The sequence below is a fragment of the Paenimyroides viscosum genome (assembly GCF_003858535.1).
Lineage (GTDB): Bacteria > Bacteroidota > Bacteroidia > Flavobacteriales > Flavobacteriaceae > Flavobacterium > Flavobacterium viscosum.
In genome coordinates this window covers 1-57,671 of the sequence record NZ_RQTJ01000009.1, presented here as the reverse complement: position 1 = coordinate 57,671, position 57,671 = coordinate 1, and the positions used below count along the sequence as shown (strand labels likewise).

Sequence of the window (57,671 nt, the reverse complement as noted above, 5' to 3'; positions counted from 1 at the left end):
GCTACATGTGGTTGCAGTGATGCTTTGGTGTATAATTTATATTTAGGATTGGCAACTACCGATGCGCAATATCCGCTGAAAGAATACCGCGTTTCAAAAACGGGCTCTATGATTACCGTATATAATTAAAATAAACGAGCACCTGTAAAAGATGCTCGTTCTTAGTTGTTGATTATTAAGGTTGATTAGACTAAAATTTAAGCGTTACACCACCCAGAATGTTGAATTGTGCCTGCGGATAGTATCCTGTACCCTCTATGGTTTGCACTGTTCCGGGGTTTGACCAATTGTCATCGTAGGTGTAATAATATCCGTTTGAAATATATTTTACGTTAAAAATATTATTCGCCAATAAATTGAATGATATCGATTTAAACCATCTGTTTAAGGGCATTTCGTACACCACATTAATATCGTTTGTTAAATAAGAATCTAGCTTTGAAACTTTAGAATCGGTATTTCCCATGTATTGTTCGCCTACAAATTTGGTAAGCCATGTAAGGTTTAACTGTTTTGCCGGCGAAAAAGTTAAGGCATTACCAATAATTAAATTTGGCGAAAATGATATATTGGTGTTTCCTAAATTAACTAATGATCCATCTTTCTCTGCTTTGTAATCGGTGTTTTTGTTTGAACTCAACGTAACATTCGGATTAATTAACCATTTGGGAGCAAACTGCCACGATCCGTCAATTTCAATACCCAAACGGTAGCTGTTTCCACTGTTTTCACGCAAGGCAGCTCCTACATCGTTCAAAGCACCTGTCAACACTAACTGATCTTTGTACAACATATAATATCCGTTAACGTTTACCGCTAATTTTTGAGAAGCATATCTCCATCCTAATTCAAAATCGTTCAGCTTTTCCGGTCTGGGATTTCCGTTTTCATAGTCGTTACGATTGGGTTCACGATTTGCTCTTGCGTACGAAAAATAGGCACTGCTGGCATCGTCTATTTTATAAGTAATACCTGCTTTCGGATTAAAGAAATTGAATTTATCATCAACCAAACCTGTTTCGTTTCCGTTGGCTTTATAGGTTACATTACGATACTGTAAATCTCCGAACAAAATCCATTTATCTTGTAAGGCATAAGTTGCCTTTACAAACGTATTTTTATCATTTTTGGTAGAATTATCTCTGTAATATTCTTGTTTAAATTGATTTTGCGGCTGATTTCGAATCCATAAAACTTCGCCATAATGATCGTTCTCATAAGTATTTGCAGCTCCACCAAAAAGTACTTCTAGATTATCTTTGGCGTATTGAGCCGAAAAAGTAATTCCGTAGAATTGATTATCCAGATATTTTCTTCGAATTAAATCAGATGATTCTTTTGTTTCACCATTTACTTCCATAGGCTGCATGCCATAATCAGCAAGATCTTCATCAACCTTATAATTTTCAAAGTAACCAAAACCTTTGGTATAATGAACGGCTAAATTAGAATTCCAATTGCTGTTCCACTTTTCGTTCCAATGAAGTTGATAATGGTCTTGTTTGTAATTATCGGTTTCGTTATCGTAAAATCGTTGTACGCCGTTATCATCGATATATGCTCCGGATGGATTAAACGTTCGGTTGTTTTTCAACACCTCTTTATCTTCAACACCGTTCCACGCTTGATACGTTTTTTCGTTTCCGCCAAAAACCAACGCTTTCAATAATGTTTCTTCGTTAATGAAAGTTCCCTGTAAAAAGTAAGAATTAAGTTTAGATGAAGCACGATCAATATATCCGTCTGAATAAAGATTTGATAATCTACCCGTTAATTCAAAGGTGTTGTTTACTAATCCGGTGCTGAATTTTGCCGTATGTTTTCTAGTATTGAAGCTTCCGATGGAATTAGCGATTTCTCCATTAGCATCGTACGAAAACTTGTCGGTCAATAAGTTTAAACTCGCTCCAAAAGCACCCGATCCGTTGGTTGATGTACCAACACCGCGCTGTAATTGCAGATTTTCTACGCTTGAAACAAAATCGGGCATGTTTACCCAAAAACTTCCGTGCGATTCTGCATCGTTGTACGGAATACCGTTAATGGTAACGTTTATTCGCGTACCATCGCTACCACGAACGCGAATTCCGGTGTAACCCACGCCATTACCGGCATCGGTAGTTGTAACAACAGACGGCATAAAGTTCATTAAAACAGGGATATCCTGACCCAGATTGCGTTTTGCCAGTTCTTCTTTGCTTAAATTACTGAAAGCAATAGGCGTTTTGTTGGTTGCGCGAACGGCTTGTACTAAAACTTCATCTAAAGTTTCTATTGAAATAGTGTCTTTTTTAGTTTCGGTTTGCGTTTGTGCCTGCATGGAAATTGCCGAAAGACAAAAACCTGCAAACAAAAAATGAGTTTTCATTCGTAAAAATAATTTTACAAATAAAAGGGGCTTTTATTTTGTTTAGATTAATAAAAATGTTTTCGTTACGAACAGCAACTTATGCGTGCACTCATAGTGTATTTGTTCAATTCCCTACGTCGGCATTATCCGAATCAGGTTATACGGGTATGATCTCAGCCGATATTTGGCACCCCTTTGAGACGGGGCAAAGATAATGGTTTTTTTGAGATGAAAGAGAAAAGATAATAGAAAAAAGATGATAGGCGAAAGATTAGAAAGCAGAGCCTTGTAACCCTTTTTTCTTTTGATTAAAATTGATTAATTCTTCTTTTAAAGCCTTTTGCTGTTCTTCTTTGGTTAATTCTTCGTTTTTGTTAATGCCTGCAACAGCAATTTCGTGCTGTACATGTAAACGCATTAACGCTTGTTCTTTAGCTTTTGAATGGAATTGCATAGATTGTTTGATTTATAAAGAGCAACAGTGAAAATTATTGAATATATTAATGGGAATAAGATGAATTTAATATTGCCGTTTGAAAAAAAATTCATGTCTGCTAATATAAAAGATAAGAATATAAATACAGTTGTCGTTAAACTTATTGATATTTTGTTCCAATATACATGATTTTTACAAAAATGAGAAATAAGTATAAGAAACACTAAAGTGGGTACAGCGCAAAAAGTACCTATTATAACAAATAGAAAATAAAGAGTAAAGAAATCTTTGGCTTCGGTTCTGTTTAAACCATCCTCAAAAATAATTAGAAGTATAAAAAAAATAGGGCTTGTAAGTAACGTTATTATCCACGATTGTAATATGTGTTTGTCTATTTTTCCCATAATCTAAAACCTAAACTTTCTATTCTCTTTTTTATCGGCGATGCGTTGTTTGTCTTCTAAACGTTTTTTAATTACCGCTTTAGGAATTTTAGTAGCAATACGTTTTTTATCTTTCTTTAAAGCACTTTCCAATAACATAAATAAACGTTGGGTACATAGTTCTTTGTTTTTAAGCTGACTGCGGGTTTCGCCACATTCAACCATTATAAAACCTTCTTTGGTTATGCGGTTGGCTAATTTTTCTGTCAATGTTGATTTTTCATCGGCAGTTAAGCCGTTGCTTTGCTCCACAAAAAACTGAATCTGCACTTTTGTAGCAACTTTATTTACGTTTTGTCCACCCGCACCCGAACTGCGCACGGCTTTGTATTGTATTTCGGTTTGTATAATTTCTTTATTCATAGTTTTGTGTTTTTGCCACAGATACACGGATTATATCTGTAAATAAAATCAAATTGGTTAGTAAATTATCTTTGTATCTGTGGGAAAGAAAAATCATTCATTTTCTAATGCGTAAACTAAAGTGTAATTTTCAAAGGTTTCAAAATGAAAAGTAAATCGACAATCAAAATCTAATTCTTTACAACTAACTGTGGCTGTGCCTTGGTTGGTGTTTTTAGTAAAATCGTGAATATGCATATCCTGTTTAAAACTCAAACTGCGAGAATTGCACATTTTGTATAAAGCTTCTTTCGCACCCCAGATTACACTTAAATCTTCTTTATAATTCCTTTCAGTATTCAAAAAACTGTTTTCAGATCCAATAAATTTATCGGCAATTTTAATGATCTTTTCACGCTGTTTTTCCAAATCAATCCCAACGTTTTGAGTGCTGACAATAATCGCAGAAAAATCATAAGAATGGGTTATTGAAATATGCTTTCCATCTGCTAAACTCGGCTTTCCGTTGGTATCATAATTCAAATCAAAATCGGTATAACCGGCTTCCATCAATAATTTCCGAACACTCAAAAATCCCTTACGGTGTTGTTCAGATAGCATTCCGTTCAATCTGTGCAAATGTTTGTCCTGTAACGTAACGGCAGTATTCAATTCGGCTTCGCTTTCTAAAATCTTCCAAATAAATATCTGCGTATCAATGTCGTACGAAATAGTTTTAAATAAGGGCATATTGTAACGGTTTATGATTTCGTTTGCAATCTTTTAAAATGAAATGCGTAAATTTGCAAACAATTTGATATACAAATATACAGAATACATGAGTACAAAAACGATACCTTACGTGCCATTTAAAGTGAAAGATATTTCATTAGCGGCTTGGGGAAGAAAAGAAATTGAGTTAGCAGAAGCTGAAATGCCAGGGTTAATGGCGCTTCGTGAAGAGTATAAAAACGAACAACCTTTAAAGGGTGCGCGTATTGCAGGATGTTTGCACATGACCATACAAACGGCTGTGTTAATTGAAACGTTGAAAGCTTTGGGTGCAGAAGTTACTTGGAGTTCTTGTAACATTTTTTCTACACAAGATCAGGCTGCAGCTGCAATTGCCGAAACAGGAATTCAGGTTTATGCATGGAAAGGCTTGAACGAAGAAGATTTTGACTGGTGTATTGAACAAACATTGTTCTTTGGTGAAGACCGTCAGCCGTTAAACATGATTTTAGATGATGGTGGCGATTTAACCAACATGGTTATTGATCGTTACCCAGAATTGGTTGCAGGAATTAAAGGTTTGTCTGAAGAAACTACAACTGGTGTTCATCGTTTATATGAGCGTGTAAAAGCAGGAACTTTGCCAATGCCGGCAATCAATGTGAACGATTCGGTTACAAAATCGAAGTTCGATAACAAATACGGATGTAAAGAATCGGCTGTTGATGCTATTCGTCGTGCTACCGATTTAATGTTGGCTGGTAAACGTGTGGTTGTTTGTGGTTACGGTGATGTTGGTAAAGGAACAGCAGCGTCTTTCCGCGGAGCTGGATCTATTGTTACGGTTACCGAAATTGATCCAATTTGTGCGCTACAAGCAGCTATGGATGGTTTTGAAGTGAAAAAATTAGATACTGTTGTTGGTAATGCAGACATCATTATTACAACTACCGGAAATAAAGACATCGTTGTGGGGCGTCATTTCGAAAAAATGAAAGATAAAACGGTTGTTTGTAACATTGGTCACTTTGATAATGAAATTGATATGGCTTGGTTAAACGCAACTTACGGAGCTACTAAAAAAGAAGTGAAACCACAAGTTGATATTTACAACATAAACGGAAAAGATATTATTATTTTGGCTGAAGGACGTTTGGTTAACTTAGGTTGCGCAACTGGTCATCCGTCATTTGTAATGAGTAACTCGTTTACAAACCAAACATTGGCACAAATCGAATTATGGAACAATGCTGATAAATACGAGAACGATGTGTACATGCTACCAAAACATTTAGATGAAAAAGTAGCTGCATTGCACTTGGCTAAATTAGGTGTAGAATTAGAAACCTTATCAACAGAACAAGCAAATTATATTGGTGTGGAGGTTCAAGGACCATTTAAGCCGGAATATTATAGATACTAATATTGTTATCTCATGAAAACGAAAAGCAACTCATTGAAGTTGCTTTTTTTTATATCTTTATTTTTCTAATTGAATTGTTTATGAAGAATATTGTTTTAGTTGTCATGTTTTTTGGATTGAATTTAAATGCCCAAAGTTTAGAATCTTTTGGATTGAAGGGAAAAGTGAAATCAATTCAAGAAGAACTTAAAATGTGTTCCCACAACTACGGTAAAGCACAAACTAAAGATTGCTCATCTTTAACAAGTGAAAAACAGTTTACGAAAGAAGGCTATTTATTGGAATTTAAAAATTCGCCAAATCATGATAGTGTAACAAGAAAAAAAGAAAAAAATTCTACAGGTTGGCTAGAAACGGTTTATAATAATGAAGACAGCAAAATAATAAAACTTGCTGAATTCTATTACGATAAGAAAGATTTAATGTATAAAACGATCTCTTATGATGAATCTGGAGAAATTTTTAATACAACAGAATATTTCCACAATGATGCAATGATGTTAATTAGATTGGAAAGAAATACGTTGAATGATGACGGGGTTACAGAAAAAGCAGTAAATTTTTTTGATCAATACGGTACATTTTGTGGTTTAGAATTTTATCTTGATAACAAACTTAATGAAAAATATGAATTTGATATTCAGTATCAATTCGATGAAATAGGTAATTGGGTTCAATCAATTGTTACCACTGAGTTTTCCACGAATATTCATAACAGAACAATTACCTATTACTAAAAAAAGCAACTCATTCGAGTTGCTTTTTTGTTAATCTTCAAATTCGTCCATTAGTTCTTTCAGCTGTTTTAAATAGCTGCCGTAAAACTTCTTAATAATCCATTCCGAAAACAAAATCAATAGTACAATTGTTACAATTCCCAAAATAAACACCATGTAAATAAACGTAGGATCGGCTTGAAAAGTTTCTTTAAAATGATAGAATTTATCTACCAAATCGCACGTTTTATCTTTACCTGCCGTAATTACAAACAAAGCTATAGACGTTGGCAACAAAATGTAAATAGACGAGCGATAGGTTTCAATTGCAAAATAAAACTCATAATACAATCTAATAATACTTTCGCGGCTGCTAAACGTGTTGGGTTGTTTAATCATTTTGCTTATCGTGTAAAATCGGCGGTAATAATACAGCCCAAAAACGATAAATTGGCACACCAAAAAGTAATATATAAGACTTAAAACACCGTGTATTTGCGACGATTCCATTAAAGGAACTATTAAAATAAACACAATACTTACGATCCAAAAAATGGCTTCGCGCTTAAAACTTTTAATGATTTTTTCGGCAAGCGATTTACTTTTGGTTAAATATTCTGCTTTTATGTTAATATCTTTTTCGGGCTGATTGTCCCATTTTTTTTGTAACTCATCAAAATTCATATCCGTTCTTTTTTATGATGGTTTGTAATTTTTCCTTTGTTCTGTTTAACTTTACGCGCGCATTTACTTCGCTGATACCCAGGTTTTCGGCAATGTCTTTATGGTTTATTCCTTCTAAAAACAAGAAAATAAGGGCTTTTTCTACTTTGTTGAGTTCTTGCACGGCATCGTAAAAATATTTTAGCTGTTCTTCTTTAAAAGCGCTGTCGTCAGTATCTATGCGGTCATAATTTTCATGAAGTTCGTATTTGTCCTGTTTTTTGTCGTCTTTTTTAAAGAAGGTTAAAGCAGTATTCAAACAAACGCGGTACATCCAGGTAGAAAACTGACTGTCGCCTTTAAAGTTTTGGTACGATTTCCACAATTGAAAAGTCATTTCCTGAATCAAGTCTTGCTGATCTTCCGTATGGTCAAAGTACATCCTGGAAATTTTATATAAAATTCCCTTGTGCTTTTGCATTAAATCCAAGAATTCTTTTTCGGTGGCTTTCAAAGCAGAATAATTTTTACAAAATGTTAGTATCGTTTATTTCGATTTGTTACAAAGTGGGCATAAAAAAACTCGTTACCTAAATAACGAGTTTTAAAATTGATATTATCCTAAATAGGTTTTTAAGATTTTACTGCGAGATGTATGTTTTAATCTGCGGATTGCTTTCTCTTTGATCTGACGAACACGTTCGCGCGTTAAATCAAAAGTTTCCCCAATTTCTTCTAATGTCATTGGGTGTTGATCGCCCAAACCAAAATACAAACGAACAACATCTGCTTCACGCGGAGTTAATGTTTCCAACGCACGTTCGATTTCTGTTCTTAATGATTCATGAATCAGTTCACGATCCGGATTTGGTGATTCGCCGGAACGCAATACATCGTACAAGTTAGAATCTTCTCCTTCTACTAAAGGCGCATCCATTGATAAGTGACGACCAGAGTTTTTCATTGACTCTTTTACGTCGTTAACCGTCATGTCTAATTCTTTAGCGATTTCTTCTGCCGATGGCGGACGTTCATTCGATTGTTCTAACAACGCATACATTTTGTTGATTTTGTTGATAGATCCAATTTTATTTAATGGTAAACGTACGATACGTGATTGTTCTGCTAAAGCTGATAAGATTGATTGACGAATCCACCAAACGGCGTATGAAATAAATTTAAAACCACGTGTTTCATCAAAACGTTGTGCGGCTTTAATTAATCCCAGGTTTCCTTCGTTAATTAAATCGGGTAGTGTTAAACCTTGATTTTGGTATTGTTTTGCTACCGATACTACGAAACGTAAATTAGCTTTTGTTAATTTCTCTAAAGCGCGTTGATCGCCCGCTTTAATACGTTGTGCTAATTCTACTTCTTCGTCTGCAGTAATTAAATCTACTTTACCAATTTCTTGTAAATATTTGTCTAACGATGCCGTTTCACGATTGGTTACCTGTTTGGTAATTTTAAGTTGTCTCATGTTTTAAATAACCCCTTCCTTTGTTGTTAACTGTTAGTTATACGCAGCATGTTACAAAATGTTACAAAAGTTTGTAAAACTTTTTTTATTCGTACGAATCTACCGTGATATAAAGCGGGTAATTCAATTCGATTTTTTAAACATTTAGTATGCGAATAATAAATAATCAATGTTGTATGGATAGGTGTTGGAGGAATTATTATGTTGAGAAAATCAAATGAAATTCTTTTATGAATACAAAATAAAATATTTAAGTTTATATTAATTTTTATTATTAGCCATGGAATACATAAACGAATTGTTTTCTCTTATGATTAATCAGAATGTTGTTAGAATAATTGGGGGATTAGATATTACTAGACATTCTCAAACAGAAAATGAACTATATACGATAAAAAATATTGAGATATTAAAAGGACTTAAAATATTATCTATTAACCGTCATGGTGAAGTGACACTAATAGATTGTGTCGCAGATAGAATAATATATGATATTCCTGGAGAGCATATAAGAAGACAATATTGCTTAACTGATATAGAAGCAAAAGATTTTTTTTATAAATGGTTTGATCATAATAAGGAAGATTCTTTTTATTACGATCCATATTTTGAACATAATTTAGAATTAGAAAGATTTGAAATAAAATCTGGTTATTTTAAAGAAGATGATTGTTACATAGTTTTTGATTTTTCTTATCCATTGATTTTACAGAAATGTAAAACATTTGATGAAGCTAGGTATTTATTAAAAATTGATTTAGAGGCGAAATTTTTCGTTGCTAATATTTTTGATTTCAAAACTAATTCTACGATAGAAAATTTTTATTTCGCAGTTCATAACGATGAAATTATACAATTTCAAAAAAAGATATATGAACATCAGATGGAGTTTCCTTTTATTAAATATCCAATAGAACAATTATTTAACGAATTTTTAGACGAGTATATTAAGGGTGAATTCAATGTAAATTCTGATGAAATAACTGAAATCAGTAGAGAAGAGTTTGAATATTGGAAATTTGATTATCCAAAATTATTAGAATTAGAACAATTACAATTTACTGATTTTTTAAAGAACAATAGAGCGTAAAATACTGTGTTAAAATCTGTATATATTAAGAACTTTGGCAAAGGTTCTAAAACTTTTTATTCATATGAATCTACGGTGATATATAAAGGAATACTTGCAGGTATAGCCAGCCATTCGTCATCAGGAGAAGTTCTTGTGAAAAAAGTACTTCCGCTAGTTAAACCTATGTTTTGAAAGAAAGAACCTTCTTTTTTACCATCGTTAAACTCGACTTTTTGCTGTTTAATTATTACAGCAATTTTTTTGTAACTGCTTAAGTAAAAATCTCTATCTTCAATGTTGATAGTATTCCAACCTCTGGTTTTATGTGATAAAATAAAGTTAATGTTTTGATGAGGTATTCTTTTATATGGTTTGCCATTTTTTACTTCATAAAAGTAAACAGAAAAAAAACCACGTTTAAAAGTAAAGCCTTCTAAATGCCAATGAATTTTTTTTACTTTTAAGAATTTCTCTTTAATATTAATTATCATGCCAAATTCATAGCTCGTGTTATAACTAGAGGATGAATCTTCACCAGACATTATTCCTGATCCTTCACTTGTTCTGCCATAAGTTCGCTCTTTAATTTTAGCGTTTGCTGGCGGAATAATTATTTCTTGTAATAATTCTGACGATGGTTCAATAAATATAATTTTTAAAGAATTACTATTTGGTAGTATGATTTCTTTTTTATCGAAACCAAAATGATCAATTACTACTTTTAAAGGAAATTTGTATTTTTGAGCATCAAGAATAAAGAGGCCTTTTTCGTTAGATATCAAACTTTTTTTATAATCGGGCAATAGAATTGTAGCAAACTCAACCGCTTCTTTAGTCTGCTTATCATTTATTTGAAGCTTTACATTTTGTGCAAAAGTAATCTGTGTAGTAAATGTAAATAAAAATAATAAAAAAGAATTTTTCATAAGCTTTATTTGGTTTTATTCGTACGAATCTACTGTGATATATAAGGGGAAACTTGCAGGACCCGTTTCCCATTTCTCGTAAAGATTGCTTCGCATTGTTAACATGTTGGATGTTGTAAATGCAGCATTCATTATTAAAGTGGCTTCTTTCTCTCCCTTTTTAAAATCAACTTTTTGAGTTTTTATGATAGCTGCAATTTTTTTAGTTCCATCGAAAAATATATCTAAATCTTCGGTATTTATCACCAACCAGCCTTTTTGATTTTCGCTAACTGTAAAGTTTATTTCACTGTGAGGAATACGTTTTGATGGTTTGTTATTTTCTACCTCATAGAATTGTAAATTAAAAACAGCTTTTTTAAAGGTGACAACATTTATGTGCCAATTTACTTTCTTAAGCTTTTTTAAATATTTGTTTGTGTTAATAATTAATCCAAATTCAGTTCCTGAATCTTTATTGCTAAAATCGAAATTAGTCAGTTCAAAGTTTATGTTGTCCCATCCTTCTTTAGTTCTGCCGTAAGTTCGTTCTTTAATTTTGGCGTTTGCTGGCGGAATAATCAGTTCTTGCAATACTTCTGTAGCCGGATCTAAAAAAATATTATAAGCACTTGTGTTGTTTTGTAGTGTGATTTCTTTTTGATTAAACCCAAATTGTTCCACAATTACTTTTAGCGGTAGTTTGTATTTGTTTGTATCGATCATAAATATTCCTTTTTCGTTTGATACAAAACTTTTTTTATAATCGGGTAGAAGCACGGTTGCAAATTCAATTGATTCTTTTGTTTCCGAATCTGAAATTTGCAGGTTGATGTTTTGTGCAGTGATAATTTGTGTAACAAGTGTACACACAAAAAGTAAGAAGGTGTTTTTCATAATTGGTTTGTTTTGGTTGTAAAAATAAAAAAACCGATGAGGTTTGCTCATCGGTTTAGAATAGATTTAACAAAGACTAGTTGTTTTCTTCTTTCTTGTCGTTAGAAGGTTTGTTATCGTTATTTCTGTGCGCTGTTCTGTTTTCTCTATTGTCAGACTTGCCTTCTCCTTTGTTTTCAGGTTTTCCTTCTGGTCTTGGAGGGCGAGGTAATAATGCCTTGCGCGATACTTTTTCTTTTCTTGTTTTAGGATCTAAACCTAAGTATTTAACTTGGAATACATCGCCCATGTTTACAACATCGGTAACGTTTTCTGTACGTTCCCAAGCTAATTCAGATACGTGTAATAAAACTTCGTTACCTGGCGCAGCAGTATATTCTACTACAGCTCCAAATTCTAACATTTTAATTACTTTTACTTCGTAAGCTTCGCCAACTTGTGGTTTAAAAGTGATCGATTGAATTTTTGCCAATACTGCTTCAATTCCTGCAGGATCAGTTCCTAAAATCTCAACAATACCTTCTTCATCAACTTCGGTGATCACAATTGTTGTTCCTGTAGCTTTTTGTAATTCTTGAATTACTTTACCACCCGGACCAATCAGTGCACCAATGTAAGCTCCTGGAATTGTTCTTGTGATAATTTTTGGAGCGTGAGCTTTAACTTCTTCGTTTGGTTTCGCTAAAGTTTCAGTCAGTTTTCCTAAAATATGTAAGCGTCCTTCACGAGCCTGCTCTAAAGCCTGCTCCATGATTTCGTATTTCAATCCGTCAATTTTGATATCCATTTGGCAAGCTGTGATCCCTTCTGAAGTTCCTGTTACCTTGAAATCCATATCTCCTAAATGATCTTCATCACCTAAAATATCAGATAAAACGGCAAAACGATCTCCATCGGTAATCAATCCCATCGCGATTCCAGAAACAGGGCGAATCATTTGAATACCTGCATCCATCAACGATAAAGTTCCTGCACAAACAGTTGCCATTGAAGACGATCCGTTTGATTCTAATACTTCAGAAACCACACGTATTGTATAAGGGCAATCTGCAGGAATCATGTTTTTTAATGCGCGTTGCGCCAAGTTTCCGTGACCAACTTCTCTTCTTGATGTTCCTCTTAACGGACGAGCTTCTCCTGTTGAAAATGGTGGGAAATTATAGTGTAAGTAGAATTTTTCTTCTCCTTGTTCAGATGGTGAATCAATAACGTTTGCTTCTCTAGAAGTTCCTAAAGTTGCAGTTGCTAATGCTTGAGTTTCACCACGTGTAAACAATGCAGAACCGTGAACAGATGGTAAGTAATCAACTTCGCACCAAATTTGGCGGATTTCAGTTGTTTTTCTTCCGTCTAAACGTGTTCCTAAATCTAAAGTTACGTTACGAACAGCGTCTTTGTTTACTTTTTTGAAATATTTAGAAACTAAATCTCCGTTTTCTAATAATTCTTCTTCTGTAAACAATGCAATTACTTCTTCTTTTACAGCATCAAAAGCAGCAGAACGTTCGTGTTTTGCAGAACCTTTACTTGCAATAGCGTAAATTTTATCGTAAGCTGCTTCTTTAACTTTTGCTAAAATAGCTTCGTCTTCTTTTTCTCCTTCGTATTCACGAACTTCTTTCTTTCCAAATGCAGCTGCCAATCTTTCTTGCGCATCAATTTGTACTTTAATGTGTTCGTGCGCGAATTTAATGGCTTCAACCATTTCTTTTTCTGAAATTTCTTTCATTTCGCCTTCTACCATTGCGATAGAATCTCTTGAAGCACCAATCATCATATCGATATCAGACAATTCTAATTGTGCACGAGAAGGGTTAATGATGAATTTTCCATCAATACGTGCAACTCTTGCTTCAGAAATCAATGTTTCAAAAGGAATGTCAGACAAAGCAAGTGCTGCCGAAGCTGCCAAACCTGCCAATGCATCAGGCATTACGTCTTCGTCATGAGACATTAACTGAATCATAACTTGAACTTCTGCGTGATAATCACTTGGGAAAAGCGGACGCAAAACGCGGTCTACCAATCTCATTGTTAATACTTCACTGTCGCTTGGGCGTGCTTCTCTTTTAAAGAAACCACCTGGAAAACGACCAGCTGCTGCAAATTTCTCGCGGTAATCTACCGTTAATGGTAAAAAGTCGATACCCGGACTTGCTTTTCTTGCGGAAACAACGGTACCTAAAATAACCGTTTTTCCAATTCTTACTACTACAGAACCATCTGCTTGTTTTGCCAAGCGTCCTGTCTCGATTGTGATGTTTCTGCCATCACCTAAATCGATGCTTTCTACAAATAATTGTGGAATCATAAATTAATTCTCTAATTGATTAAACAATGGGTTGTGTTGTTGTGTTGTGTAGTTGTTGTGTGCCCCAATGAAAAACCAAGCTTTTATGCTTATAATATAATAAAAAAAAGAGGTGCGCATGCGCACACCTCGTTGTAAAATGGATTATTTTCTAATACCCAATTCTTTGATAATTTCACGATATCTGTTGATATCTTTTTTCTTTAAGTAATCTAAAAGACTTCTTCTTTTACCTACTAAAAGAACTAATGAACGCTCTGTATTATAATCGTGACGATTCTTTTTTAAGTGCTCTGTTAAATGCGAAATTCTGAATGTGAATAATGCAATTTGTCCTTCTGCTGAACCTGTGTTCGCTGCAGCACCTCCGTGTTTAGCGAAGATTTCTTCTTTAACTTCTTTAGTTAAATACATGCTAATATTATTTAAATGATTATTATGTAATGTTTTGAATTATAAAATTCGATGCAAATGTACATCTTTTTTTTAATCTAACAATTTTAATTAATCTATTTTGGTTAGGATAATTTCTTTAGTTGAACATTCTAAACCTTTCCATATTAAAGTTTTACCGTCTTCGCTAGAAGTTATATCATAATTGTCATTAAAAAAATAGTCGGCTAAAAACTGATATTCCTCTGGTAAATCATCAAAATTCATTGTAGGTTCAGGAAAATATTTCGGATCTACTTGAATTAAAGAATAAATTGACTTATCATGGAGATTTGGATGTACCAACGACGATCTAAATGGTATTATTTCTTGATTGACATAAAAGTTTCCATTAAAATAGAATCGAACTCTATCATCTTCCATCTCTTTTTCTTCTACAAAGACATCAATTCTTCCAAGATTATATAGAATAGTATCATTTTTAATGATATCTGACCCATTGTTTGGAACTACTACCATTTTTTGAATTTTCCAACTACCAGATATTTTAGGTGTATGTTCCTTTAAAAATTCGTTGTCTCTTTTCTTGAATTCATTTGAATAGTTTATGTCTGATTCATTCTCATAACTACAAGAAGTAAAAACTGTCGTTACGGTTAATAGTGATAAAATAAAAATTTTGCTAAAGTGTTTTTTCATGGTGTTTCTAATTTATTTTTTGCAAATATAAAATTACCCTTTATACATTTCGGCAATTTCATCGGTAAGCCATTCCAATAATTCTTTGTCTTCGCTACTAAATGCGCTTACGGTGTTTGAATCAATGTCAATCTGACCTATATTGATATCATTTACAATAATAGGTACAACAATTTCCGATTTTACATCAATATTACACGAAATGTAATTGTCTTGAGCAGTAACATCATCAACCAAAAAAGTTTCGTTACTTTCGGCAACCTGTCCGCAAATACCTTTTCCAAACGGAATAGTTATATGATCTGTAGGTAATCCTGCAAACGGTCCCAAGTGCAATTCTTTCTTGTTGGCATCGGCAAAATAAAAACCAACCCAATCGTGATTTGCTACATTTAAATGTAAAAGATTACAAATTTCTTGTAATCGTTCGTTAATGGTTTTGTTCGATTTTACAATTTCTGTTAAAGAAATCTTTAATTGTTCTCTTTCCATATTCTTTTTTTAGTAAATTTACAAAAAATTAAAACGTAGCAAAATTTAAATGTTTCAACGCTATCTATATAATGTTTTATTAGCAGCAGCCATACTTTTTTCAAATGTAGGGTTGGCTATTAATATTCATTATTGTGGTAACGAAATTGAAAAAGTTGAATTGGGTTACGCCGCTTCTATAGGCTGTGCAGAAGACACGCACGAAAAAGCATGTTGCAAAGAAAAAAACGAAACGATAAAGAAAGATTGTTGTAAAAACGAAACCATTAAACAAAAAACAGACGATGTTGTTATAAAGGTTTTTAACGTTCAGCAGTTTTCAGATTTTATAACGCCTGTTGTTTATAAATTTCAGCCGCTTGTTATTTCTAAAAGCAATCTGCCAAAGAAAATCAATGTTACTTTCCGTTGCGAAAGTAATGCTCCGCCATTATATAAACTCTACAATCAGTACTTGCTGTACGCATAATTACACATTTTTTACCAAAAGAATGTTTAATTAATTATGCAAATTCATGAAATATACCTTAATGCTATTGTGTGCGTTCGGCGTGCACAACATTTATGCCCAAGATACTTACAAGGGTAAAGTTTTAGATACTTACAATTCATCTATAGAAAAAGCAAATATTACGGTTAACGACAGCGTTGTTGCCACTACTGATAAATTCGGAATGTTCGAGGTTACTCTAAACGAACCGTCTGCAGTTTATATTTATGCCGAAGGATACGAGGTTTTAGAAGTCGAATTAACAGATAAAGACCGATTTTACACGTTTCAAATTCAACCCGAAGCCAGTTTAAACGAATTGGTTGTAAACGTAAACAAGAAAAATACCGAACGTAATAAAGGTATTACCAACTCGCAAACCATGAACAGTGGCGAGTTGCTAAAAGCAGCTTGTTGTAATTTGGCAGAATCTTTTGAAACAAATCCATCAATCGATGTGAATTTTTCTGATGCCATTTCGGGATCAAAACAAATTAAAATGTTGGGCTTAACAAGTCCGTATATTTTAATTGCCGAAGAAAATATTCCGAGTGTTCGTGGTGCTTCGCAAGCTTACGGATTGTCGTTCACGCCTGGAACTTGGGTAGAAAGTATTCAGGTAACTAAAGGCGCGGGAAGTGTTGTAAATGGTTTTGAAAGTATTTCGGGACAGATAAATACCGAATTGATCAAGCCCGGAAACGATATTCCTTTCTTTTTGAATTTATACGGATCTACCGATTCACGTTTTGAATTGAATGCACATTTTAACGAGAAAATTTCTGATAAATGGAGTACTTCGTTGTTTGTTCACGGAAATACCCGCGTTAAAAAGAACGATATGAATCACGACGGATTTTTAGATAATCCGTTGGGAAGTCAGGTAAATGTAATGAACCGTTGGCAATATCAAAACCTTGAAAAAGGTTGGATTGCTTTTATTACGGCACGTTATATGAAAGACGAAAAACAAACAGGCGAGATCGATTTTGATAAAGATCAACACAAATTAACAACCTTAAAATGGGGATCAGAACTAAACACCGATAAGTTTGATGCCAGCACAAAAGTTGGGTATGTTTTCCCTGATCAGCCTTACAAAAGTTTCGGTTGGCAAAACTCGTTCAGCTACCATAAACAAAATTCGTATTTTGGTTTAAACCAGTTCGATATAACACAACGCAGCATCTATTCAAACTTTTTGTATAGTTCTATCATCAGTAATACGCTGCATAAATTCTCTACCGGAGCAAGTTTTATGCACGATGATTATTCAGAATTCATAGCAAATTACGGTAATAAAAATTTCGACCGAACCGATACAAGCTACGGAGCATTTTTTGAATATACGTACGATAATACCGATAATTTAGCTTTGATTTTAGGTGGACGAATTGATAATTCTAATCGATTGGGAACTTTTGTAACTCCGCGTATGCATGTGCGATATAATCCGTGGGAAAAAACAACTTTAAGGGCGTCGGCGGGTAGAGGTAAGCGTTTGGCGAATATTTTTGCAGAAAATCAATATTTATTTGCAAGTAACCGACAGTTTAATATTTTGAACGAAGGTGGAAAAGCCTACGGAATGGATCCTGAAATCGCGTGGAATTACGGTTTAAGTGTTACTCAAGATTTTACTTTTTTAGGGAAAAATGCTAGTTTAACGCTTGATTTTTACAGAACCGATTTTCAAAATCAAATTGTAGTAGATTTAGATCAATCGGCTCGTTCGGTTAATTTCTATAATTTAGATGGAAAATCGTTCGCGAATTCATTTCAAGCCGAATTAAGTTACAACATCATTAAGCACTTAAATTTAAGAACCGCATATAAATATTACGATATTGAAACAACCTATAGCAACAAAACTTTAGAAAGACCTTTACAGGCAAAACACCGCGTTTTTGCTAATTTAGAATATACCACTCATGAAAATAACGGAAGTTATTGGAAATTTGATGCTACTTGGAATTGGTTAGGTGCACAACGTTTACCTTACACAGGCGATAATTCAATCGAAAATCAGTTAGCAAGTTACACCAACCCGTTTTCTACGATCAATGCACAGGTAACAAAAGTTTTTTCTGATAATTTTGAAGTGTACGTAGGTGGCGAAAACATTGGAAATTATCAACAACATCGAGTGATTTTAGGAGCAGACAATCCTTTTGGCAATGAATTTGATAGTACTATTATATACGGACCAATTTTTGGACAGATGTATTATGCCGGATTGCGATTTAAAATTAAATAGTAATTAAGTCAAAGGAGCAAATGCTGAAGAGCTTGTCACTTCGAGCGGAGTCGAGAAGTCAAACGTTTGATTTGTCATTCTGAACGAAACGTAGTGTAGTTGAAGAATCTTTAGTGTAAAAAAAAGATTCCTCCTTTAGCTTGTACTGAGCCTGTCGAAGTATCGGAATGACAATTTACTGTAATAATTAAAAGAATAACTAACAATTAAAAATAAAGAAAAATGAAAAAATATTTAGTATTGATGATGGCTGTTTTGGGTGTTGCATTTACATCTACAGCGCAAGAAAAGAAAAGTAAAAATGCAAAAGTTGATGTTGAGGTAAAAGGCAATTGTGATATGTGTAAAAAACGTATTGAAAAAGCCGCTTTTGGAGTTAAAGGCGTAAAATCGGCAGAATGGCATGCAGATGATCAAATGCTTCACTTAATCATCGATGAAAATAATACATCGTCTAAAAAAGTACAGGAATCGGTTGCTAAAGCAGGTCACGATACCAAAGAAGTGAAAGCAACAACAGATAATTACGATAATTTACACGGTTGCTGTAAATACGAAAGAGAATCGTAATTTATATCAATAAAAAAATCCGCTCTAATAAATTGTAGAGCGGATTTTCTTTTTACTTATTTCGATCTTTATACATTGTGGGTTCTGGTAATTGGGCTGCTTCTTCTGGAGTAAAAATAGTGTAATTTACTTTAAAAGTTTTGCCTTTAGGAATTTCGAGTGAAAAACCACCCGTTCCAAATCCGTCTAAAACATCGAGTTCAAAATGAGCATGTTTCCAATATTCAAACAAATTATGATCGATCCAAAAATCATATCCCAACAACTCACCAATTAAAACGTCGCGCATCCTTGGAAAATAACCTCCTTTTTTAAAACACATGGGTTGCGTGCCTTCGCAGCATCCACCTGCTTGGTAAAACATTAAATCTCCGTGTTCTTGCGCTAATTCTTTAATCAGTTCCAAAGCTTTTGGGGTAGCTGATAATCTGGATGTTTTTGTCATAATCTCATTTTTAAAAGAAACCTAATTTTTTCTTGTCGTAAGAAATCAACATATTTTTTGTTTGGCGGTAATGGCCTAACATCATTTTGTGATTTTCTCTACCGATACCCGAAAGTTTATATCCACCAAAAGGAGCTCCGGCAGGATAACTGTGGTATTGGTTTACCCAAACACGACCTGCCTGAATAGCACGCGGAATTTGATACAACTGATGCGCATCACGTGTCCAAACACCAGCACCTAAACCGTAAATGGTATCGTTGGCAATTTCAATAGCATCCGCTTCGTCTTTAAAAGTAGTTACAGCCAATACAGGTCCAAAAATTTCTTCTTGAAACACACGCATTTTGTTGTGACCTTTTAATAAAGTTGGCTTAATGTAATAACCGTTTTCAATATCACCACCTAAAATGTTGGCATCGCCACCCGTTAAAACTTCAGCACCTTCTTCTTTTCCTAATTTGATGTAATTTAGAATTTTATCGTACTGAATTTTCGATGCTTGTGCACCAATCATGGTTGCGGTATCTAAAGGATTTCCTGCTTTAATAGCATTTACACGAGCTACTACTTTTTCGATGAATTTATCGTAAATAGATTCCTGAATTAACAAACGAGAAGGACATGTACAAATTTCACCTTGATTTAAGGCAAACAATACAGCACCTTCAATTGCTTTGTCTAAATAATCGTCGTCTTCATCCATTACCGATTCAAAGAATACGTTTGGCGATTTACCTCCCAATTCTAAAGTTACCGGAATAATGTTTTCAGTAGCGTATTGCATAACCATACGTCCTGTAGCGGTTGATCCGGTAAATGCTGCTTTTGAGACTTTAGGATTTCCAACTAATTCTTGACCTAATTCGGCCCCGAAACCGTTAACAACGTTTAAAACACCTGGTGGTAACAAATCGCCGATTACTTCCATTAAAACTAAGATAGAAATCGGAGTTGATTCGGCAGGTTTTAAAACAATAGTATTTCCTGCAGCTAAAGCTGGTGCAATTTTCCAAACAGCCATTAAAATAGGGAAGTTCCAAGGAATAATTTGTGCAACGACACCAATTGGTTCGTGTACAATTAACGAAACCGTATTTTGATCTAATTCTGTTAACGAGCCTTCTTCGGCACGAATTACTCCTGCAAAATAACGGAAGTGGTCAATAGCCAACGGAATATCTGCATTTAATGTTTCGCGTACCGGTTTACCATTGTCGGTAGTTTCTACGGCTGCTATGTACTCTAAATTCTGCTCAATTCGATCGGCAATTTTGTTTAGAATAATACTACGTTCTGTTGCAGATGTTTTGCCCCATGTTTTAAATGCTTCGGCAGCTGCATCAACCGCTAAATCTAAATCTTGTGCGTTAGAATGTGCTGCTTTAGTCATTACAGTGCCATCTAAAGGCGTAATTACATCAAAATATTTTCCTGATGCAGGTGGTGCCCATTTTCCGTTGATGTAATTGTCGTACTGATCTTTAAATTTTGGCCTGTCGTAAACTTTGTTTGTACTCATTATTTTTATTTTTAGGTTTTTAATATTCCTTATCAATTTACGACTAATTACTTCAATATTGATTAAATAATTGTTAATTGTGAATAGTTTAAATGAAAAAGCAGCTCCAATGGAACTGCTTTTAAAAACTTTATTATTAATGATCTTACATCATTCCTGGCATACCGCCGCCCATTGGCATTTGACCTGCACCTTCTTCTTTAATATCAACTAAAGCACATTCTGTAGTTAAAATCATACCGGCAACCGAAGCTGCGTTTTCTAAAGCTACACGAGTTACTTTTTTAGGGTCGATGATTCCTGCTGCCAACATATCAACATATTCGTCGGTTTTAGCATTGTAACCATAGTTTCCTGAAGCTTCGCCAACTTTTGCTACAATAACAGATCCTTCTAAACCTGCATTTTCAACAATAGTTCTTAAAGGCGATTCAATAGCGCGAGCAACGATTTGAATACCTGTTTTTTCGTCTGCATTTAAAGCATCAACACTAGTTAAAGCAGCTTTTGCTCTTAATAAAGCTACACCACCACCTGCAACAATACCTTCTTCAACAGCTGCACGTGTTGCATGTAAAGCATCGTCTACACGGTCTTTTTTCTCTTTCATTTCCACTTCAGAAGCTGCACCAACGTAAAGTACTGCCACACCGCCAGCTAATTTAGCCAAACGTTCTTGTAACTTTTCACGATCGTAGTCAGAAGTAGTTGTTTCCATTTGTGCTTTAATCTGGTTTACTCTGTTTTTAATCATATCAGAATCACCCGCACCGTTTACAATGGTTGTGTTGTCTTTGTCAATAGAAACGCGTTCTGCAGTTCCTAACATTTCCAACGTAGCATTTTCTAAAGTGTAACCGCTTTCTTCTGCAATCACCGTTCCGCCAGTTAAAATAGCTATATCTTCTAACATTGCTTTTCTACGGTCACCAAAACCTGGCGCTTTTACTGCGGCGATTTTTAATGCACCACGTAATTTGTTTACAACCAAAGTTGATAACGCTTCACCATCTACATCTTCAGCGATGATCAATAACGCTTTTCCTGATTGAGCAACCGGTTCTAAAACGGGTAATAATTCTTTTAATGAAGATATTTTTTTATCGTATAATAAGATATAAGGATTTTCGAATTCCGTTTCCATTTTCTCTGGATTTGTAACGAAATAAGGCGAAAGATATCCTCTGTCAAACTGCATTCCTTCTACAACATCAACATACGTATCCGTTCCTTTAGCTTCTTCAACAGTAATAACACCTTCTTTACCAACTTTACCAAAAGCCTCAGCGATCAATTCACCAATAACTTCGTCGTTGTTAGCTGAAATTGATGCCACTTGTTTGATTTTTTCGGTAGTTGAACCTACTTCTTGCGTTTGTTTTGATAAATCGGCAACAATAGCTTCCACAGCTTTGTCAATTCCACGTTTTAAATCCATTGGATTTGCACCCGCAGCAACGTTTTTCAATCCTTCTTTAACAATAGCTTGTGCCAAAACAGTTGCAGTTGTAGTACCATCACCAGCTAAATCGTTGGTTTTACTTGCTACTTCTTTCACCATTTGCGCACCCATGTTTTCTAAAGCGTCTGCTAATTCTACTTCTTTTGCTACAGTAACACCATCTTTAGTTACGTGTGGTGCACCGAATGATTTAGAAATAATTACGTTTCTACCTTTTGGACCTAAGGTTACTTTTACTGCATTTGCCAATGCATCAACACCGCGTTTTAAGCCGTCGCGTGCTTCAATATCAAATTTTATATCTTTTGCCATATTTTTATGCTTTAGGCAGTAAGCGGTTTGCTTTAAGCTTACTGCGAGGTTAATCTATTTTTTAAACTGTAAATTTTGCTTTTAACTATGTTGATTTTAATTTCAAGATCTATAAAAGTACTTTCTTCTATATATCTTAAATCCTTTGAAAGAATCAACAGATATTCTGTTTCTAAAGCTGAACCTAATGCTATGTTTAGAAAATGGTTGAATTCTGCATCGCTATTTCTACCACATCCTTCAGATATATTCGTGGGTATTGAAGATGATGCTCTACGAAGTTGACTTGTTATACCATACAATTCTTCTTTAGGAAATAGATTTGTAATTCTATAAACTTCTAAAGTAAAAAGATGACTTAATTGCCAAATATCGTATTTTTTGAAATCTCTCATTTGCTTAAAACTTATGGCTTGCAGCTTATAGCTTTATTATATAATTGCCAAAATATCTTCTTCACGCATGATTAAGAAATCTTTGCCTTCTAATTTTAAATCGGTACCTGCATATTTTCCGTATAAAACAGTGTCGCCAACTTTAACAGTTAAAGGCTCGTCTTTTTTACCGTTACCAACAGCAACAACAGTTCCTTTTTGTGGTTTCTCTTTTGCTGTGTCTGGAATGATGATTCCTGATGCAGTTTGAGTTTCAGCAGCAGCTGGTTCAATAATAACGCGGTCTGCTAATGGTTTAACGTTTAATGCCATAGTATTTAAGTTTAATTTATTAATGATTTGTTTTTATTTTGACCAAAAGTATGCCAACCGGTAAAAGTGATATTTTGACAGAATAAAAAATGCCAGCTTATGACAAGCTGGCATTTTTTATGAGTATTTTTTATAATTAGTTAGCAGGTTGTGCCGGTGTGTTGGCAGGTGCTTGCTCACTTGGAGTATTTTGTGCTGGCTGCCCTTCTGCTGCACCTGCTGTAGGTAAAGCAACTGGTGGAGCTACTACGGTGTTTTTATCAAAAATTTTAGAATCGTTTGAGTAATCACCTTGGAAACTTAAGCTAGAAACTAAAACTAAAATTACTAACGCAGCTGCCAAAGTCCATGTACTTTTATCTAAAAATTTATTTGTGTTTTGTACACCACCAATAGATGTTGAGCCACCTAACGATGAATCTAAGCCGCCACCTTTAGGGTTTTGAATCATAATAACAATGATTAAAAGTAAGGCAACAATGGTGATTAACACTAAAAAAATTGTAAACATATTGGGTTGTTTTATATATTATTAAACTCTTGTAATTTCTTTATATCAAAAATTCGATTTGCAAATAAACTACTTTTTTCTGGATATTTCAAAATTAAAATTTCATAAGCTTGTATTGCTTTCTGATATTTTTTCTGTTCTAGATAAATTCGGGCCAAAGTTTCGGTCATGTAAAAGGGTTCTTCTTCGTTTAACCTGTCCATATTTATAACGGGAACAACAGCTGTTTTGCTTGGAGTAATTTTTGGATTTGTTTCGATAAAGCGATCTATTAAATCCATGTTTTTTTGCTTTACAGGAATTTTATCTTCAATAATATCTTCTTTTTTTGTTTCGATAGTATCGTTTGTAATTTCTGTATTTTCGCGCTGAATTGGCTGTGCCGATGTTAGTTTTAACCATTCTGTAAACGAAAACTTATCGTTTTCTGAAAAATCTAAAGGTTTGCCTACTTCTAAATTTTCTTCTAACTGATGAATTTCTTCTGAAGGAACTTCCTCTGATAAAATTTCTTCGTTTGAAACCTGTTGATCTTTAATTAAAGTCGTTTCTTTTTCAAGTTTATTCGCTTCGATTTTCGATTTAGAAATTTGTTCGATTTTTTGAATCAATTGTGTTTCCTTATCTTGATTTTCGATATAAACTAAGGTGTCTAAAACTCGTTTTTCGATGGTTTCATCTAATGTTGGTTCTGGTTTTTTAAATTCAATATAATTTTCTTCAACAACATCAACCTCTTCAATATGTAATGCTTTGTAGGTTATAAAATCTTCGGAAACGATATAATCAAACAATACATCTCGATCTGTAGTGTATGCGGCGGTTTTTTTAAGTTCACTGTTGTACAAAAAGCTACGTTGCTGGTTTAACGCCTTTAAATACAAGGCACGAGCCGATTGTAAATACGGATATTCACTAATCGTATTTTTTAACACTGCTGTATTTTCTTCGATTAAGTGATACGGATTATTTAGCCACTGTATGTATTGTTGTGCATTCATAAAACTACCATTTTGCTAACGATGCATTAAAAACATCTTGAGTTATACGTTCGTAAATTTCGTCTAAAGCGGTGCTTAATTTTCCACCAATTAACTGATCGTTTGCCGGATAATCGTAAAAATGCGAAAACGTTTTCTCAAAATCGTCTTCCGGTGTTTTTTTGTTTGTAAAACGTACGTTAATGGCAATGTACAAACGGTTTTGTGCAGCGGTTTGTTCTGCAGTTGCAGTCATTGGTGAAATGCGGTATTGGGTAATTTCGCCTTCGTAAACCAAATCGGCATTAGTATTTGTTAAGGTTAAACTTGTTTGACCAACTAATAAATCTTGCAGTTTTATTGTAAAGGTACGTTCAATACCCGGTTCTATTAATTCGGCATTATTCAAAAAATAGTTTACTTGAAAAGATTCTGCATCAATTTTTCCTGTTCCTGTAAAATTGTACGCACCACAACTTGATAAAATCAAGCATAAAAGTAATGCTGTAAATTTGTATAATGTATGTTGTATTTTCATTTGTTGTTTTGTTTGAACCGTTGAATAGTTGATTTGTTTAGATCACTTTATTCTTCTCAATTTATTCAGACTTTACGACTTTAGACAATTGACTTTTAGACTAAAACTTACAAATCATATTGTTTGATTTTTCTGTACAATGTTCTTTCCGAAATTCCCAATTCATCTGCCGCAGCCTTACGTTTTCCGCTGTTGCGTTCCAACGCTTTTTTTATCAGCTGAATTTCTTTTTCTTCTAATTTAAGTGTTTCTTCATCGTCAATCGTTTCGGCAATCAAATAATTGTCTTCTTCGTTTTCATCGTCGATTAATTCGGTTTGATGATTGCTTTTTGCAGTTGAAGTATGTTCGTTTAAAGGAAAAGAGCGATTGGTTTGCTTGTTCTGAGCATCTTCGTTTTGATTGTAAATACGCTGAATTAACGATTTGTTTGTTTCTTGAACCTGTGTTGAGTTTGAATTATTCATCAACTCAAGTGTCAGCTTTCGTAAATCGGTTAAATCGGCTTTCATATCGAACAAAACCTTGTATAAAATTTCGCGTTCGTTGCTAAAATCACTTTCCGATTTTTTAGTTTCGATAAGTGACGGCAACTGCGCATTTCGTTCGGGAAGATATCCCTGCATGGTTTTTAGATTGATGTCACGATTGGTTTCAATAACAGAAATCTGCTCGGCAATATTGCGAAGCTGACGAATGTTTCCGCCCCAACGATAATGCATTAAATATTCGGCAGCATCGGGCGTTAATTTAATAGGCGGCATTTTGTATTTGTGTGCAAAATCTGATGAAAATTTACGAAAAAGCAAATGAATGTCTTCTCCACGCTCACGCAAAGGCGGCAAAGCAATTTCAACCGTGCTTAAACGGTAATATAAGTCTTCACGAAATTTGCCTTTATCAATAGCTTCGAACATTTTAACGTTGGTTGCCGCAACAATACGCACATCGGTTTTTTGAACTTTTGATGATCCTACTTTTATAAATTCTCCGTTTTCTAACACACGAAGCAATCTAACCTGAGTAGTTAATGGCAATTCGCCTACTTCATCTAAAAAAATGGTTCCGCCGTTTGCAACTTCAAAATAACCTTCGCGACTGCCAACAGCACCTGTAAAAGCACCTTTCTCATGACCAAAAAGTTCAGAATCTATTGTTCCTTCAGGAATTGCACCACAGTTTACCGCAATGTATTTTCCGTGTTTCCGGTGCGATAATGAATGTATGATTTTTGGAATATTTTCTTTACCAACGCCGCTTTCACCGGTAACCAAAACAGAAATATCGGTCGGAGCCACCTGAATAGCTTTTTCCAATGCCCGATTTAGTTTAATGTCGTTACCGATAATTTCAAAACGTTGTTTGATGCTTTGAACGTTTTCCATAGTTTTGTTTTTAGAGTTTCAGGTTTCAAGTTTTTTTGGTTTGAGATTAAGCTCCAATTATAGTTTGTTATTTAAACTTGTTTCCCTTGAAATCTTTTTTTGTTTAGATAAGAAATGAAATTTTTAATTTTTCCACTCAACTTTTCATAGTCGTTTGTTAAATGCTCAAAATCCTTTTCATTGATATATTCACAGTCAAAAATTCTATATAATTGAGATCTTGTTTCTCCAGCTGAACCTTTTGCAATAGAAAGAAATTGTCTGAATTCGAGATTACCATCTCCTTCAAATCCTTCTGCTATATTATCCATGACAGATCCTGATGAAGATTTAATTTGCTCTTTAAATTTAAAGTCTGTTTTTAAATTTGTTTCTATAGAAATTCTATGAATAACTTTTGCTAATCTTCTGGCTTCTTGCCATATTTCTAAATCCTCAAATCTATTTATTGTTGCCATAACCTGAAACTTGAAACAAATTAAACTTGAAACAAATAACTATTGCATTTCACTGTACCCTACGGCATCACCAATTAAGGTTGCCGATGTACAATCGTTTACTTTTACCAACACAAAATCGCCTACTTTGTAATTTTCTTTAGGGAAAACAACGGTTGTATTTTGCGAATTTCTTCCAGACCAATGTTCATCTGAACGTTTAGATGTTTTTTCAATTAAAACCTCTACTGTTTGTCCCACAAAACGTTTGGTACGCTCCATTGCAATGCGCTGTTGTAAATCTACAATTTCTTGTAATCTGCGTTTTTTCACTGGTTCAGGCACATCGTCTTCCATCTTTCTGGCAGCCATTGTTCCCGGACGTTCAGAATAAGCAAACATGTATCCGAAATCGTATTTTATATGTTCCATCAATGATAAAGTATCTTGGTGGTCTTCTTCGGTTTCTGTCGGAAATCCTGTAATCATATCTTGCGATAACGAAATTTCCGGAATAATTTTATAGATTCTATCAACCAAATCCATGTATTCTTCACGCGTGTGCTGACGGTTCATTTCGTGCAGAATACGTGTTGATCCCGACTGAACCGGCAAATGAATGTATTTACAGATATTGTGATGCTTCGCCATTACGTGAATAACTTCATCGTGCATGTCCTGCGGATTCGATGTTGAAAAACGGAAACGCATTTTCGGGTAACTTGTCGCACACATATCTAAAAGCTGTGAAAAATCTACCGCTGTTGCCTTTTGCATTTCGGTTGCTTTTACAAAATCTTTCTTTAAACCGCCGCCGTACCATAAATATGAATCTACGTTTTGCCCCAACAATGTGATTTCTTTAAAACCACGTTCATGTAAGTCTTTAATTTCTTCCATGATACTTTGCGGCTCACGAGATCGCTCACGTCCGCGAGTAAAAGGAACCACGCAAAAAGTACACATATTGTCGCAACCACGCGTAATAGAAACAAAAGCTGTTACGCCGTTGCTGTTTAAACGCACCGGAGCAATATCGCCATACGTTTCTTCTTTTGATAGAATTACGTTAATGGCATCGCGCCCTTCGCCAACATCTTTTAAAAGGTTCGGAATATCTTTGTAAGCATCTGGTCCTACAACCATATCCACAATTTTTTCTTCTTCTAAAAACTTGCTTTTTAAACGTTCTGCCATACAGCCTAATACGCCTACTTTCATAGACGGATTAATCGATTTTACGGCATTGTATTTTTCTAAACGCTTGCGAATGGTTTGTTCGGCTTTATCGCGAATAGAACACGTGTTAACCAAAACCAGATCGGCTTCCTCTAAATTTTGTGTGGTGTTATAACCTTCGTTGGCTAAAATAGATGCTACAATTTCACTATCAGAAAAATTCATCTGACAGCCATAACTCTCTATAAATAACTTTTTGGTATTATTTTCTTGTTGATCTAAAACCAGGCTTGTACCCTGTTTTTGTTCTTCAATTACCTTTTCCATAAATCACGGTCGTGTACTAAATCAATTTGCAAAGATACAATTAAAATTATTTGTGTGACAAGATGGCAGATGAATTCTGAATATTTTTAACACGTCATTTCACGTCGTTTTTAATTTGTATATTTACCTTATGAAACTCATAAATCATCATACATGTTATTCGGGTGGGGCAGAAGGTGCCGATTCTTATTTTGAATTTTTTGCAGAAAAGTTCAATGTTTCGGTGGTGGCGTATTCGTACAAAACAAAGCATCATACATCTGAAAACAAACATGAATTAACCGATGATGAATTTAAAGAAGGTGTTGAAAATGTTATGAAAGCCAATGAAGTTTTAAAGCGATCTAAAATAAACCAGTACTTAAAGTTTTTGTCGCGTAATTGGTTTCAGGTAAAAAATGCCGATGAAATTTATGCCGTATCAAGCCTTAAAACAGTAAGCGAAAAGTTACAGGTAAAAGGCGGAACTGCATGGGCGGTACAAATGGCAATTAATAGCAACAAGAAGATTTTTGTGTACAATCAAGATGTGGCGCAATGGTTTTATTGGGATTTTCAGCATCAGAATTTTATCGAATTAAAATACCAGCCCAAAATTACCTCGCATCATTTTGCGGGGATCGGCACCCGAAATATCAATATCTTTGGCATAAATGCAATCGAAGAACTTTTTAAAAACACTTTTGAATAATTATGGCTAACAAACACAACTTAATAAGCAGACTAACACGAATTGTAGAAATTTTTCAGCTTCAGGGCGAAAATGGATTGACATTTTCTGAATTGAACGATAAACTGAAAAATTCTTTTATTGATGAAGATCACAGCGTATCGTTACGAACTTTTCAGCGCGATTTAAAGGATATTGAATCGTCTTTAAAAATTAAAATTGTGTACAATAAAGCAAAAATGAAATATATTTTGCTAGATGATGCATCACAAAAAACATCGAAAAACAGCCAGCTTTTTACCATTGAAAGCTTAAAGATGCTGAATATTGCCCAAGATGTATCTAACAATAATTTTATTTTGATCGATAACCGAAAAGTTACCGGATTAGAAAATTATTCTACTATTAAAGAAGCTATCTGTTTTAAAAAACATCTGGAATTTAATTATCAAAAGTTTGATCAGTACAAAGCACACAAACGCAAACTGATGCCGCTGGCTTTAAAAGAAAGTAAAAGTCGTTGGTATGTGGTAGGTTTTGAAATTAAAGACGGACAAAAAATAAATGTGTTGAAAACTTTTGCTTTGGATAGAATTTACAATTGCGAAGTAACTACCGAATTCATTTTGAAAGATCCCATTGATATTCAAAACCACTTTAAAGATTTTATGGGCGTAACCACAAAACCGTTAGATGGTTTTTCGGAAAAAACAACTGTTAAAATTGAAACTTCCATAGAATACGGTAAGTATTTTAGCACACTGCCTATTCATCAATCACAAAAAACCGAAATAGTAAACGGCAAAACAATAATTAGTTTACAAGTAATTCCAACAATGGAATTGGTATCCGAAATATTATCGCACAACCATCAAATTAAGGTAGTTGAGCCAAAAAAACTAGTTCAAATCGTAAAGAAAATCATCTCTCAAAATTTAAAACAATACAATTAAAAAAATCAAAAAAACGCTAATTTAAAAAAATCATATACTTTTGCTTTTCAAATAAAGAAACGAATGGCAAAGAATTTAGTGATTGTAGAGTCGCCTGCAAAGGCAAAAACGATAGAAAAATTTTTAGGGAAAGATTATCAGGTAGAATCAAGTTTTGGGCACATTGCCGATTTACCTTCAAAAGAAATTGGTGTTGATATTGATAATAATTTTAAACCGAAATACGAAGTTTCTGCCGATAAAAAAGCGGTTGTTAAAAAACTGAAAGACCTGTCTAAAAAAGCCGAAATGGTTTGGTTAGCATCCGATGAGGATCGCGAGGGTGAGGCAATTGCTTGGCATTTAGCAGAAGAATTAAAATTGAAAGAAGAAAATACAAAGCGTATCGTTTTTCACGAGATTACCAAAACAGCCATTCAAAAAGCAATAGAAAATCCGCGTACCATAGATTATAATTTGGTTAACGCACAACAGGCACGCCGTGTTTTAGACCGTTTGGTTGGTTACGAATTGTCGCCGGTTTTATGGAAAAAAGTACGTGCTGGTTTATCTGCTGGTCGTGTACAATCTGTTTCTGTTCGATTAATTGTAGAACGCGAACGTGAAATTGAAGGTTTTAACACCGAATCATCATTCAATATTTCGGCAGAATTTGTGGCGGCAAACGGTAAATCGTTCAAAGCTAAATTGCCTAAAAACTTTAAAACACAAGAAGAAGCTCAAGCTTTTTTAGAACAAAATATAGGTGCGCAATTTAAGGTTTCCGATTTAGAAACCAAGCCGGCAAAAAAATCTCCGGCAGCACCGTTTACCACATCAACTTTACAACAGGAAGCATCGCGTAAACTGTATTATTCTGTTTCGCAAACCATGATGTTAGCACAGCGTTTGTACGAAAGCGGATTGATTACATATATGAGAACCGATAGCGTAAACCTTTCACAAGATGCCATAAAAGCTGCCGAAACAGAAATTGTGAATTTTTACGGAAAAGAATTCAGTAAACCACGCAATTTTTCTACAAAAGCAAAAGGTGCACAAGAAGCGCACGAGGCAATTCGTCCGACAGATATGTCTAAACATACGGTAAGTATTGATCGTGATCAGGCGCGTTTGTACGAATTAATCTGGAAACGTACCTTAGCTTCACAAATGAGCGATGCGCAGTTAGAGCGTACCAACGTTACCATTGTTGCCAATAAACACAACCAGCATTTTGTTGCAACGGGTGAAGTTTTACTTTTTGAAGGATTTTTAAAAGTTTATTTAGAAGGAAACGACGATGAAGACGAAGAACAAGAAGGTTTGTTGCCTGCAATGAAAGTGAACGAACTTTTGGTAAGCAACGGCATTACAGCTACACAGCGTTTTTCACGTCCGCTGGCTCGTTATACCGAAGCCGCTTTGGTTAAAAAGTTAGAAGAATTGGGAATTGGTCGTCCGTCAACGTATGCACCGACAATTTCAACCATCATCGCCCGTAATTATGTAGAAAAAGGAACAACCGAAGGAACAGAGCGTAATTATCAGTTGTTGCGTTTACAGAATGATAAAATTTCTACAGCAACTCAATTAGAAAAAGTGGGTGCCGATAAAGGAAAATTAATCCCAACAGATATAGGAAATATTGTTACCGATTTCTTGGTGAAAAATTTCGAAACCATTTTAGATTATAATTTCACGGCTCGCGTTGAAGGAAGTTTCGATGAAATAGCGGAAGGAAATTTAGATTGGACAAAAATGATGAACGAATTTTACAGTCATTTTCATCCAACGGTAATCGATGTTGAGAAAAATGCAGAACGCGAATCGGGTGAACGTATTTTAGGAAACGATCCAAAATCAGGAAAAGTTGTTTTGGTGCGTTTAGGAAAATTTGGACCTGTAGCGCAAATTGGCGATGCCGAAGACGAAGAAAAACAGTTTGCGAGTTTAAATCCATCTCAAAACATAGGAACCATAGGTTTAGAAGAAGCGCTTCAGTTATTTTTGTTGCCAAAACAATTAGGAGAATATGAAGGCGAAAAAATCGAAGTTAACAATGGTCGTTTTGGTCCGTATGTGCGTTATGCCGAAATGTTTGTATCGCTTGCAAAAGGCGAAGATCCGTTAGATGTAACGTTAAATCGCGCTGTAGAATTGATCAAAGAAAAACAAAAAGCCGATGCGCCAATTGCCATTTATCAAGGTTTGCCGGTTCAAAAAGGTGTTGGTCGTTTTGGTCCGTTTATCAAATGGAACAACATGTTCATCAACGTAAACAAAAAATATAATTTCGATAATCTTTCAACAAATGATGTAGAAGAATTGATCGAAGATAAAATTCAGAAAGAAAAAGACAAGGTTATTCACGATTTTAGAGAAGAAGGCATTCGTGTTGAAAAAGCACGTTGGGGCAGATCGGTTATTTTAAAAGGAAAAGTGAAAATCGAATTAAGTAAAGATATTGATGCAGCCGCTTTAACTTTAGAAGAAATCCAAAAAATGATCGAAGCTAAAACTCCCGCTAAAAAGACAACTGTAAAGAAAACCGCAGCTAAAAAACCGGCAGCTAAAACAACTAAGACAGCAGCTACTAAACGTACAACAAAAAAATAATGCGTTATGATGTACGAAATTTTAAAGCCGATTTCTACCGAATTAGAGCAGTTTATTAATACATTGCCTAAACATTCGTTGGGTAAAACAATGGGAATTCATACCCAAAAATCGTTGCCCGAAACAGAGAATGTGCAGTTGGCAATTATCACCATAAACGAAAATCGCGGAGTTTCAAATACTATTGACGATGTTGGTTTCGATGAATTCAGAAAGAATCTTTATCAGCTTTTTCCGGGAAACTGGACAAAAAAAATAATCGATTTAGGAACCATTGAAGCAGGCGAAAGTATAGAAGATACCTATATTGCCGTGAAAATGCTCGTTGCCGATCTGTTAAAGCAGAATATCGTGCCGATTGTTTTAGGCGGATCACAAGATTTAACTTTAGGTATGTACCGCGGATACGATGCATTGGAACAAAACGTGAATCTGGTTTGTATCGATAATAAAATTGATGTAGCTGCAGATGTTGAAAATCCGTCAGAAAATTTCATGACCCGCATTATCATGGATGCACCCAATAATCTGTATAATTTCAGCGTGTTGGGATATCAAACCTATTTTAATTCGCAGGAAGAAATCGATCTGATTGATAAAATGTATTTTGAAGCGTATCGTTTGGGAGAAATCATTACAGATGTTAAAATTGCTGAACCGGTATTGCGCGATGCTGATATTGTAAGCTTGGATATTAATGCGGTAAAATCAGCCGATTTAGGATTTTTTTCGCAGTTTAATCCAAATGGTTTCGATGGGCGAGAAATCTGTGCGTTAGCACGTTACGCCGGCTTAAGTGACCGTGTAAGTAGCTTTGGTATTTTTAATATCGATAATATTTCGCAAAAAAGTTTGTTAATTACGCAGATTTTATGGTATTTTGTTGAAGGATTTAATTTCAGAATGAATGAATATCCCTATATTAGCAAATCAACCTATTTAAAATATATAGTGCCGCTAGAAGAACAGGAATTGGTTTTTTTTAAAAGCGATATTTCTGAACGCTGGTGGATCGAAATTAACAGTTTAGAAAACGACAGTCGTAAAGTGTTATTCCCTTGTAGCTATGATGATTACAAGCAGTCTTTACAAAGTGTTGTGCCCGACAGATGGTGGCGTGCAAACAAAAAATTGTTAGGTTAACTATGTTTTAAAATAAATTGTTAAATATAAATTAAATTTTTTTTTAAGATTTCGTTGTATATTTAAAAATAATTAGATAGGTTTACGCTTTGAATAATTTTTAAAATAAAACCCCAATTAATATATGAAGAAGTTCATTACACTTACTGCGGTTGCCTCGTTAATGTTCAGTTGTGGTTCTGGTGACAGAGGAGAGCTACTAGAAGGAACGCAAGGGAAACGCTGGATTACCGAAAAGCCACAGGGAATGGCTTTTATTCCGGGTGGATCTTTCACAATGGGTAAAACTCATGAAGATTTACTTGGAGCTGAAGACGCACCAGCTCGTTCAGTGACTATTGGTTCTATGTATATGGATGAAACAGAAGTTACAAACAACCAATACCGAAAATTTGTCGAGTTTGTTAAAGATTCTATTGTAAGAACCCGCTTGGCTATTATGGCAGATGAAATGGGAATGGATGCTACGGCAGGTGGAATTGGAGCGTTTGCATTTCAAGAAGTTCAAGATCCTTCGTTAAATCAAAATCAAACAGCATACGATCGTTATATGTATGATAACTATTACAGTATGGCAATGGATGATGATGAGTACGCAGGGCGTCGTTTAAACAAAAAAGCGCGATTAGTAACTGATCCGCGTCGTTACCCAGACGAATATTATGTGGAAGTAATGGATTCATTGTACATTCCTGCAACACAGAATTTAAATGGAATGGTAACGTTTGATGTTCAAAAGTTAAACTTTAAATATTCTTGGTGGGACGAAAATGCTTACATAAATGATAGTTCTAATGAAGTTAGAAACCGTCAGGCAAAGTTCTTAAAAACAGAAATTATTAATGTTTACCCGGATACAACAACATGGGTTAAAAACTTTAACTACTCATATAACGAGCCAATGTTCAGAGAATATTTCTGGCACGAAGCGTACGGTGAGTATCCTGTTGTAGGGGTAACGCAACATCAAGCAAAAGCTTTTGCAGCTTGGAGAACACTTTACAAGAAAGCATATACTTCAGATCGTAAAATGAATCATAATTTATACGAATACCGTATACCTAATGAGTCGGAGTGGGAATATGCTGCTCGTGGTGGTCTTAAAAACGCAATGTACCCATGGGGAGGTCCTTATACAACAGACGAGAAAGCTTGTTTCTTAGCTAACTTTAAACCAGACCGTGGTGATTATGCGATAGACGGAGCTTTATATACAGCAGAAGCACGTTCTTATAAACCAAATGGTTACAACTTGTATAATATGGCAGGTAATGTTGCAGAGTGGACAGAGTCGGCTTATGATGAAGGTTCGTATATCATGCAATCAGGTTTAAAGCCAAAAGCTAGAGCAACAACAAATCCTTTAAAAGTTGTTCGTGGAGGTTCTTGGAGAGATCCGCATTATTTCTTACAAGTGGCAACACGTGATAAAGAAAATGCAGATTCTGCTCGTTGTTACATAGGTTTCAGAACCGTAGTTTCAGCACCAGGACCAGGTTTGTTAAACGAAGCAAACGCACCACAAAGTGGTAGAAATGCAAGATAAAATTAAGACAACATATTAAAACTAACTAACTAAAAATCAAAATTATAAGATGGCTATACCAAAAAAAGTAATGAATTTCTGCTACGGTATGGGAGCAGCAGTTGTAATCGTAGGTGCTTTATTTAAAATTACACACATGGAATTTGGACCTTTAAACGGTAACAATATGTTAACTGTAGGTCTTTTAGTAGAAGCGTTAATTTTCGCTATTTCAGCTTTTGAGCCTGTAGACGAGGATTTAGATTGGACAAGAGTTTATCCTGAATTAGGTGGAGGTGAACCAAGAGCTATGCAAGTAGCAGGTAATGTTGGTGTTACAGGTACTGTTGCTACAACTTCAATAGGTGGTGCGCAACAACAAGCACCAGCAGTTCAAACAAGAAGTGCAGCACCAGCTTACGCAGCAGCATCTCAACAAGTAGTTGCAGCACAACCAACAATGGAAAGAAGCTTATTATCTGAAAAATTAGATACTATTTTAAGAGAAGCTAAAATAGACGGTAACTTAATGGAAAGTTTGCGTGACAGCATTAAAAATTTCGAAGCAGCAGCAAAAGGAATTGCTCCTACAGTTGAAACAGTTGCATCTTCTAACAGATATGCAGAAGAAATGGCACAAGCTGCTCAACAATTAGAATCTTTAAACTCTATGTACAAAGTACAGTTAGAAAGCGCTACTAAAAACGCTGACATTAACAAAGAAGTTGCTGAAAATAATTTACGATTAAAAGAACAAATGATGTCTTTAACATCAAATTTATCAACTTTAAATGCAGTTTACGGCGGAATGTTATCTGCTATGGGTAAAACAGCTAATTAGTATTAACTTTAAAATCAGATCTAATTAGACATGGCAGGAGGAAAACTAACCCCAAGACAAAAGATGATTAACCTGATGTATTTAGTGTTCATTGCGATGATGGCACTTAATATGTCGAAAGAGGTTTTAACAGCTTTTGGATTAATGAACGAAAAGTTCGAAGAGGCTAATCAAGTTATGACCGATGGAACAAATAAGGTATTGTTCGATGGTTTAGCAATGAAAGCAAGCGATGAACCTGAGAAATATGGTCAACCATTTGAAATGGCTAAAAAAGTTCAAGCTCTTTCGAATGAATTTTATAGCTATATAGGATCATTAAAAGGTGACGCAACAAAAGGTTTTGTGAACGATCCAGTTACCAATAAATTGCCTTATGAACAAATGGACAAAGGGCAAGAAATTGATTACGGATGGTTTGAAAAAGACGGTTTGTCTGCAAAAGGGCAAGAAATTGTAGGTCGATTTGAAAAATTCAGAAAAGACTTTAAAGACATTGTATCTGATGATACAAAATATGGTTTTTTACAAAAAAACATTGATAAGAAATTTGCAACAAACCCTGTAAAAAATAAAGACGGAAAAGATATTCCTTATTTAGATTACCATTTTAAAGGATACCCAGCAGTTTCTTCTTTGGCATATTTGTCTTCATTGCAAAATGACGTTCGCCAATTAGAAAACGAAGCGTATAACTTATTCTTAGGAAACTCGTTAAAGCAAGCGGCTTCTATGAAAAATTACCAGGCAATGGTAATTCCAGATAAAGCTGTTTATTATCAAGGTGAGCCTATTAAGTATAAAGTGGTTTTAGGTCGTTATGATACTTCAACTGTTCCAAGTTCTGTTGTAGTAAATGGTGCAACCATTCCACAATCAAGAATTAAAGCAGGGCAAGTGGAAGGCACTTCTGTTGCTTCAGGCTTAGGAGAGCATAAATTTACAGGGAAATTCACTTTCTTGGAAGATGGTAAACCAGTTGTTGTTGATATTTTAAATTCAAACTACATGGTAGTAAGCCGTCCAAGTTCTGCAACTATTTCTGCAGATAAAATGAACGTAGTTTATATTGGTTTAGATAACCCTATTTCTATAACAGTTGAAGGTATTACTTCTGATAAAGTATCTGCATCAGCTACAAATGGTTCTTTAAAAAGAGTTGGTAACGGGAAGTTCATGTTTACACCAACTGCTGGTAAAGAAGCAGTTATTACAGCTACTGGAACCATGCCCGATGGTAAAGCTATTAGCTCTAAGCAAGTATTTAGAATTAAGGCACTTCCTCGTCCTCGTGGATATGTACGTGGGGAACCAAATGCAAAAGGTCCGGCAAGTAACTTAGCACAAGTTTCTGTTAGTTCTAAATTTGAAGATTTTGATTTTGATGTAAATTTACGCGTAACTCAATTTACGATTGTTTTCCCAGGTGTTGGGTCAGAAGTTATAAATGGTACAACATTATCAGAATCTGCTAAAACAAAAGCAAATCGTTTACGTCCTGGTGATGTAGTTCGTATTACTAATATCAAAACGAAGTTAGAGGGAGCAGCAAGTAATGTGATTGTTAAAGATCCAACTGATGCAACTTTTACAATTCAATAATAAAATTTGGATTTATGAAAAATATTAAAAATTTATTTTTTGCCGTTAGTGCGTTTATTGTGACTGGTGTAAGTTTTGCTCAGAACAATATATTAAATGCTAGAACGGCAGCAGAAATTGGCGATGAATCAATTGAACAGATTTATGCCAAAGCCGATGGTCCAATGGCTTATGAATATGTAAATGATCGTGATGCTATTTTTCAGAAAAAAGTATGGGAAGTATTGCCTTTAGATCAAAGACAAAACTTGGTTTATTACTTTCCTTTAGAAGAAACTATTGACCGTAAACCTTTATGGAATGTTTTGAAAGATGCAGTTATGACCAAAAAAATAACTGAGGTTTATGACGACGATACTTTTAAAAGAAAATTAGATCTTAAAGAACTTGAATCTAAGTTTGTACGTACTGATACTGCAGAAGCTGGGAAAGAGCAATACATGTTAGAAGGTACAATTGACAGACAATATATTTATGATGTTGTAATTCGTCCAACCGATGTGAAAGAGTACCGTATAATGGGTATGTGGTTTTTAGATCGTAATGCAGGTGAATTAAAATACCGTTTATTAGGTTTAGCTCCTGTTGTTACTGATTTAGCTACAAAAGGAACAGAGTTTGAACAAGCAGTTCCTTTATTCTGGATATTCTTTCCAGATGCGCGTGAAATTTTATACAATACGTATGCATTTAACGAGAAGAATTCTGCTTTACAAACAAACTATGACTTTTTGTTTAATGCACGAAAATTTGCAGGAACAATCTATAAAACAGACAATGTTTACGGTGATAGAAATATAAGCGAATATGTTCGTGAAAATGCTATGATGCAATTGTTAGAAGCAGAACGCATCAAAGAATCTATCCGTGATTTTGAAGATGATTTGTGGAATTACTAATTTTATAAATTAACATATAAAACTCTTATCTTTTTGATAAGAGTTTTTTTTTACTATGAAAGTAGATTATATTATTGTTGGTGCCGGGCTTGCAGGATTGGCTATGGCGCAATTTTGCTTAAATCATCAAAAAACATTTGTAGTTATTGATAATGGTTTTAAAACTTCTTCTAAAGTTGCTGGGGGTATGTTCAATCCGGTTGTGTTAAAACGTTTTACTTCTATTTGGGAAGCGCAAGCACAATTAGAATTGGCAGATTCTTTCTATCTGGAGATTGAAGAAATGTTAAATACATTATTTTATCATAAACTTCCTATTTATAGAAAATTTGCAACTGTAGAAGAGCAAAACAACTGGTTTGTTGCATGTGATAATCCAATTACATCTCCTTACTTAAATGAAAATCTTTTAAAAGATAAGTTTCAACATATTCATAGCGAATATTATTTTGGTGAAGTCTACAATACAGGTTTTTTAAATGTGAATGCTTTCGTTCAAACGTATCAAACGTATCTAGAACAAAAGAATTTGTTACTAAAAGAAACTTTTATTTATAACGAATTAACTAGTGGCGATGAAATTGTAAACTACAAACATATTCAAGCAAAACATATTGTCTTTGCCGAAGGATTTTCTATGTTAAATAATAAATTCTTTAATTATCTGCCGCTAGACGGAACCAAAGGAGAACTCTTGTACGTTAAAATTCCAGATTTAAAATTACAAGCTATTGTAAAATCAAATGTATTCATTATTCCGGTTGGAAATGATATTTACAAAGTGGGAGCTACCTATAATTGGCAAGATAAAACAGATGCTCTAACTATCGAAGCTAAAAAAGAGCTGATCGAAGGTCTAGAAAAATTGATTGATTGTGAATATGAAATTATCGAGCATGTTGCGGGAGTTAGACCAACAGTTAAAGACCGTAGACCGTTAGTTGGCGCACATTATCAGCATAAAAATGTATATGTTTTGAATGGATTAGGCACGCGTGGTGTGCTTTTAGCTCCATATCTTGCAGATAAACTCATTCAAAACATTGAAAATAACGTACCTTTGGATCCAAATATCAATGTTGCAAGATATTATAAAAAACTACAATTAATTAAATAGCAGTATGCTTAATATACACGATTTATCCGTATCGTTTAGCGGAGATTATTTGTTTGAAAACGTAACTTTTCGTTTAGGTGCAGGAGATAGAATTGGTTTAATCGGTAAAAACGGCGCAGGTAAATCAACCTTGCTTAAAATTTTGTCGGGTGAAGTAGAGCCAGATTCGGGAGTTATTGCTTTTGACAAAGAAATTAAAATTGGTTTTCTAAAGCAAGATATCGATTTTGTAAAAGGAAGAACAATTTTAGAGGAAGCTTATCAAGCGTTTGATGAAATTTTACATGTAGAACAACAACTTAGTAAGTTTAATGAGGAATTGGTTACCCGTACCGATTATGAATCAGAATATTATCATGAATTAATTGATAAAGTAAGCGATTTAACGCACAGATTCGATATTTTAGGCGGTTATCAATATCAGGGAAATACAGAAAAAGTACTTTTAGGCTTAGGTTTTAAACGCGATGATTTTAATAAATTAACCGATACATTTTCGGGTGGTTGGCGTATGCGTATTGAATTGGCTAAACTGTTGCTTCAGAACAACGATATTTTGTTGTTAGATGAGCCCACGAACCACTTGGATATAGAATCGATTATCTGGTTGGAAAATTTCCTGAAATCATTTTCGGGAGCAGTTGTTTTGGTTTCGCACGATAAAATGTTTTTGGACAATGTAACCAACAGAACGGTTGAAATATCGTTAGGAAAAATTTACGATTTCAATAAGCCCTACACACAATATTTGGTTTTAAGAGAAGAAATGCGTGAAATGCAATTGGCAGCTCAGAAAAATCAAGCTAAAAAAATTGAAGAAACCGAAAAGCTAATTGAAAAATTCCGATACAAAGCAACCAAAGCTTCAATGGCGCAATCGCTTATTAAAAAGTTAGATAAAGTAGAACGTATTGAAGTGGACGAAGATGATAATTCGGTTATGAATATTTCGTTTCCTGTTTCGCAAACTCCTGGTAAAGTTGTTTTAGAGATCGAAAAAGTAACGAAAGTTTATGGTGAAAAAATCATTTTTAAAGACATCAACCTGTTTATTGAACGCGGAAGCAAAATTGCATTTGTTGGGCAGAACGGTCAAGGAAAATCGACACTAATCAAAGCAATTCAAAACGAATTTGATTACGATGGAACCATAAAAATAGGACATAATGTTCAATTAGGATATTTCGCTCAAAATCAAGCAGATTATTTAGACGGCGAAAAAACGCTTTTAGATACCATGATTGATGCGGCTACAGACGGAAACAGATCAAAAGTTCGCGATATGTTAGGATCGTTTTTATTTCGCGGCGATGATGTGGAGAAAAAAGTAAAAGTACTCTCGGGTGGCGAACGAAATCGTTTGGCATTGGCAATGTTGTTACTTAAACCTATTAACGTATTGCTGATGGATGAGCCTACGAACCATTTAGATATTAAATCGAAAAATGTTTTAAAGGTAGCTTTGAAAAATTATGAAGGAACGTTATTGTTAGTATCGCACGATCGTGATTTTTTACAAGGAATGACCGATAAAGTGTACGAGTTTAAAGATCAAAAGATAAAAGAATATTTAGGGGATATTAATTATTTTCTGGAAGAACGAAATGCAAGCGATATGCGCGATTTTGAACAGAAAAAAGACCCGAATACCCAAGCGAAACAAGAAGTTGAAGTAAAACAACAAAAATCGCTGTCTTATGAAGATCAAAAGAGATTAAAAGCTTTAAATAATCGTTTAAGTAAAGCAGAAAGTACCATAAGCGATTTAGAAAAGAAAATTGCTAAAGCAGATGCTGAATTAGCGATTAATTACGAAAAGTTAATGCAAGATTCAAAATGGTTTGCTGGCTATGAAAAATTAAAGAAAGATTTGGATGCTACTATGCTAGAATGGGAGCAAGTTCAAGAAGAAATAGATTTAGGATAAACAAAAAAGGCATTTATTAAAATGCCTTTTTTTTATGTTTAATTTGAAACTATTTTTAAACCAACTATAGAACCAATTAAGGTAAAAATAAAAAATATACGCATAAAAGTAGCTGGCTCTTTAAAAACAAAAATGCCAATCAACACCGTTCCAACAGCGCCAATTCCTGTCCATACGGCATAAGCTGTACCTAAGGGTAAGGTTTGTGTGGCTTTCATTAACAATCCCATACTAAGAATTAAACAAACAACGAAACCTGCATACCATAAATACATTTCGCTACCAGTTGTTTCCTTAGCTTTTCCCAAACAAGAAGTAAAACCTATCTCAAATAATCCTCCAAGAATTAATAATATCCAATTCATAATATATCATTTTAATGGAACAAATTTCGGGTTTTAATTTCTCATGTTTTTTAACAAATGTTAAAAAAGAAACGGAATTATTTTCTAATTCTACTTAAACTAACTTGCGTAATGCCTAAATACGAAGCAATGTAGCCTAATTGCACTCTGTTTAATAATGCAGGGTAACTTTTTATTAAACCTTCATAACGCTTTTTTGAATTTCCTGTAAGCCTGGCTATAAAACGTTGCTCTGTTTTAATCAATTCATTTTCGGCTAATTTTCTTCCCCAATTACATATATTAATATTAGTTTCATACAATTCATTGAGTTGTTGATTCGAAGTTTCATAAAGAACAGCATCTTCTAGCAATTCAATTGTTTCATAACTTGCCTGATTAAAAATGTAGCTATTGATAGAAAGTATAGGATCTCCTTCTTGTCCAAACCAAAAAGTGATTTCATCTCCGTCAGCAGTGGTAAAAGCTCTGGCTATACCTTTTTTAATAAAATAGAATTTTCGCTCGGTTTTGTCTTGATTGAATAATATGGATCCTTTAGTTAGTTTAACTTCTTGAAAAATATTTTCCAAACAATTGCAATCTTCAAAAGAAAGAGGGTGGGTTCTATTTAAAATATCAGATAAATTCATCATTCATTAAAGATAAAATAATCCCGAAGAAAACTTCGGGATTTATTTATTTTGTAGGAAACGTTTCTAAAACTTTTGATACAAACTCTTTAATACGTTCGTCTTTTTTACTTTGTTTGCTGGTTAAATAACCACTGCCTTTACCTTGCCAGATTAATTCTTTATTCGCAGCCTTTAAAACATCAATATAAAGAATTCCTTGGGTTGATGTGGATACAGATTGGTACCCTGGACCCATCATCCACGGGTTCCAACCCCAAGGACGATAATATCCATAACCCCAACCACCGTAATATGAATTTACGTTTACGATTTGTTTAGCATCGGTAAATAAATTAATCACTAAATCAGGATTGTCACTTTTTGTGTATCCTTTTGCAGTTAGTTCTTCATCAATTGCTTTTAAAATACGCTTCTTATCCAAGTCTGAAATATTGATTTTATCAACTCCGTCTTTCATAAAAGCGTAGGTTTTAAACTCATTGAAATTTACAGTATTATCGTAATCGGTACTAACTTGTACAGAACTACATGAAGCCAATACAAATAAAAAAAGTAGCGGTATAAGTTTAAATAGTTTCATAATATTTTAGTTTAAAAGGTTGTCGTTAACTATATTTGGCAGTGTCACTTTTAATAAAGGTTCTGTTTCCATAGCACGTTTTATGGCGAACATGGCGCCTTCGTTTCTAGCCCAACTTCTACGGGAAATTCCATTGTTTACGTCCCAGAAAAGCATCGATTTTAAACGTTGTTCTGCCTCGTTAGTTCCATCAAGAAGCATACCAAAACCACCGTTAATTACTTCACCCCAACCAACACCACCGCCGTTGTGAATTGAAACCCAAGTTGCTCCACGGAAACTGTCGCCAATGACGTTGTGAATCGCCATATCTGCTGTAAATCGAGATCCATCATAAATATTTGAAGTTTCACGATAAGGCGAATCGGTTCCTGATACATCATGATGGTCACGACCTAAAACAACTGGGCCAATTTTTCCTTCGTTGATGCCATCGTTAAACGCTTTGGCAATTTTCATTCGACCTTCGGCATCTGCATATAAAATTCGGGCTTGCGAACCTACCACCAATTTATTTTCTTGTGCACCACGAATCCACTGAATATTGTCTTTCATTTGTTGTTGGATTTCTTCGGGCGATGTTTTAATCATTTCTTCTAAAACTTCACAAGCAATGGTATCTGTTTTTTGTAAATCTTCCGGATTATTGCTCGCACAAACCCAACGGAATGGTCCAAAACCGTAATCAAAACACATAGGTCCCATAATATCCTGAACATACGACGGATATTTAAACTCACGACCTAAAGTCGGGTTCGGATTCATAACATCGGCTCCGGCGCGAGAAGCTTCTAACAAAAAGGCATTTCCGTAATCAAAGAAATACGTTCCTTTTGCCGTGTGTTTGTTGATGGCATCTGCGTGACGACGTAAAGTTTCCTGCACTTTTTCTTTAAACAATTCCGGCTCTTCTGCCATCATTCGGTTCGATTCTTCAAACGATTGACCTGCAGGATAATATCCGCCCGCCCAAGGATTGTGTAACGACGTTTGATCTGATCCTAAATCAATAGGTACATTCTCTTGATCGAATTTTTCCCAAACATCTACGATATTTCCAAGATAAGCAATAGAAACCACTTCTTTGTTTGCTTGTGCTTTGCGAACGCGATTTACCAAAAGATCCAAATCTTCAATTACTTCGTGAATCCATCCTTGGTTATGACGAATTTTAGTGATTTTTGGATTTACCTCGGCACAAACGGTCACACAACCAGCAATGGTTCCAGCTTTTGGCTGTGCACCACTCATTCCGCCTAAACCAGAAGTTACAAACAAGTTTCCTTTTGGTTCTTTACCGATTTTTCTGAAACCGTTTAAAACGGTAATCGTTGTTCCGTGTACAATTCCTTGTGGACCAATGTACATATACGATCCGGCAGTCATTTGTCCGTATTGAGTAACACCTAACGCATTAAATTTTTCCCAATCGTCGGGTTTGGAATAATTTGGAATCATCATTCCGTTAGTAACCACAACTCTCGGAGCATTTTTGTGCGATGGAAACAAGCCCATTGGATGCCCCGAATACATAACCAACGTTTGCTCATCGGTCATTTCGCCCAAATATTTCATGGTTAACAGATATTGCGCCCAATTGCTGAACACGCCTCCGTTACCACCATAAGTAATTAATTCGTGCGGATGTTGTGCCACAGCATAATCCAGATTGTTCTGAATCATCATTTGTATGGCTTTTGCCTGTAACGATTTTCCTGGATATTCGTTAATATCACGAGCGTACATGCGGTATTTCGGACGGAAACGGTACATGTAAATTCTACCGTATTTTTCTAATTCTTCCTTAAATTCAGGAATAAGCGTTTCGTGATGTTGCGGTTCAAAATAACGCAAAGCATTACGTAATGCCAATGTTTTTTCTTCTGCTGATAATATTTCTTTACGCTTTGGTGCGTGATTAATTGTAGCGTCGTATAAAGCTTTTGATGGCAAATTTGCCGGAATTCCCTGAAGAATTTCTTCTTGAAACGTCATAGTTTTCGGTTTTGTTTTTTTCTTAATTTGATCGATTAATTTACTAAATCCGTAAGGGCAGTGTTTGCATCCACTCATACAGCAGTGCCCGCGATTTAAAAGATATTTTTCGGTAAAAATTCTAAAACCTTTGTCCGAAAGGTAATAATCTTCTCCTTCAATTAAATCTTTTCTCATAACTACAAATTTAGTAATTCGCCCGATGTTTTTAATCTTAATTTTCTATTATATTGTAAATTTGCACTATGCGATTGATAATTTCTAAATTTTGGGTGCCAAAAGGGTTTTCGGGTATAACTGTTTATCCGTTTGTTTTTGTGCGTGATTTATTTTGGGCTGAAAAAAAGTCGTTTGTAAACCATGAAAAAATCCATCTGCGTCAGCAATTAGAGTTGTTAATTGTTCTGTTTTTTATTTGGTATGGTTTAGAGTTTTTTGTTCGATTGATTCAATTTAGAAATAGACAAAAAGCCTATCGCAATATTTCATTTGAGCGGGAGGCTTATGCAAACGAATCCAATCCAGATTATCTTACCAACCGAAAATTCTTTTCTTTTTTCAATTATTTATGATACAGCCTCAAGAAGAATCGTTCAATCAAAAAATAGCTATTCCGAATAATTTTGGAATCGAAATTTATGTAAAAAGGGAAGACGTTTTGCATAGTGAAATATCTGGAAACAAATTTAGAAAACTGAAATACAATCTAACAGAAGCACGAACATTAGGATTTACAAAATTGCTGACATTTGGCGGTGCGTATTCTAACCACATTGCAGCAGTTGCAGCAGCAGGTAAAGAATTTGGTTTTGAAACAATAGGAGTGATTCGTGGCGAAGAATTGGCTGATAAATTTCTTGATAATTCTACATTAAAAAAAGCATCAGAAAACGGAATGCAGTTTGAATTTGTAACAAGAACGCAATATAGAGATAAAAATAATGCAGCTTTTTTAGATCAATTAAAAAATAAATTTGGCGATTTTTATCTGATTCCCGAAGGTGGAACCAATGAATTGGCGGTAAAAGGCTGCAAAGAAATTTTAACTACAGATGATGAACTATTCGATTTTATCTGTTGTGCCGTTGGTACAGGCGGAACCATTTCGGGGATTATCAACAGTTTAAAACCCCATCAAAAAGCTTTGGGCTTTCCAGCTTTAAAAGGCGATTTCTTAACAGAAGATATCCAAAAATATGCAGAAAATAGTCAGTGGAATTTGGTAACTGATTATCATTTTGGAGGTTACGCAAAGATAAATGAGGAACTGAAACAGTTTATGAAACAATTTTTTAAAAAATATTTAATATCTTTGGATCCTGTTTATACATCTAAAACATTTTTTGGTGTAATTGATTTGATATCAAAAGGTTATTTTAAACCTAATTCAAAAGTATTAATAATTCATACCGGAGGTTTACAAGGGCTTCAATCTAACATTGCTGAAATATGAAGAAAGTATTGTCCGTACTATTTACAGGATTGATTTTAATGAGTTGCAACGCCGCTCATAATACAAAAGTAAAAGAAAAGATTGCCAAAGAATACGGAAATGGTGATAATAAGAAAAAGGTAGTTGTTAAAACTACATCTGCAATTAAAAAAGAGAATACTCCAATAGCAGAAACGAAACCTGCAAAAACTGTTAAACCTTTACTTGAAAAAGACGACAGTGAAACATTAATAGCTACTTCAAAAGTGAATGTTTCAAAGAACACCGTAGAAGATTACATTAATTTATATTCGGGTGCAGCAATGCAAAGTATGAGAACGTATGGAATTCCGGCAAGTATTAAACTTGCACAGGGAATTTTAGAATCGGGATCAGGAAACGGAACGTTGTGCAGAACTGCCAATAACCATTTCGGTATTAAATGTAAAGAAGAATGGACAGGCGAAACGGTTTCGCATACCGATGATGCACCTAATGAATGCTTTAGGAAATATACTACAGCCATAGAATCTTACAACGATCATTCAGAATTTTTAGCGAACAGAGTGTATTATAAAAATTTATTTACCTTAGATAAAAAAGATTATACCGCGTGGGCTAAAGGTTTAAAAAAAGCAGGTTACGCAACAGATCCACGTTATCCACAAAAATTAATCAGCATAATAGAACGATACAAGTTGTATGAATACGATCAAAAAGTTTTAGGCTCAGACTATCAATTTGTTGCAAATAAAACAGAAGAAGTTGTAGCAACAAATTATGGTGCACAAGCACAAACTTATACTGTTCAGGCAGGTGATACGTTATATGGTATCTGCCAAAAATTTAATTCGTCGGTAGATTATATCAAACAATTAAATCAATTAAATACAAATACTTTAAGTGTAGGTCAAATTATAAAAATTCAATAAAAAATGTTATACAAACGAAGCAGCGAATTATTCGTTGAAGCTTTAAAATATATACCGGGAGGAGTTAATTCTCCCGTTCGTGCGTTTAAATCGGTCGGTGGAACGCCTATTTTCATTAAAGAAGCCAAAGGCGCTTATATGTTCGATGAAGATGACAAACGATACATTGATTACATTAATTCATGGGGACCTATGATTTTGGGTCATGCTTACCAACCTGTTGTTGATGCGGTTATAGAAAAAACAAAAAAAGGAACATCTTTTGGTGCGCCAACCGAAATTGAAACCGAAATTGCAAAATTGGCTGTTTCAATGGTTCCAAATATCGATAAAATTCGATTTGTAAATTCAGGAACCGAAGCGTGTATGAGTGCAGTTCGTTTGGCAAGAGGATATACAAAACGAGAAAAAATAATTAAATTTCGGGGTTGTTACCACGGACACTCCGATTCGTTTTTAATTGCGGCAGGTAGCGGCTTGTCTACTTTCGGTATGCCATCAAGCCCAGGAGTAACCAAAGGAACTGCGCAAGATACGTTGTTAGCGAATTACAACGATATGAATTCTGTAAAGGAATTGTTTCAAGCAAATAAAAATGAAATTGCAGCCATTATAATTGAACCAGTTGCAGGAAACATGGGTTGCGTGCCACCGGTAAATAATTTTCTTCAAGAATTAAGATCTATTTGTGATGAAAACAACACATTGTTGATTTTTGATGAAGTAATGACAGGTTTCCGTTTAGCAAAAGGTGGTGCCCAAGAATTGTTTAATGTTACCGCAGATATTGTTTGCTTTGGGAAAGTAATTGGTGGCGGCTTACCTGTTGGCGCATTTGCTGCACGTAACGAAATTATGGATTATTTAGCACCAATTGGTCCGGTTTACCAGGCAGGAACATTGTCTGGAAATCCGTTAGCAATGGCGGCTGGCTTGGCAATGTTGCAAGCAATAAATAGCGACGTTGAATTGTTTAATCGTTTAGAAGAAAAAACAGCCTATTTAGAAGTGGGTATTCGCAAGGTTTTAACTGCAAACAACAAAACGTTTACAGTAAATAGGGTAGGTTCTATGATTTCGATTTTCTTTTACGAAAACGCAGTTGAAAATTACGAAGATGCTTCAAAAGCAGATACACCCGAGTTTAAAAAGTTCTTTCACGATTTGCTTGAACGCGGTATTTACATTGCACCGTCAAGCTACGAAACATGGTTTATTACCGATGCATTGTCGTATGAAGATTTAGACGAAACAATAAAAGTTATAGATGAAGTAACGAAATAATCTACAAAGGTTGTTTTATTAACCATACAATAGATTCTAAAGCAAAACAGCAACCCGTTTAAGGTTGCTGTTTTTTTATTCTTCTTCGTCAAAACTGTAACGGCTTTTCTTTTTACCTGCAAATTTTTCTAATTTATAAGTTAAAGAAAACATTACATATTGTTTAAGAATGGTGTTTTGCATGTCTGAAATGCTTGTTGGAGATACAGTTCTTCTAACACTTTGGTTTTGATTTAAGATATCGTACATTTTAACCTTAGCCAATAAACGATCATTTAAGAAATTGTATCCCAAACTAGCGTTCCACAAAAGAAAATCTTTTCTAAAATCGCTAGAAAGGTTAGAATTGTATTCGTACATAATATCACTTCCAAAAACTACATTTTTAGGCAGGTACGATGTTACCATTAAACCAGCCTTGTGCTTAAAAAAGTTAGATTTATCAATAATGAAATTATCAAAACTATTGTTTACAATTTCATAACTATAATTGGGTTTAATAATAAACTTTTTATTAAGATCTAAAGTAACGCTTAATTCTGGATTGATTGAAGTGCGATGAGAATTGTACAACACGCCGTTTTGTATGCCCTTATCTAATCCGCCATCAAAACTAAAACCAGCTGCAACAGTTAATTTATTTACATCTGTTAACTGAAAACTTTTGGTGTAGTTTACACCTGCCCAATAATTATAAGTATCTTCAATATTAATGAAAGTAGAATAACCTACATAATTTTCATCGAAAACGGTTGATGATGCTATGTCGCGGGCGTTAAAAGATCCACCACCATAAAAATAATAACCAGATCGAGTTTGCCAATCATAGTTATTAAAGTTTAAATAAAAACTGTGACGCTGTGTAGTTTTTAAGTCTTTGTTTCCTGTTGATCTAAATAAAGGGTTAGATAAATCTTCGTATTCTAACAACTGAAACATCATAGGGCTATCTTCTCTGTAAGAATAATTTGCGCCAATGCTTGTTGATTTACCGATGCGATAATTAGCATAAACTCTTGCATTTGGTAAGATATCTAAACGTTGGTTTACATAATTTTCACTGTTGTAGAAAGACATTACGTCGTAATTATTAATTGCCGTACCCCCGCCAAAGGTAAAATAATATTTTTCACCACTTATTTGGTAACTAAAACTAGGGTCGATCTTATAACCTTTTAATGAATTGCTAAAAGAAAGCAAGGTGTTATAGTCTGTATATGCATTTGCTGCGCTATTAAAGTCGAACGTACCTTTTCCTTGAAATTCATTTTTCCACGTATTTGTAACGTTAAAAGTTAAGGTTTGTTTACTGGCAATTGGCTCGCGGTACACAAAGTTTAACGAATACTCATCGTTATGGTTTGTAGATTCAATATTTTGATTTCTTATATCGTCTGGTAAACCTGTTTGATAAAAATAAGCTTGTGAATTTCGTGTTTGAAATGTTTTAGAGTTGTTGTTTTTATTGCCAAAAGTGGTACTTAAACTTCTTCCTTTCCGTTTAAATCTGCGTGATATAATTATTTGATTTTCAAAATTATAAGTATCTGCGTTTGTAAAGCTGCTGTTTTTAGATTCGTTTAAAAGGGTATTGTTTTCATTTCTGGTTTCACTGTATGAATTTGATCTGGAAGTATTTATGCCTCTTTCAAACTTTGGAACGATGCTAATGGTAGTAAGCGAATCTATTTCCATTTCAATATCATAATTAAACGTATGCTTGCCTTGTTTTGATTTAAGATCAGATTCCGCTTCGGTTACATATCGGTTATCAGGTAATAAATTTTCAACACGCGATTTACTTTTGTTGGTGTTTTCTACTTCTCGAAATAAATAATTTCCGGTTACTTTATTTTTCTTGCCCCAATTATCACTATAATTAACGCCGATTAAATCGGTTTGATAAATTCCTTGGCTACTACTAAAATCTAACCCATTAATATTAAATCCACCGTCCGATGACCATGAGGAATAACTATTTCTACCACCAGACATATTGTCCATGATTTCGTTGGTAGAAAAACCTGTAGAATTAATGTTGTTTGATGAACCCAGTACGCTTATTTTAAAATCGTTTTTAAAATAATTGAACAAAAGCGATGATTCGTAGCGATCATCGGTACCATATCCGGCAATAAACTTACCAAATAAACCTTTGTTCTTATCATCGTCTATCGTTAAGTTTATGGTTTTAGATTCGCCGTTAGCAGTAGCGCCTGATAGTTTTTCTTCTTTTGATTTAGTGTTTGTTATCTGTACTTTATTAATAATTTCGGCAGGTAAGTTTTCCATGATAACTTTTCCGTCTTCGCCAAAAAATGGTTTTCCGTTAACTATAATGTTGTTAACTTCAATGCCATTGTGTTTAACTTTACCGTCATCGCCCACTTCTACACCAGGTAATTGTTCTAAAAGCTCTTTTACAGTAGCATCAGGGCGAACCTTAAAGGCAGAAGCGTTAAATTCTAACGTGTCTTTCTTAACTCTTACCGGTGGTCCGTCTGTATTAATGACCAATTCATCTAAAAGATCACCTGATGTGTTTAGTGAAATTGTACCAAGATCAACAGATGCTATAATACTTTCAAATTCTTTAGAAAAATCTTCAAACCCTAAAGTAGAAATAGTCATAAAAGTAGGTTCTTCAATTTTTCTAACGGGTAAGGTAAAAATCCCTTTTACATCGGTAATAGTGTAATCAATTAGGGTAGAATCTTTTTTTGAAGATAGATACACAGTTGCCGATTCTATTGGTTTTTTGTCAGGATCTACAACTTTTCCTTTTAACTCAATTTTTTGCGCATGAAGAAGTGTGCCGCATAAAAGCATGCACATAAATAATAGGTTTTTCATAAATGTTTTGTAATATTTTATTTAGTAAACGTAATTTTGTTAAAAATAGTATATATAAAAAGCGTGCAATAAGTTTTTACACGCTTTTAACATTTTTTTATCGATGATTATTCTACAATTCTCTCCCCCTGCCTGGCATCATCATTCTGCTACCACCACGGTTTCTGTTGTTTGAAGAATTTCCAAACTGATTGAATTTCCACGTTACCGAAAACATTATGTATCGTTCTAAAACGGTGTTTTCCTGGTCGATAATCGCTGTTGGACTAATTGTTCTTGATGTTCCTATATTTTGATTAAGTAAATCGTACACTTTTACTTTCGCAGTTAACGCTTTGTTTAAAAATGCGTACGAAATTGCGGTGTTCCACAAAAAGAAATCTCTTTGAAAACCTGGTGCAATATTAGAGTTGTATGTGTAGCCGAAATCATTACCCCACGTGAAATTCTCTGGCCAGTAAGTAGTTGTTTGCAACATAATGTTGTGCTTTACAAAACTTGTTTCTGCCAGTTGAAAATTACTGTATTTGGTATTGTTAAACGATACGTTGTATGACGGTGCTATGGTAAAAAGTTCGCCATAATCCCAAGATCCGTAAATGTTTGGAGAAAAACTTAATTCATTGGCATCATACAAAACGCCATTTGCAAAACCTTTTTGTTTGTTGAATGTAATATTTGTTCCTGCTCCGTATCGAATAGTATGCGCATCAAATTTATACGATTTGCTCCAATGAAAAAACAAACCAGTATTAAAAGCACCCGATACATTTTCATAAGTTGTGGTTCGCTTACGGTTTTCGTCGAATAAGGTAGAAGAAACAATTTGCGAATCATAAAAAGTTGCGTTGGCAAAAATACTCCAGCCAGATCGCATTTGGAAGTTGTAATTTCTAAAACCTAAACGTAACGAGTGGTATTTTGCCTGATCTAAATCGCGGTTTCCAATGTATGTTTGCAACGGATCGTTTAAACGTTCGTATGGCAGAATCTGCGTAGCATTTGGGTTGTTTACGTTGTAGTTGTAACCAATGTTGAAATTTTTGTTTTTATCAAGCTTATATCTGAAATTACTGCGAATGTATGGCGAAATAAATTTTCTGTCGACCGAATAATCGTTACTCATGTAAAAAGCCGATGCATTAAAATTGGCAATATTTACTCCCGAATTTACAAACCATTCCACTTTATCGGTATTGTAATTTAAACCTACGTAAGGCGTGTTGGTTATGATATTGGTGTGCGTTTGGTTTGATAAACGATCGTTAAAATCAATAAAACTGTTGCTGTCTTCGTTAAAATTAAAGGTGTTTAGGTTGTCGGTTTTGTTGTTGTAATCAAACGTGTAACCTAAATCAATAAACGCTTTTTCGCTTATAGGTTGCGAATATTCTGCAGTTATTGTATAAATATCATCTGTGCTGTTTGACTTTTCTTCCTGATTTCTAATATCATTTGGTTGATCGCCCTGATAAAACAAAGTAGCAGAATTGGTTTTACCTAAACCTGTTGTTTTTGAATTATCATTTTCGAATGATAAACTAAAATTCTTTCCTTTATCGTTTAATTTTTTGTTGAATTCAATTGAGTTTTTAAATGTAAAACTATCGGCAGTTGAAAAAGATTTTTCATTACTTTCATTAAATAAATTTCCATCTGCATCCATTGATTTTGATGCGGATGTATTTCTGAATTCGTTGTTGTTTGCCGTGATTTTTGGGTTAACGAACAATTGAGTTGTCGGATTTATTTTATATTCCAAACGAACATCGGCATTGTGGTTGGTATTGTTGTTTAAACGCTGCGATTCTGTTTCGGTAATAAAATCGCCGTCTGGCAACAAGTTTATCACGCGCGAACGATTATTATTTTTGTTCTGTGTATCTTTAAAATAATAACTTGCGTTGGTTTCAAAACCTTTAAAAAACTGATCAGAATAATTCACGCCCGCCATATTGGTACGCGTAATTCCGGTACCGCTACCAAAACCACCCGGACCACCCGAACGTCCGCCAAAACTAAACATTTGGCTACGACCGCCGCCCATATTGTCAAAAAGTTCATCCATAGAAAAACCTTCTGAATTTATGTTGTTAGACGACGCTAAAACCGAAATTTTACGGTTTCCTTTAAAATAGTTGATTAATCCGCTACTTTCGTAACGGTTGGCGTCGTCAATAATACTGCCAATTCCCGCACTTAATTTAGCCATTAAACCTTTATTGTTGGCTTCATCTATTGTAAGATTTATACTGGCATTATCGCTTTTAGCTTTTCTGCCCGAAAATTCTTCGCCCTTGGTTTTATGGTCTGTAACCTGAACTTTTTTAATTAAATCGGCAGGTAAATTTTGTAATGCAATAGTTCCGTCTGTATTAAAAAAAGGTTTTCCGTTTACCAGAATCTGCGTAACCTCTTTACCGTTTACGGTTATTTTTTTGTTGGCATCAATTTCAACACCAGGTAATTCTTTCAACAATGCTTCTACATTGGCATCGGGACGAACTTTAAACGACGAAGCGTTAAATTCTAAAGTGTCGTTTTTAACACGAATTGGTGCATCGGTTACAATAATAATTTCCGAAAGTAAATCAGAATCTGGTTCCATTATTACTTCTCCAAAATCTTTGGACTGATTTATTTTATCGAATTTTTCAATACGATCTTTAAATCCTAAGTACGAAAAAGTTAAGTATGTTGATTCTTCAACGGCTTTAATATCAATAGAAAATAAGCCTGAAATATCGGTTGTAGCGTACTGAATAAGCGTTGAATCTTTGGCTTTAGAAAGATAAACGGTCATTTCAACAATAGGTGATTTTGTATCATCTACTACTTTTCCTTTCAGTTGAATGTTTTGTGAAAAACTTTCAAAAGAAATCAGCATTATTAAAAACGGAAGTATGGATAGTATCTTTTTCATAATGCAAAAATAACAAAGTGTTTTTATGTTAAAAAATTTGATTGCCGTTATTTATTTGTCTTTTGTAGATTTTGTACTGATTTTAAATAGAATCATTTAATATTTTCCTGAGGTTTCTTGTAAAGAATCCTTATTCGTTTTTTGTCAAGCTGAACTTGTTTCCGCTTCGCATATTATTCTTCATATACAAAATGTTGCATATCAATAAGAATTGAGTATACAAAAAAAGGAAAGACGTTTAAATCTTTCCTTTTGTAATTATTTCTGGCGGAAGTATATTTCTATTGGCACTCCTTCAAAATTATATATTTCGCGTAATTTGTTTTCAACATAACGCTTGTACGGATCTTTAATATATTGCGGTAAATTGGCAAAAAACACAAACTGCGGCACTGGCGTTGGCAACTGCATACAGTATTTAATTTTAATGTATTTACCTTTAATTGCCGGTGGCGGATTGTGTTCTATAATCGGCAACATTGTGTCGTTAAATTTCGATGTTGCAATACGTTGCTTACGGTTTTCGTACACTTCTACAGCCGTTTCTAAGGCTTTTAGCAAACGTTGTTTGGTTAATGCCGATACAAATAGAATAGGCACATCGGTAAACGGAGCTATTTCTTCACGAATTTTTTTCTCGTATTGTACTGTAGTCATGGTGTCTTTTTCTACCAAATCCCACTTGTTGACCAAGATTACAATTCCCTTGCGGTTTTTTTCTGCCAACCAAAAAATACTTTGATCCTGACCTTCAAAACCACGAGTAGCATCAATCACCAAAATACACACATCGGAATGCTCAATAGCACGTACAGAACGCATTACCGAATAAAATTCTAAATCTTCTTTAACCTTTGCTTTTCTACGGATACCCGCTGTATCAACCAAGTTAAATTCAAAACCAAAACGGTTGTATTTTGTATCAATTGCGTCACGGGTTGTTCCAGCAATATCTGTTACAACAAAACGATCTTCGCCAATTAAAGCGTTAATAAAACTCGATTTTCCAGCATTTGGTCTACCAACTACTGCAAAACGAGGTAATTCTTCGGTCGCTTCTTCAACTTCTGGCAATTCTGGTAAAATTTCAACAATTTTATCTAAAACTTCACCCGTTCCCGAACCACTCATTCCAGACATGGTAACGTATTCACCTAAGCCTAAATTGTAAAATTCAAAAGCGTCTTGTTCGCGTTTAGCGTTATCGACTTTATTTACGACCAATAAAACTGGTTTGGTAACTTTACGAAGTAGTTTAGCAACTTCGTTATCCATTGGGGTAATTCCTTCTTCTACATCAACCAAAAATACAATTGCATCGGCTTCATCAATCGCCAATTCAACTTGTTTGCGTATTTCTGCTTCAAAAATATCGTCTGATCCTTTAATATATCCACCTGTATCAATTACAGAGAATTCTTTTCCATTCCATTCTGATTTTCCATAATTACGATCACGGGTAACTCCGCTAACCGAATCTACTATGGCTTCGCGTCTTTGAATAAGACGGTTAAAAAACGTTGACTTTCCTACGTTAGGTCGGCCTACAATTGCTACAATGTTGTTCATATTACTTCACTTTTAAAAAGTGTGATTTTATTTTTGTTGATACCCGAAACGGCGTAGTTGAAATTGGTTGTTTCTCCAGTCTTTATTCACTTTTACAAACAATTCTATGTGAACTTGTTTGCCGAAAAATTTTTCTAAATCTGCACGAGATTCTACACCAACTTTTTTAAGTGCAGCGCCTTTATGACCAATGATGATCCCTTTTTGACTGTCGCGCTCTACCATAATCACCGCTTTAATATGGATGATTTTTTCTTCTTCTTTAAATTCTTCTGTTTCGATTTCTACCGAATAAGGAATTTCTTTTTGATAGTGTAAAAGAATTTTTTCACGAATGATTTCATTTACAAAAAAACGTTCAGGTTTATCGGTAAGTGTATCTTTAGGGTAATAAGGCGGAGATTCTGGTAATAATTCTAAAATGCGGTTAAAAACGGTATCCACATTAAAATTATTAAGTGCCGATATCGGTATAATTTCTGCGTTAGGAACTTGTTCTTTCCATAAAGCAACTTGTTCTTCTAAATGTTCTTGGTTAGATTTGTCGATCTTATTCAACAACAATAAAACCGGAACTTTAGCATGCGTAATTTTTTTAAAGAAGGCTTCGTCTTTTAACTCGCGTTCGCCCACTTCTACCATATAAAGTAAAATGTCTGCATCTTCAAACGCCGATTTTACAAAATCCATCATAGAAGACTGTAATTCATAAGCAGGTTTAATGATTCCTGGTGTATCCGAAAAAACCATTTGAAAATCGTCACCATTTACAATTCCAAAGATTCTGTGACGAGTTGTTTGTGCTTTAGAAGTGATGATTGATAAGCGTTCACCAATAAAAGCGTTCATTAAGGTTGATTTTCCAACGTTTGGATTTCCAATAATATTTATAAAACCAGCTTTGTGCGACATAATGTATTTAATAATTTGCAAAGTTACAGAATAATCATTAAACACACTAATTTAATAATTTTCTGAAAAAAGTTTTGGTATTCCAAAAAGTCGCCTTACATTTGCACCACAATAGCGCGGGATAGAGCAGTAGGTAGCTCGTTGGGCTCATAACCCAAAGGTCACTGGTTCGAGTCCAGTTCCCGCTACTAAGACTAAGGTCCTTTTAAAAAAGTTTAGAATTTCGTTTTTTAATCGTAGTAAAAATTCAACAAAACGCACAGCGCGGGATAGAGCAGTAGGTAGCTCGTTGGGCTCATAACCCAAAGGTCACTGGTTCGAGTCCGGTTCCCGCTACTAGAAAAGCTTCAGAGAAATCTGAAGCTTTTTCTATTTTGATATAGATGGAAGGATTTGTTGTTTATATTTTGTTTTCAAAGAAATATATGAAAACGTATGTT

General features: G+C 34.5%; 52 protein-coding genes, 2 tRNA genes, 1 pseudogene and 1 riboswitch (1 of these 56 running past the window's edge). Of the genes and pseudogenes, 23 read left to right on the top strand and 32 right to left on the bottom strand.

What is annotated here, in order from left to right:
• On the top strand, window positions 1–129 hold the final stretch of the coding sequence (locus tag EG242_RS05960) for a Rieske (2Fe-2S) protein (RefSeq protein WP_124898985.1). Its footprint begins 297 nt before the window's first position; the window shows 129 of its 426 coding nt (coding positions 298–426); its start codon lies off the left edge, out of view; its stop codon occupies window positions 127–129.
• A gap of 61 nt (window positions 130–190) precedes the next feature.
• Here EG242_RS05960 and EG242_RS05955 read toward each other — a convergent pair whose 3' ends face one another.
• The 4 genes from EG242_RS05955 to EG242_RS05940 form a co-directional block, all read right to left on the bottom strand.
• Complete coding sequence (locus EG242_RS05955) at window positions 191–2,368, bottom strand: TonB-dependent receptor (RefSeq protein WP_124898984.1); 2,178 nt, start codon at window positions 2,366–2,368, stop codon at window positions 191–193.
• Between the two features lie 93 nt (window positions 2,369–2,461).
• Window positions 2,462–2,555, bottom strand: a riboswitch (TPP riboswitch).
• A gap of 66 nt (window positions 2,556–2,621) precedes the next feature.
• Window positions 2,622–2,804: a hypothetical protein gene (locus EG242_RS05950; protein WP_124898983.1), complete on the bottom strand. Its 183-nt coding sequence runs from the start codon at window positions 2,802–2,804 to the stop codon at window positions 2,622–2,624.
• 389 nt (window positions 2,805–3,193) lie between these two features.
• The gene (arfB, locus tag EG242_RS05945; protein ID WP_124898982.1) at window positions 3,194–3,592 is read right to left on the bottom strand and encodes an alternative ribosome rescue aminoacyl-tRNA hydrolase ArfB; all 399 of its coding nucleotides are present in this window, start codon (window positions 3,590–3,592) and stop codon (window positions 3,194–3,196) included.
• Window positions 3,593–3,685: 93 nt separating this feature from the next.
• The gene (locus EG242_RS05940; protein WP_203227684.1) at window positions 3,686–4,321 is read right to left on the bottom strand and encodes a 4'-phosphopantetheinyl transferase family protein; all 636 of its coding nucleotides are present in this window, start codon (window positions 4,319–4,321) and stop codon (window positions 3,686–3,688) included.
• A gap of 88 nt (window positions 4,322–4,409) precedes the next feature.
• Here EG242_RS05940 and ahcY point away from each other — a divergent pair, with 88 nt between their 5' ends.
• Both ahcY and EG242_RS05930 read left to right on the top strand, forming a co-directional pair.
• Entirely contained in the window at window positions 4,410–5,726 is a 1,317-nt protein-coding gene (gene ahcY, locus EG242_RS05935; protein ID WP_124898981.1) for an adenosylhomocysteinase, read from the top strand.
• A gap of 80 nt (window positions 5,727–5,806) precedes the next feature.
• The gene (locus EG242_RS05930) at window positions 5,807–6,463 is read left to right on the top strand and encodes a hypothetical protein (RefSeq protein WP_124898980.1); all 657 of its coding nucleotides are present in this window, start codon (window positions 5,807–5,809) and stop codon (window positions 6,461–6,463) included.
• A gap of 30 nt (window positions 6,464–6,493) precedes the next feature.
• On the opposite strand, the gene EG242_RS05925 is transcribed toward EG242_RS05930, so the two are convergent.
• The 3 genes from EG242_RS05925 to EG242_RS05915 form a co-directional block, all read right to left on the bottom strand.
• On the bottom strand, window positions 6,494–7,126 hold the full coding sequence (locus EG242_RS05925; RefSeq protein ID WP_124898979.1) for a hypothetical protein: 633 nt from the start codon (window positions 7,124–7,126) through the stop codon (window positions 6,494–6,496).
• On the bottom strand, window positions 7,116–7,619 hold the full coding sequence (locus EG242_RS05920; RefSeq protein ID WP_124898978.1) for an RNA polymerase sigma factor: 504 nt from the start codon (window positions 7,617–7,619) through the stop codon (window positions 7,116–7,118). The genes EG242_RS05925 and EG242_RS05920 overlap by 11 nt, the downstream gene beginning before the upstream one ends.
• A 102-nt stretch (window positions 7,620–7,721) precedes the next feature.
• A complete protein-coding gene (locus EG242_RS05915) occupies window positions 7,722–8,585 on the bottom strand; it encodes a sigma-70 family RNA polymerase sigma factor (RefSeq protein WP_090677933.1) in 864 nt (287 codons plus the stop codon).
• Between the two features lie 280 nt (window positions 8,586–8,865).
• On the opposite strand from EG242_RS05915, the gene EG242_RS05910 reads away from it, so the two are divergent.
• Window positions 8,866–9,675, top strand: a complete 810-nt coding sequence (locus EG242_RS05910) for a hypothetical protein (RefSeq protein ID WP_124898977.1) — start codon at window positions 8,866–8,868, stop codon at window positions 9,673–9,675.
• A gap of 56 nt (window positions 9,676–9,731) precedes the next feature.
• Here the strand turns inward: EG242_RS05910 and EG242_RS05905 are convergent, their stop codons facing one another.
• From EG242_RS05905 to EG242_RS05880, 6 genes are all read right to left on the bottom strand, one after another.
• On the bottom strand, window positions 9,732–10,583 hold the full coding sequence (locus EG242_RS05905) for a hypothetical protein (protein WP_124898976.1): 852 nt from the start codon (window positions 10,581–10,583) through the stop codon (window positions 9,732–9,734).
• Window positions 10,584–10,598: 15 nt separating this feature from the next.
• Window positions 10,599–11,459: a carboxypeptidase-like regulatory domain-containing protein gene (locus EG242_RS05900; protein ID WP_158608849.1), complete on the bottom strand. Its 861-nt coding sequence runs from the start codon at window positions 11,457–11,459 to the stop codon at window positions 10,599–10,601.
• A 76-nt stretch (window positions 11,460–11,535) separates the two neighbouring features.
• Window positions 11,536–13,770, bottom strand: a complete 2,235-nt coding sequence (locus EG242_RS05895) for a polyribonucleotide nucleotidyltransferase (protein WP_124898974.1) — start codon at window positions 13,768–13,770, stop codon at window positions 11,536–11,538.
• Window positions 13,771–13,914: 144 nt separating this feature from the next.
• Window positions 13,915–14,184 carry a 30S ribosomal protein S15 gene (gene rpsO, locus EG242_RS05890; protein WP_091517771.1) on the bottom strand — a complete coding sequence of 90 codons (270 nt, stop codon included), beginning with the start codon at window positions 14,182–14,184 and terminating at the stop codon, window positions 13,915–13,917.
• Window positions 14,185–14,274: 90 nt separating this feature from the next.
• The gene (locus EG242_RS05885) at window positions 14,275–14,862 is read right to left on the bottom strand and encodes a hypothetical protein (protein ID WP_124898973.1); all 588 of its coding nucleotides are present in this window, start codon (window positions 14,860–14,862) and stop codon (window positions 14,275–14,277) included.
• A 33-nt stretch (window positions 14,863–14,895) separates the two neighbouring features.
• Window positions 14,896–15,354 (bottom strand): GAF domain-containing protein, encoded by a 459-nt coding sequence (locus EG242_RS05880; protein WP_124898972.1) that lies wholly within the window; start codon window positions 15,352–15,354, stop codon window positions 14,896–14,898.
• Between the two features lie 49 nt (window positions 15,355–15,403).
• Here EG242_RS05880 and EG242_RS05875 point away from each other — a divergent pair, with 49 nt between their 5' ends.
• The 3 genes from EG242_RS05875 to EG242_RS05865 all read left to right on the top strand — a co-directional run bounded on the left by EG242_RS05875 (window position 15,404) and on the right by EG242_RS05865 (window position 18,671).
• Window positions 15,404–15,823 carry an HYC_CC_PP family protein gene (locus tag EG242_RS05875; RefSeq protein ID WP_124898971.1) on the top strand — a complete coding sequence of 140 codons (420 nt, stop codon included), beginning with the start codon at window positions 15,404–15,406 and terminating at the stop codon, window positions 15,821–15,823.
• A 46-nt stretch (window positions 15,824–15,869) separates the two neighbouring features.
• A complete protein-coding gene (locus EG242_RS05870; RefSeq protein WP_124898970.1) occupies window positions 15,870–18,101 on the top strand; it encodes a TonB-dependent receptor plug domain-containing protein in 2,232 nt (743 codons plus the stop codon).
• Window positions 18,102–18,323: 222 nt separating this feature from the next.
• The gene (locus EG242_RS05865; protein WP_124898969.1) at window positions 18,324–18,671 is read left to right on the top strand and encodes a heavy-metal-associated domain-containing protein; all 348 of its coding nucleotides are present in this window, start codon (window positions 18,324–18,326) and stop codon (window positions 18,669–18,671) included.
• 52 nt (window positions 18,672–18,723) lie between these two features.
• Here EG242_RS05865 and EG242_RS05860 read toward each other — a convergent pair whose 3' ends face one another.
• The 11 genes and pseudogenes from EG242_RS05860 to miaB all read right to left on the bottom strand — a co-directional run bounded on the left by EG242_RS05860 (window position 18,724) and on the right by miaB (window position 28,476).
• Window positions 18,724–19,116 (bottom strand): DUF779 domain-containing protein, encoded by a 393-nt coding sequence (locus EG242_RS05860; RefSeq protein WP_124898968.1) that lies wholly within the window; start codon window positions 19,114–19,116, stop codon window positions 18,724–18,726.
• A gap of 10 nt (window positions 19,117–19,126) precedes the next feature.
• The gene (locus EG242_RS05855; RefSeq protein ID WP_124898967.1) at window positions 19,127–20,638 is read right to left on the bottom strand and encodes an aldehyde dehydrogenase family protein; all 1,512 of its coding nucleotides are present in this window, start codon (window positions 20,636–20,638) and stop codon (window positions 19,127–19,129) included.
• A gap of 145 nt (window positions 20,639–20,783) precedes the next feature.
• Window positions 20,784–22,412, bottom strand: a complete 1,629-nt coding sequence (gene groL / locus EG242_RS05850; RefSeq protein ID WP_124898966.1) for a chaperonin GroEL — start codon at window positions 22,410–22,412, stop codon at window positions 20,784–20,786.
• 38 nt (window positions 22,413–22,450) lie between these two features.
• Complete coding sequence (locus tag EG242_RS14925; RefSeq protein ID WP_203227683.1) at window positions 22,451–22,807, bottom strand: four helix bundle protein; 357 nt, start codon at window positions 22,805–22,807, stop codon at window positions 22,451–22,453.
• Window positions 22,808–22,843: 36 nt separating this feature from the next.
• Window positions 22,844–23,119, bottom strand: coding sequence for a co-chaperone GroES (locus tag EG242_RS05845; protein ID WP_124898965.1), 276 nt, complete (start codon window positions 23,117–23,119; stop codon window positions 22,844–22,846).
• A 136-nt stretch (window positions 23,120–23,255) separates the two neighbouring features.
• Window positions 23,256–23,630, bottom strand: coding sequence for a preprotein translocase subunit SecG (gene secG / locus EG242_RS05840; protein WP_124898964.1), 375 nt, complete (start codon window positions 23,628–23,630; stop codon window positions 23,256–23,258).
• 11 nt (window positions 23,631–23,641) lie between these two features.
• The gene (locus EG242_RS05835; RefSeq protein ID WP_124898963.1) at window positions 23,642–24,631 is read right to left on the bottom strand and encodes a tetratricopeptide repeat protein; all 990 of its coding nucleotides are present in this window, start codon (window positions 24,629–24,631) and stop codon (window positions 23,642–23,644) included.
• 4 nt (window positions 24,632–24,635) lie between these two features.
• Window positions 24,636–25,148, bottom strand: a complete 513-nt coding sequence (gene lptE / locus EG242_RS05830; protein WP_124898962.1) for an LPS assembly lipoprotein LptE — start codon at window positions 25,146–25,148, stop codon at window positions 24,636–24,638.
• 107 nt (window positions 25,149–25,255) lie between these two features.
• On the bottom strand, window positions 25,256–26,533 hold the full coding sequence (locus EG242_RS05825; protein ID WP_124898961.1) for a sigma-54 interaction domain-containing protein: 1,278 nt from the start codon (window positions 26,531–26,533) through the stop codon (window positions 25,256–25,258).
• A 67-nt stretch (window positions 26,534–26,600) separates the two neighbouring features.
• Window positions 26,601–26,991: pseudogene (locus EG242_RS05820) on the bottom strand (four helix bundle protein).
• A 39-nt stretch (window positions 26,992–27,030) separates the two neighbouring features.
• Window positions 27,031–28,476: a tRNA (N6-isopentenyl adenosine(37)-C2)-methylthiotransferase MiaB gene (gene miaB / locus EG242_RS05815; RefSeq protein ID WP_124898959.1), complete on the bottom strand. Its 1,446-nt coding sequence runs from the start codon at window positions 28,474–28,476 to the stop codon at window positions 27,031–27,033.
• Window positions 28,477–28,606: 130 nt separating this feature from the next.
• On the opposite strand from miaB, the gene EG242_RS05810 reads away from it, so the two are divergent.
• The 10 genes from EG242_RS05810 (at window position 28,607) to EG242_RS05765 (ending at window position 41,751) form a co-directional block, all read left to right on the top strand.
• A complete protein-coding gene (locus EG242_RS05810) occupies window positions 28,607–29,167 on the top strand; it encodes a hypothetical protein (protein ID WP_124898958.1) in 561 nt (186 codons plus the stop codon).
• Between the two features lie 2 nt (window positions 29,168–29,169).
• A complete protein-coding gene (locus tag EG242_RS05805; RefSeq protein ID WP_124898957.1) occupies window positions 29,170–30,099 on the top strand; it encodes a helix-turn-helix transcriptional regulator in 930 nt (309 codons plus the stop codon).
• Window positions 30,100–30,162: 63 nt separating this feature from the next.
• Window positions 30,163–32,697, top strand: coding sequence for a type I DNA topoisomerase (gene topA / locus EG242_RS05800; protein ID WP_124898956.1), 2,535 nt, complete (start codon window positions 30,163–30,165; stop codon window positions 32,695–32,697).
• 6 nt (window positions 32,698–32,703) lie between these two features.
• Window positions 32,704–33,840: a formimidoylglutamase gene (locus EG242_RS05795; RefSeq protein ID WP_124898955.1), complete on the top strand. Its 1,137-nt coding sequence runs from the start codon at window positions 32,704–32,706 to the stop codon at window positions 33,838–33,840.
• A gap of 124 nt (window positions 33,841–33,964) precedes the next feature.
• A complete protein-coding gene (gene porK / locus EG242_RS05790; RefSeq protein WP_124898954.1) occupies window positions 33,965–35,386 on the top strand; it encodes a T9SS ring complex lipoprotein PorK/GldK in 1,422 nt (473 codons plus the stop codon).
• Window positions 35,387–35,435: 49 nt separating this feature from the next.
• A complete protein-coding gene (porL, locus tag EG242_RS05785; RefSeq protein ID WP_124898953.1) occupies window positions 35,436–36,206 on the top strand; it encodes a type IX secretion system motor protein PorL/GldL in 771 nt (256 codons plus the stop codon).
• Window positions 36,207–36,236: 30 nt separating this feature from the next.
• On the top strand, window positions 36,237–37,808 hold the full coding sequence (gene porM / locus EG242_RS05780) for a type IX secretion system motor protein PorM/GldM (RefSeq protein WP_124898952.1): 1,572 nt from the start codon (window positions 36,237–36,239) through the stop codon (window positions 37,806–37,808).
• Between the two features lie 14 nt (window positions 37,809–37,822).
• Window positions 37,823–38,707, top strand: coding sequence for a type IX secretion system ring subunit PorN/GldN (porN, locus tag EG242_RS05775; protein ID WP_124898951.1), 885 nt, complete (start codon window positions 37,823–37,825; stop codon window positions 38,705–38,707).
• A 55-nt stretch (window positions 38,708–38,762) separates the two neighbouring features.
• Window positions 38,763–39,824 carry an NAD(P)/FAD-dependent oxidoreductase gene (locus tag EG242_RS05770; RefSeq protein WP_124898950.1) on the top strand — a complete coding sequence of 354 codons (1,062 nt, stop codon included), beginning with the start codon at window positions 38,763–38,765 and terminating at the stop codon, window positions 39,822–39,824.
• Window positions 39,825–39,828: 4 nt separating this feature from the next.
• Entirely contained in the window at window positions 39,829–41,751 is a 1,923-nt protein-coding gene (locus tag EG242_RS05765; protein ID WP_124898949.1) for an ABC-F family ATP-binding cassette domain-containing protein, read from the top strand.
• 38 nt (window positions 41,752–41,789) lie between these two features.
• Here EG242_RS05765 and EG242_RS05760 read toward each other — a convergent pair whose 3' ends face one another.
• The 4 genes from EG242_RS05760 to EG242_RS05745 all read right to left on the bottom strand — a co-directional run bounded on the left by EG242_RS05760 (window position 41,790) and on the right by EG242_RS05745 (window position 45,503).
• Window positions 41,790–42,116 (bottom strand): DMT family transporter, encoded by a 327-nt coding sequence (locus tag EG242_RS05760; RefSeq protein ID WP_124898948.1) that lies wholly within the window; start codon window positions 42,114–42,116, stop codon window positions 41,790–41,792.
• A gap of 77 nt (window positions 42,117–42,193) precedes the next feature.
• On the bottom strand, window positions 42,194–42,688 hold the full coding sequence (locus tag EG242_RS05755; protein WP_235831879.1) for a Crp/Fnr family transcriptional regulator: 495 nt from the start codon (window positions 42,686–42,688) through the stop codon (window positions 42,194–42,196).
• A 106-nt stretch (window positions 42,689–42,794) separates the two neighbouring features.
• On the bottom strand, window positions 42,795–43,331 hold the full coding sequence (locus EG242_RS05750; RefSeq protein WP_124898947.1) for a DUF4136 domain-containing protein: 537 nt from the start codon (window positions 43,329–43,331) through the stop codon (window positions 42,795–42,797).
• Window positions 43,332–43,337: 6 nt separating this feature from the next.
• Window positions 43,338–45,503 carry a urocanate hydratase gene (locus EG242_RS05745; protein WP_158608848.1) on the bottom strand — a complete coding sequence of 722 codons (2,166 nt, stop codon included), beginning with the start codon at window positions 45,501–45,503 and terminating at the stop codon, window positions 43,338–43,340.
• Between the two features lie 68 nt (window positions 45,504–45,571).
• On the opposite strand from EG242_RS05745, the gene EG242_RS05740 reads away from it, so the two are divergent.
• From EG242_RS05740 to hemL, 4 genes are read left to right on the top strand one after another with little or no spacing between them, the layout of a single operon-like run.
• Entirely contained in the window at window positions 45,572–45,898 is a 327-nt protein-coding gene (locus EG242_RS05740) for a hypothetical protein (protein WP_124898946.1), read from the top strand.
• Complete coding sequence (locus tag EG242_RS05735; protein ID WP_124898945.1) at window positions 45,895–46,779, top strand: 1-aminocyclopropane-1-carboxylate deaminase/D-cysteine desulfhydrase; 885 nt, start codon at window positions 45,895–45,897, stop codon at window positions 46,777–46,779. Before EG242_RS05740 ends, EG242_RS05735 begins: the two co-directional genes overlap by 4 nt.
• Window positions 46,776–47,690 (top strand): glucosaminidase domain-containing protein, encoded by a 915-nt coding sequence (locus EG242_RS05730; protein ID WP_124898944.1) that lies wholly within the window; start codon window positions 46,776–46,778, stop codon window positions 47,688–47,690. Before EG242_RS05735 ends, EG242_RS05730 begins: the two co-directional genes overlap by 4 nt.
• 3 nt (window positions 47,691–47,693) lie before the next feature.
• A complete protein-coding gene (gene hemL / locus EG242_RS05725; RefSeq protein WP_124898943.1) occupies window positions 47,694–48,974 on the top strand; it encodes a glutamate-1-semialdehyde 2,1-aminomutase in 1,281 nt (426 codons plus the stop codon).
• 75 nt (window positions 48,975–49,049) lie between these two features.
• On the opposite strand, the gene EG242_RS05720 is transcribed toward hemL, so the two are convergent.
• The 4 genes from EG242_RS05720 to era all read right to left on the bottom strand — a co-directional run bounded on the left by EG242_RS05720 (window position 49,050) and on the right by era (window position 57,231).
• Entirely contained in the window at window positions 49,050–51,827 is a 2,778-nt protein-coding gene (locus tag EG242_RS05720; RefSeq protein ID WP_124898942.1) for a TonB-dependent receptor, read from the bottom strand.
• A 112-nt stretch (window positions 51,828–51,939) separates the two neighbouring features.
• Entirely contained in the window at window positions 51,940–54,750 is a 2,811-nt protein-coding gene (locus EG242_RS05715; protein WP_124898941.1) for an outer membrane beta-barrel protein, read from the bottom strand.
• Between the two features lie 258 nt (window positions 54,751–55,008).
• Window positions 55,009–56,319 (bottom strand): ribosome biogenesis GTPase Der, encoded by a 1,311-nt coding sequence (gene der / locus EG242_RS05710; RefSeq protein WP_124898940.1) that lies wholly within the window; start codon window positions 56,317–56,319, stop codon window positions 55,009–55,011.
• A gap of 27 nt (window positions 56,320–56,346) precedes the next feature.
• Window positions 56,347–57,231, bottom strand: a complete 885-nt coding sequence (era, locus tag EG242_RS05705) for a GTPase Era (protein WP_124898939.1) — start codon at window positions 57,229–57,231, stop codon at window positions 56,347–56,349.
• Between the two features lie 115 nt (window positions 57,232–57,346).
• On the opposite strand from era, the gene EG242_RS05700 reads away from it, so the two are divergent.
• Window positions 57,347–57,419, top strand: a tRNA-Met gene (locus EG242_RS05700).
• A 75-nt stretch (window positions 57,420–57,494) separates the two neighbouring features.
• A tRNA-Met gene (locus tag EG242_RS05695) sits at window positions 57,495–57,567 on the top strand.
• Window positions 57,568–57,671: the final 104 nt, after the last annotated feature.

Excerpts from the sequence above, each read along its gene's own strand:
- porM (WP_124898952.1), top strand. The coding sequence starts at position 36,237 with ATGGCAGGAGGAAAACTAACCCCAAGACAAAAGATGATTAACCTGATG.
- porN (WP_124898951.1), top strand. The coding sequence starts at position 37,823 with ATGAAAAATATTAAAAATTTATTTTTTGCCGTTAGTGCGTTTATTGTG.
- EG242_RS05730 (WP_124898944.1), top strand. The coding sequence starts at position 46,776 with ATGAAGAAAGTATTGTCCGTACTATTTACAGGATTGATTTTAATGAGT.
- EG242_RS05900 (WP_158608849.1), bottom strand. The coding sequence starts at position 11,459 with ATGAAAAACACCTTCTTACTTTTTGTGTGTACACTTGTTACACAAATT.
- EG242_RS05795 (WP_124898955.1), top strand. The coding sequence starts at position 32,704 with ATGATGTACGAAATTTTAAAGCCGATTTCTACCGAATTAGAGCAGTTT.
- groL (WP_124898966.1), bottom strand. The coding sequence starts at position 22,412 with ATGGCAAAAGATATAAAATTTGATATTGAAGCACGCGACGGCTTAAAA.
- topA (WP_124898956.1), top strand. The coding sequence starts at position 30,163 with ATGGCAAAGAATTTAGTGATTGTAGAGTCGCCTGCAAAGGCAAAAACG.
- EG242_RS05870 (WP_124898970.1), top strand. The coding sequence starts at position 15,870 with ATGAAATATACCTTAATGCTATTGTGTGCGTTCGGCGTGCACAACATT.
- EG242_RS05930 (WP_124898980.1), top strand. The coding sequence starts at position 5,807 with ATGAAGAATATTGTTTTAGTTGTCATGTTTTTTGGATTGAATTTAAAT.
- EG242_RS05905 (WP_124898976.1), bottom strand. The coding sequence starts at position 10,583 with ATGAAAAATTCTTTTTTATTATTTTTATTTACATTTACTACACAGATT.
- EG242_RS05860 (WP_124898968.1), bottom strand. The coding sequence starts at position 19,116 with ATGACAAAAACATCCAGATTATCAGCTACCCCAAAAGCTTTGGAACTG.
- EG242_RS05885 (WP_124898973.1), bottom strand. The coding sequence starts at position 14,862 with ATGAAAAAACACTTTAGCAAAATTTTTATTTTATCACTATTAACCGTA.
- EG242_RS05925 (WP_124898979.1), bottom strand. The coding sequence starts at position 7,126 with ATGAATTTTGATGAGTTACAAAAAAAATGGGACAATCAGCCCGAAAAA.
- rpsO (WP_091517771.1), bottom strand. The coding sequence starts at position 14,184 with ATGTATTTAACTAAAGAAGTTAAAGAAGAAATCTTCGCTAAACACGGA.
- EG242_RS05745 (WP_158608848.1), bottom strand. The coding sequence starts at position 45,503 with ATGAGAAAAGATTTAATTGAAGGAGAAGATTATTACCTTTCGGACAAA.
- EG242_RS05740 (WP_124898946.1), top strand. The coding sequence starts at position 45,572 with ATGCGATTGATAATTTCTAAATTTTGGGTGCCAAAAGGGTTTTCGGGT.
- EG242_RS05880 (WP_124898972.1), bottom strand. The coding sequence starts at position 15,354 with ATGGAAAGAGAACAATTAAAGATTTCTTTAACAGAAATTGTAAAATCG.
- EG242_RS05865 (WP_124898969.1), top strand. The coding sequence starts at position 18,324 with ATGAAAAAATATTTAGTATTGATGATGGCTGTTTTGGGTGTTGCATTT.
- EG242_RS05715 (WP_124898941.1), bottom strand. The coding sequence starts at position 54,750 with ATGAAAAAGATACTATCCATACTTCCGTTTTTAATAATGCTGATTTCT.
- miaB (WP_124898959.1), bottom strand. The coding sequence starts at position 28,476 with ATGGAAAAGGTAATTGAAGAACAAAAACAGGGTACAAGCCTGGTTTTA.
- EG242_RS05720 (WP_124898942.1), bottom strand. The coding sequence starts at position 51,827 with ATGAAAAACCTATTATTTATGTGCATGCTTTTATGCGGCACACTTCTT.
- EG242_RS05950 (WP_124898983.1), bottom strand. The coding sequence starts at position 2,804 with ATGCAATTCCATTCAAAAGCTAAAGAACAAGCGTTAATGCGTTTACAT.
- EG242_RS05915 (WP_090677933.1), bottom strand. The coding sequence starts at position 8,585 with ATGAGACAACTTAAAATTACCAAACAGGTAACCAATCGTGAAACGGCA.
- EG242_RS05810 (WP_124898958.1), top strand. The coding sequence starts at position 28,607 with ATGAAACTCATAAATCATCATACATGTTATTCGGGTGGGGCAGAAGGT.
- arfB (WP_124898982.1), bottom strand. The coding sequence starts at position 3,592 with ATGAATAAAGAAATTATACAAACCGAAATACAATACAAAGCCGTGCGC.
- EG242_RS05940 (WP_203227684.1), bottom strand. The coding sequence starts at position 4,321 with ATGCCCTTATTTAAAACTATTTCGTACGACATTGATACGCAGATATTT.
- EG242_RS05805 (WP_124898957.1), top strand. The coding sequence starts at position 29,170 with ATGGCTAACAAACACAACTTAATAAGCAGACTAACACGAATTGTAGAA.
- EG242_RS05835 (WP_124898963.1), bottom strand. The coding sequence starts at position 24,631 with ATGAATGCACAACAATACATACAGTGGCTAAATAATCCGTATCACTTA.
- EG242_RS05825 (WP_124898961.1), bottom strand. The coding sequence starts at position 26,533 with ATGGAAAACGTTCAAAGCATCAAACAACGTTTTGAAATTATCGGTAAC.
- EG242_RS05735 (WP_124898945.1), top strand. The coding sequence starts at position 45,895 with ATGATACAGCCTCAAGAAGAATCGTTCAATCAAAAAATAGCTATTCCG.
- EG242_RS05760 (WP_124898948.1), bottom strand. The coding sequence starts at position 42,116 with ATGAATTGGATATTATTAATTCTTGGAGGATTATTTGAGATAGGTTTT.
- der (WP_124898940.1), bottom strand. The coding sequence starts at position 56,319 with ATGAACAACATTGTAGCAATTGTAGGCCGACCTAACGTAGGAAAGTCA.
- lptE (WP_124898962.1), bottom strand. The coding sequence starts at position 25,148 with ATGAAAATACAACATACATTATACAAATTTACAGCATTACTTTTATGC.
- ahcY (WP_124898981.1), top strand. The coding sequence starts at position 4,410 with ATGAGTACAAAAACGATACCTTACGTGCCATTTAAAGTGAAAGATATT.
- secG (WP_124898964.1), bottom strand. The coding sequence starts at position 23,630 with ATGTTTACAATTTTTTTAGTGTTAATCACCATTGTTGCCTTACTTTTA.
- porK (WP_124898954.1), top strand. The coding sequence starts at position 33,965 with ATGAAGAAGTTCATTACACTTACTGCGGTTGCCTCGTTAATGTTCAGT.
- EG242_RS05845 (WP_124898965.1), bottom strand. The coding sequence starts at position 23,119 with ATGGCATTAAACGTTAAACCATTAGCAGACCGCGTTATTATTGAACCA.
- EG242_RS05955 (WP_124898984.1), bottom strand. The coding sequence starts at position 2,368 with ATGAAAACTCATTTTTTGTTTGCAGGTTTTTGTCTTTCGGCAATTTCC.
- EG242_RS05750 (WP_124898947.1), bottom strand. The coding sequence starts at position 43,331 with ATGAAACTATTTAAACTTATACCGCTACTTTTTTTATTTGTATTGGCT.
- porL (WP_124898953.1), top strand. The coding sequence starts at position 35,436 with ATGGCTATACCAAAAAAAGTAATGAATTTCTGCTACGGTATGGGAGCA.
- hemL (WP_124898943.1), top strand. The coding sequence starts at position 47,694 with ATGTTATACAAACGAAGCAGCGAATTATTCGTTGAAGCTTTAAAATAT.
- EG242_RS05910 (WP_124898977.1), top strand. The coding sequence starts at position 8,866 with ATGGAATACATAAACGAATTGTTTTCTCTTATGATTAATCAGAATGTT.
- EG242_RS05765 (WP_124898949.1), top strand. The coding sequence starts at position 39,829 with ATGCTTAATATACACGATTTATCCGTATCGTTTAGCGGAGATTATTTG.
- era (WP_124898939.1), bottom strand. The coding sequence starts at position 57,231 with ATGTCGCACAAAGCTGGTTTTATAAATATTATTGGAAATCCAAACGTT.
- EG242_RS05895 (WP_124898974.1), bottom strand. The coding sequence starts at position 13,770 with ATGATTCCACAATTATTTGTAGAAAGCATCGATTTAGGTGATGGCAGA.
- EG242_RS14925 (WP_203227683.1), bottom strand. The coding sequence starts at position 22,807 with ATGAGAGATTTCAAAAAATACGATATTTGGCAATTAAGTCATCTTTTT.
- EG242_RS05855 (WP_124898967.1), bottom strand. The coding sequence starts at position 20,638 with ATGAGTACAAACAAAGTTTACGACAGGCCAAAATTTAAAGATCAGTAC.
- EG242_RS05770 (WP_124898950.1), top strand. The coding sequence starts at position 38,763 with ATGAAAGTAGATTATATTATTGTTGGTGCCGGGCTTGCAGGATTGGCT.
- EG242_RS05875 (WP_124898971.1), top strand. The coding sequence starts at position 15,404 with ATGTTTCAACGCTATCTATATAATGTTTTATTAGCAGCAGCCATACTT.